Here is a 57,671-nt window from a genome sequence, read left to right on the forward strand (position 1 = left end):
CCTCAGTCGGCATGTGATCAACGAAGAACGGAACTACTGGCCGGATAAACAGAAAACCCCTGGCCGTTGGCCAGGGGTCCCTGATGAAGATTTGTAAAGCGTGTCGCAACTCATCTGTAAACTATGTCGCGACTCTTCACACTGTGGAGGTAAGGGGATTCGAACCCCTGACCTTCTGCATGCCATGCAGACGCGCTACCAACTGCGCCATACCCCCAGATGAAGGTTTGATTCCCGCGATCTTTTGGACCGGCGAACCGAGATATAACTCTACCGGAGCCTGCCGGTAAATTCCAAATCGACCCGCAGAGAGGCCAATCAAAACCGCTCTTCACAACTAAGTGACCCAGTGGAAGAATGGCTTTCGTGGGCTTATCGGTCCAACAAACTTCGGCGAAAGGCATTGATCCAATGACCGTTGCTATGACTCCTTATTTGGTATTTGGTGGTGTCGCCCGCGAGGCGATGGAACACTACCATTCGATCTTCGGCGGTGAATACTCCGCCATGACATTCCAGGAAGGCATGAATGATGGTAACCCTGCCACGGCCGACCTGATTATGCATTCGTCGTTATTCGTCGACCGCGGATTACATCTCATGGGTTCCGACGCCCCACTGGAAATGAACGTCACCGGCAACGGCACTGTCGCGCTCAGCAGTGATGCCACCGATCCGGCCGACGAGGCAAAACTCACCGGCTGGTGGGAGAAGCTTTCGGTCGATTCGCGCATTGACGAACCGCTTGCCAAGGCCCCCTGGGGCGACTCATTCGGGATGTTGACCGACAAATTTGGTGTTCGCTGGATGTTTAACATCAGTGCGGTACGCGGCGAAGAAAGCTAACCCGTTGCGATAAAGGGCCAGGGCGAGGATCGGTTGATCCTCGCCCTGGCCCTTATCCATTCAACGACTATTTTCTTTCTGGCCCGTCGATTTGTTCCAGCACAGCATCGGCGCCAATGACCAGCCCAATTTTCTGTGCTCGACGCTGGGTGATCCATGCGATGAGCAATCCAAGTGCCGCCAGAATTGCGCCCACTATGGACGGTGCACGATAGCTGAAGCCTGCGGTAATCACCATGGCGCCTAAGGCAGCGCCCAGGGCGTTGGCCACGTTCAGTGCGGAGTGGTTCAGCGACGCCGCCAACGACTGCGCGTGCGGTGCAGAGTCCATCAACAGCGTCTGCAAGCTCGGAATGAGCAATGATCCAACGGCCCCGAGAACAAACACCATAATCAAGGTCGGGATTACCCACGAGGCAACCGCGGCGAAGGTCAGCATACTGAAAACCATCAACACACTGGCAAGCTTGATCGCTCCGAAGATCGACCAATCGGCGAGTCTGCCACCAATAAGCGAACCGGCCACCATGCCTACACCGTAAAGTCCCAAGGCCAACGGCACGAGGGCGATGTCCAGCCCGGTTTCGTCGGTAAGTGTGGGCGAGATATATGAATAGACGGCGAAGAACCCGCCGAAGCCAACAATGCCTGTAGCCATGGCCAACCAAACCTGCACGTTCTTGAGAGCCGAAAGTTCCCGGCGCATGCTGGCACCTTGGGTGGCTTTACGCATTGGCACAAAGAGGCTGATCAAGACAAAGGTAAGTACACCCACCGCGGCGACCACGAGGAACATTGAGCGCCAACCGGTTGCCTGACCAAGCAGAGTCACTAAGGGAACGCCGGCAACGTTCGCCACGGACAGGCCAAGCATGACCCAGGCAATGGCTCGGCCTCGCATACTTGCGGGGACTATGTTGCCAGCCAGCACGCCGGCCAGACCGAAGTAAGCGCCGTGCGGTAATCCGGAGAGGAATCGAGTGAACAACATGGTCTGGTAATCCGCAGCAAAGAACGAGGAAAGGTTTGCGACGGCGAAGAGCAGGATCAGAATTTGCACCGCTCGTTTTTTGGAGATTTTTGCGGCGAGAGCCGTCAGTACCGGAGCGCCAACCACCACACCGATGGCGTAGGTACTAATCACCAGGCCCATCTGGGAGTTGCTCACGCCTAGATCGGTGGCACCTTCTTGCAGTAAGCCCATCATGGCAAATTCAGTCACACCAATGCCGAAACCACCCATGCCCAAGGCAATAATCGCGAAGAGCAAAGTTCTGCCTTCTAAATATCGTGGTGGCGCTACTTGGTTCATGGAGCCTCTAACTTTACTTCGATGGTGGGTGTGCTTTTAGTACGACAACGTTGGCGCCAGTATCAATCGTAGTGACAATACCTCTCGGGTACCCAACGCATAACTCGATATCAGTATTCCGCGGTCAATCCACGGCTCTGCCAGCAACGTGTGGCAATCTGGAATCCTCATGTCCAATGCAGCCCATCATCGTCTGACCGCCGGCCGGCTGGCCGGGAGGTTATTGATAGTTCTCTTATCCCTGGCACTCACGGTAGTGCTTGTAGCCCATCGAAGCTTTCCAGAGCGCGCTGGGCTTGGCCTGTTCCTCGACAATTTGGCCCCGTGGCTAGGTTTTGGGATACCTGTGCTGCTACTTTTAGCCATGCTGGTGCGCGGCCGAATCGCCTTCCTGATCCTCTTACTACCGGCCATCGCTTGGGCATGGATATTTGGTGCAGCTTTCATTCCTGCAAACCCGCCGGAACCCGTGGATAAATTCACGGTGGCCACACAAAACGTGCATCAAGATGGAGCGGTTACCTCGGCTCAAGGATTAGTGGCCGAGGGTGCGGATTTAATAAGTCTGCAAGAACTTGGTGAGGGACAAGCCGAACAGGTGGGACAGCTCTTAGCTGATTCTCACCCGCATCAGTTTTCGGTGGGAACCGTAGGCGTCTACAGCAAGTATCCCATCCTGGATCAGCAGCCTTTGGATCTCGGCTTGGGCTGGTCGCGAGCTGCGAAGTTGCGCATACAAACGGAAACTGAACAGGTGACCGTATATGCGGTTCATGCGGCTTCGGCACGCCCCTTGGACCATGAAGAGCGGGATATGATGCTTAGGAATTTGGGCCAAATCATGGCCCTTGACCGTAGCTCGAAAATCATTGCGCTCGGCGATTTTAATGCGACCAGCACCGACAGGCATTTCACTCCGATCTCTGACCAGCTCGAAGAAGTTCCACACGAGTCCTGGGGATTCGGCATGACCTGGCCAAGTCGCCCGGTGCCCGTTCTAAAAATTGATCATGTCATGGTTCGTGGCCTGGATACGGGATCGGCCAGTACGCTGCCGCTCGGCGATTCTGATCATCGAGCAGTGTTTGCCACTCTTGATTTGGCGTCGTCCTAACGACCTAGCTCATCCCAGTTTCACGCAGGGTGATGTTGATTCGTCCGCCACCCAGTTTCCAGTGTGCGGGCCCGGTGCCCGGATAAATCCTAGTCACCGCATGAAAAGCCCAGCGGGCGGGACCTTCAAAAACAAAAAGATCCCCTGAAGCCAACCTCACATCCTGATAGGGCTTGGTCCGCGTTTCACTGTTCCCCAGACGGAAATTTGCGCTGTCCCCAATAGACAGCGAAACGATAGGCGCATTGATCTTCTCCTCCGCATCCTGATGCATTCCCATGGTTGAACCGGGCGGATAATAATTAATGATCGCCACATCTGGGTTGTATACCCGGGCGTTAGCCGGACCTGCGGTGGCCTCGGCCACCGCGCGCCGGCCTAATTCAACAAGCCAGTCTGGCATTGGCGGGACTGGCGCCCCGTTGAGGTCCTCGGCGGTGCGGGTGTATTGATAGTTGCCCCAATGCCATCCAAGGCACACGGTTTTGACCTTCATAGGATGCCCGTTGACTAAGGTGGAATGCGGCGGCACTGGCCCTTCTCCCCAGCTGAGAAACTGCTCGGTGATCCAATCTTGCTGCTCGATTGTGAGCCATCCGGGTACATGGACTGCGCCGGGCCGGAGGGTCTGCGGCTCGCGGCCTAAAGCACCATCGTCAAAGAGGGACTGCATGGTTCTACTGTGCAGCGAGCGAGCCCCTGGAGGCAACTGCGCATGAGTTGCGCAGCCGCTCCACATTCGAGAAAACGTTGAATTCGCCCAGGCCTACGCCGAACCTGCCGGAGCGGTTAAGCGCCGGCAGTCCCGTAGAATCTGGTCCTGCTGAACGCCATGAGGTGCCCAGCCACACACCTTGGTTCGAGAGTCGATTGTGGCTATTTAGGCGAATATCCGTAGTATCGAGTCATGGCACAGATACAGGTGGTTGGCGAAGCTCTAGCCGATATCGTTGATGGCGTAGCACATCCAGGTGGTTCCCCGATGAATGTCGCGGTGGGACTAGGCCGTTTGGGCCATGAGGTCACCTTGACCACCGACCTTGGCGATGATGAGCACGGCGCATTAATTTCAGCGCATCTAGCCGATTCCTCGGTAAAACTTGCGGCCGGCACTTACTCGCAGGAGTCCACCAGTTATGCAACCGTCTCCGTGGACGGAGTGGGCGATGCGACCTATGAATTTAGTTTGTCCTGGGACCTGCCTCAGGGAGTGGCCGCCTCCGAGGCACAACTTTTACACACCGGATCCATCGCTGGATGGCTGGCACCGGGTTGCGAAAAAGTCCTTGAAGCTTTTGAAGCGTCACCGGCACATCAGTTGCGCAGTTACGACCCCAATGTGCGCCCTCAGCTCATCAGCAAGCGCTCCACCGCGGTGCGGCAAATCGAAAAAATGATGAGCCTGTCCCATATCGTCAAGCTCAGTGATGATGACGCCCTGTGGTTATATCCCGGGTGGGATTGCCAGCGGATCCTTGACCATATTCTGGAACGTGGAGCGAAACTCGCGGTCATGACTTTCGGTGCGCGCGGCGCCACGGCCCGCGCGAAGAACACCGAGGTGATGGTTCATTCACGTCCGGTAAAGATTGTCGACACCATCGGTGCCGGTGATGCCTTCATGTCTGGGTTGCTTCATGGGCTGCTTAATAGCTCCTTGGCGCAGTCACTGACTACCAAGGGTGCCGCTCTGGATCAGAACGAATTGGAATTCGCGTTGACTCAAGCGACTCGTTGCTCCGAGCTGACCGTGTTGACTTCAGGGGCTAATCCACCGCGGCTTGAGGCGCTCAACGAATCCCTGCAGGCACAGATTTTATAGTTCCCTCCATTAGTCGACGCAGAGTGTTGCTAGAGTTCCCTAGCAGGTATGCGTTTCAACTAAGGGGTAATTATGGGCAGCAAGGTACCGGCAGCTGAAAACACGCTGCGCGTCTTGCGTTTACTGGCAAGCCGGAAATCGCCGACCCCTGCGGCGATGATCGCTAAACTGCTGGAGTTACCGCGCTCGAGTGTGTACCAGCTACTCAACGTCATGCTCGAACAGGGTTTTATCGCCCACTACCCCGAGGAAAAGGCCTACGGGCTGGGAGTCTCCTCATTTGAACTTTCCAGCGCCTACACGCGTCAGGAACCCTTAGCGCGGTTCGGCGCTCCGTTGATTGCGCAGCTGGTGGACAAGGTGGGTGAAAGCGCCCATCTTGCGGTCCTGCACGGCGCGGACGTGCTCTACATCGTGGAGGAACGAGCCAAGGGACGGCCCTCCTTGGTCACCGAAGTCGGTGTGCGTTTACCTTCGCACTTGACCGCCTCGGGCCGGGCCATTCTTGGCGCACTCCCAAAATCCCAGGTTCGTGCGTTGTATCCGGGGACCTCAAGTTTCAGTAGCCGGGCTCAAGACAGCGGGATAAATTCCTATCAGCAGTTGCGCCGCGAATTAGACCAGACCTCCAAACGTGGTTTCGCGGTAGAGCGTGGAGACGTGACGGCCGATTTCCATTCGCTCGCGGTTGAGATTTTAGATGCCAACGGTTGGCCGGTTGCAGCGGTTGCCGTCACCTTCCTCGGCGACCGGGTTCCAGAAGATCACTGGGAACCGCTACTGGAACAAATTCGCCAAACCGCCGCGCAGCTGACCTCGCGGATTCAAGGCCGGCGCAATAGCCCCGTACCCGCAGTCTGAAATTCCGGACAGCACCGTGAAAACCCCCGTGTGCTGGAAGCGCCCTATGGCCAATGATGGAAGCAGTTAGTTACTTCACTTACCGCTAAAGGAGTCCATCGTGAGCCATGAACCACGAGTCGTCCGCGCCCCACGTGGCACAAAGCTCAACGCCAAATCTTGGGCTACCGAAGCACCGCTGCGGATGCTGATGAACAACCTCGACCCAGAGGTTGCCGAACGCCCGGAGGACCTGGTCGTTTACGGTGGCACCGGCAAGGCCACACGCTCATGGGAGGCCTTTGACGCCATCGTCGAGACGCTCAAGGATCTGGAAGAAAACGAAACCTTACTCATCCAGTCCGGTAAGCCAGTGGGCGTATTCCGCACCAACAAGTGGGCACCGCGTGTATTGATCGCTAACTCAAACTTGGTTGGCGACTGGGCCAACTGGGAGCATTTCCGCAAACTCGAGGCCGAAGGCCTGATGATGTACGGGCAGATGACTGCAGGCTCCTGGATTTACATTGGCACCCAGGGAATCTTGCAGGGCACCTATGAAACCTTTGCGGCCATCGGGCGCAAACGATACAACGGCACGTTGGCAAATACGCTGACGCTGACCGGTGGTTGTGGTGGCATGGGTGGGGCACAACCACTGGCGGTCACGCTGAATAATGGTGCTTGCCTGATCGTTGATGTCGATGAAACCCGGCTACGTCGGCGCGTGTCCAAGCGCTACCTCGATGAGGTGGAACTAGACCTAGACAAGGCGCTGGCCAAGGTCTCCGCAGCGAAGGCTGAGGGCCGCGGACATTCCGTTGGATACGTCGGCAACGCCGCCGAGGTTTTCCCCGAGCTGTTGCGACGCCACAAGGCCGGTGAAGTGTCATTCGATATCGTCACCGACCAGACCAGCGCACACGATCCGCTGAGCTACCTCCCAGTGGAATACACCTTGGAACAGTGGTCCGAAGCGGCGGCCGCCGATGCCGCCGATTTCACCCACAAGGCCCAGGCGTCGATGGCCAAGCAGGTTCAGGCGATGGTTGAATTCCAGGATCTCGGCGTAGAGGTATTTGACTACGGAAACTCGATCCGCGACGAAGCCCGAAAGGGCGGCTACGAACGGGCGTTTGAATTCCCAGGCTTCGTTCCCGCATATATCCGACCACTCTTCTGTGAGGGGCTTGGCCCGTTCCGCTGGGTAGCATTATCCGGCGATCCTGAAGATATCCGCGTTACCGATCAAGCATTGAAAGAACTATTCCCGGAGAACGAACATCTGCACCGTTGGTTGGATGCTGCCGCGGAACGCGTGGAGTTTGAGGGACTGCCAGCACGTATCTGCTGGTTGGGCTACGGCGAACGTGCCAAGGCAGGGTTGCTCTTTAATCAGTTAGTCGCCGAGGGCAAGGTTTCGGCACCAATCGTCATCGGCCGCGATCATCTGGATTCCGGTTCTGTGGCTTCTCCTTACCGGGAGACCGAGGCCATGGCTGACGGCTCCGATGCGGTAGCCGATTGGCCGCTATTGAATGCACTCACGGCAACGAGCTCGGGGGCTTCTTGGGTTTCCATCCACCATGGTGGCGGTGTGGGCATGGGCCGCTCCATCCACGCAGGCCAGGTCTCCTTGGCTGATGGCAGCGAAATGGCTGCCGCCAAACTTGAAGCACTGCTGACCAATGATCCAGGTATGGGCGTCATCCGCCACGTTGATGCCGGGTATGACCGCGCAATCGAGGTCGCAGCGGAACGCGGTGTGCGCATCCCGATGCAGGGTAAGTAGCAAGTACCCGTCAACAGACGCGGTCCACGAAAGTTCAGCAGTGGTACTGCAGGCTTTTGTGGCCCGCATTCGGTACGCGTGAGAAAGCACCGGCCAAGTCAGGATCTCGTATCCGGGTAACTGCTATCGCAGCGTACGCCAGACTCGTCATAGCAGTGACCCGCCGCATCGTTGATTGAAGCGACGGGTCACTGGGGTACAACTAGATGATCTTAACCTCGGCATGTGGACTGGCCCGATGGGATGTTTCAACTCCCTTTAAGAACCAGCATTGGTGCCACCATTAAAATGATCTAGTCGGCTGGGTCCTGCAATCATTCGGAATACACCCCAGCACATGAGCATTGTTCCCCAGGCAACGATGATCCATAAAGGATTCATGCCAGGGGCCACTCCCATAGGCACCCAAAATATGGCTACCGAGAACATGATCGCGAACAGGGCCCCACCTGCGGCTAATCCCAAGCCTAGGTGGGTATTCAGTTGAGACGCTCCGTGAATCGTAGGCATGGCGTCACTCCATTTCTGCCCGGGAATCCCGGGATAGAATCGGCTTTCTTCCATTGAGCTGACGGTATCGAATTTGTCCGCCAGAAAAGCGAAGTGGACAGTCGTCTATTCGCCTGTGCTTTTGCGTGATTCCATATTCTGGTCCCTTCCAGAAGACTTATCGCCCAGTAGCCGGCTATAGCAACAATGCTCTCGCCTACGGCCACTACTTCTCACCATACGCCGGAATTACACTCATGGCGCAGGTTCATACCAAACATTCAGGGGATGGGAAATAGCATCAGTGACCCGTTGTTCTCAGCTACTGGCGCTTGCTGATTTACCGCGCAGATTTCTGATGGCTCGCGGGCTGATAGGTAACGTGCCAACGGGAAATGATGTGGCCAGTGCAGGAGCCTGCAAGCAGACTCCTACACTGAAGACCTATAGTCGCTTTGCGGCTACACTGGCCAGCGCTTCGGAGGTAAAGACCTGATATCCGAAGTCACCGTGGTATCCGTGAATTTCGCGAGTATCCAGGACATCCATGTAGTCGAGAATTTCAGTTGAGACTACCTGACCCGGAACCAGCACGGGGAAGCCTGGCGGGTATGGTGTCACGAAGGCAGCAGAAACTACTTGTTCCCCACTGTGAATCCTTTGACGGATCTCGGGTGAGAACATGAAGTGCGTGGCAGGGTCTTGATACGTCAGGTAGTAGGCCGAACGCATGTCACCACTTCCACCACCGCCACTAAATTCATCAGCGAAATAGCTGAAATCAGGCATCGGCACTTCTGTTGCAGGAACCTTCTTGCCGTCACTCATGGCACGCCCATCAAGCCGGCGCTCGTGCTCCAGCTCCTCGGCGATCTTCACTAACACTTCAATCAAGTGCGCAACCGCCGAACGGTTAGTACCAATGTTTGTCATCAGCAACACCGAGGTGCGGCTGGTCTTATTCACCTGAATTGAGTGACCATCCATCAGGTAGGTGTGTTTGAAGGTGTCTCCATCTACGCCAGTACGGCTGATGTCTAGGGTCAGTCGTGACGGGTCGACAACAAACTCATCCTCGGCCCATGACCGGTCCCAAACTTCCAGCCCGTCGCGTACCGGATCAGCGGTAGCACTGCACCGGTATTCACCAGGGATTAGCTCTTGAGTATCAAGCACTCGGAAGTATTTGCGCAAGAGTTTATTGCGTGTCATGGCCCGGACGATTGACTGCGCTAAATCCACCTGTCGCTGCACCAGCGCATAACCCTCAAGTTCTGCCTGACGTCGCCCAATATCCAAAGATGCGAGGATCTGATAGTTCGGGGACGTAGAGGTGTGAGTCATGTAGGCTTCGCGGAAGGAATTTCGGTTACGCTCGGCAAAATCCTGATCATGAATATGAATCATGGAACCCTGGCGCAATGAGGTCAAGGTCTTATGCGTCGATTGCGTCGAATAGACTCGCAATCGAGTCTTTGCAGGATCCGCCAACAGGCGCGTTTTTATCCACGCATCGTCATTGGACGGATCATCCAGGGTTCCGGGCTCGGGCAATGCTGCCTGTTGAGCAGCAAAACGCTCGCGGTAGTCTTTGGTCTCGAACGTGGTTCGGATTCGCTCAGCCGCGGCCATACCTGTGCGCTGACGATAAATCGGGTGGAAACCAGCAAAAGCGAACCATGCTTCGTCCCAAAGAAAAACCAAGTCAGGCTTGATTGCCAAGCATTCTTCCATGACCCGACGCGGATCATAAACAATTCCGTCAAAGGTGCAGTTAGTCAGCGTCAACATTTTGACCTTGTGCAACAAACCTTCACGACGCAGCTGCAGCAGGCGACCCTTGATCTCTTCCAGAGATACTGCCCCATACATTGAGTGTTCGTTCAGCGGGTAAGCCTCTAAATAACTGACGTTTGCGCCTGCCAGCACCAGCGAGTAGTGGTGCGATTTATGGCAGTTTCGGTCAACGAGAACAATATCGCCTGGAGCCAGAATTGACTGGTGGACAATCTTGTTTGCGGTGGAGGTGCCGTTCGTAACGAAATAGGTCCTGTGGCTGTTGAACGCGCGAGCCGCTAGTTCATGAGCTTGCTTAATGGAGCTCTGCGGATCAAGCAGCGAATCGAGACCACCAGAGGTGGCCGAGGTTTCAGCCAGCAAAAGGTTTTTCCCGTAGAAATCTACGATGTCGCGTGCCCAGGGAGAATTTTGCACAGAACCCGCACGGGAAATCGGCATCGCGTGGAATACTCCGCCTGGGCGCTTGGCGTAGGTCTGCAAGGCGTGGAAGAAAGGAGTGTTATACCGTTCCAGAACTTCGGCTATCAATGACAAGTGCAGGTCCATGCCATCGTTGCGGGAGAAGATGCGCTTGAAGCGCCCGGTAATCTCATGCGCAATAGACTCCAGCGCAACCCCGGCAATCAGGTACACAGGGATCTCGGGACGGAGCAGATCGATAATTGCTTCCAGATCCAAAATCCGGTCGATTTGTCGCATCGTTTTGAAGCGTCCGACGGTATACCGGGAGACGTACTTGCCTAATGTGGCGCTCAAACGCCGGCGAGTTTCCAATTCAAAACGGGCGGTGAGCACGACCGCTTGAATTGTCGGATTGATGACGATCGCAGTCAGCGCATCTTCGACGCTAGGAACTACGACAAAACTGTAGACGAACGAATCAGTTCGTTGACGCTGTTCCAGCATCTCTGCCTTGAAACGTTCAATTTCGTCCGCCGGCCCATTATCGACGAGCAGTATTTCAACCTTAGGGGTGAATTTCCGCTGCGTAGGGCGAGTCTCATTACCGCGTAGATCGAGGCTCTGCGCGGCAGCTTCGCTTTCCTCAGCGTCAATATCGTGGCCTTCGCCATCAATATATTGCGTCTGGGTGCGGAAAGACTGATTAGCCTGGTAAACCTTAATCAAGGCATCACGAAAGTGGCCTTCGTTCATCAGGGTTTCAACTTCGTTAAAATAATCGATTCCCGGTGAGGCCCAGTATGGTTCGATGGCCGAAAGTAGGCTCAGTAGTTGTCTTGCATCGTGCTCGTGCTGCTCACCGGAGACTTTGTCATCGAGACCTCGAATGATCTCACCTAGGACATATCCGAGGTGCTCCCATGCATCTTTGCGCTTTCGCCAAGCACTTTCTGGTGTCGCTGCTACTTGTTTTTTCATTGTGGTCAACCTTGCGCTCACGGTTGCCGGTCCTTCGCTCGTTCTTCAATGTTTTGATAACCGATGTGTTGTCAAAACCGCGCCACGTCGTTGTGGCTTGGTCTCCAGAGCCTACGTCAGTCTCCACAGAATTCTGGTATTCGTGAAGACAATTTACGAATTTCACGTAACGATGAGAAGTAATCTCTTTGATACAAGAATGTATACGAAATGCGACATTTAATTAATGACATTTCGATGAATTTTTCCGAACTATACAAAACTAGCTAAGGGCTTCACGTCCTGTCCGAAATAACAGACAGATTAGTGCGGAGCAAGCGAAATACACGCTGATTCTGGCGAAGAATAGACGTTAGAGACAGCTTCACTTACGAACGGAACACCTTCATGAATACCTCGCCTGCTTCGGTAACGCTTCATCTGACCAATACGACGGAACAGGACGTCCTCCACGTTGCCCGTCATGATATTCAGGTCGATATCTCGGCCGAAGTGAGCGAGAAATTAGCCGAAGTCCGCACACATATTGATGCACTGGCGGCTTCTGAAACTCCGGTTTATGGCATCTCCACTGGTTTTGGTGCTTTAGCTACACGACATATCGCTCCGGCAGACCGCGCCAAGTTACAACGCTCACTGATCCGCTCACATGCCGCAGGCATGGGTGCCCCGGTAGAGCGTGAAGTAGTCCGCGCATTGATGTTCCTCCGCGCGAAGACGCTAGCCAGTGGACGCACCGGGGTGCGCCCGGTAGTGCTTGAAACCATGGTCGCCCTATTAAACGCCGGGATCACCCCTGTCGTACGCGAATACGGTTCACTTGGCTGCTCCGGAGACCTCGCACCACTTTCGCATTGCGCGTTAGTTCTTATGGGTGAAGGTGAAGCGACCGACAAACACGGAGTAAACCGCCCAGTGCCCGAGCTACTTGCAGAGGCTGGAATCACCCCCTTAGAGCTGGCTGAAAAGGAAGGTCTTGCGCTGGTCAACGGAACCGATGGCATGCTGGGCATGCTCGTGATGGCGTTGGCTGACCTTGATGATCTAGCCGATATCGCAGATGTCAGCGCAGCCATGAGTGTGGAAGCCCAGTTCGGCACGGATCAGGTGTTCCGTCCCGAACTTCACGAACCGCTGCGTCCACATCCAGGCCAGGCGCTTAGCGCGGCCAACATGTTTGGCGCACTTCAGGGTTCGCAGGTTGTGGCTTCACACCGCGAAGGTGATGGACGTGTCCAGGACGCGTATTCATTACGTTGCTCCCCACAGGTCACCGGGGCCGTGCGAGACACCATCACCCATGCGCGGATGGTTGCGACCCGCGAGTTAGCTGCGGCAATCGATAACCCCGTAGTGCTTCCCTCCGGAGAGGTCTCTTCCAACGGAAACTTTCACGGGGCACCGGTCGCCTACGTCCTGGATTTCTTGGCAATCGCCGTGGCAGACCTTGGTTCTATTGCCGAACGGCGAACCGACCGCATGCTTGATCCAGCTCGTTCTCGAGATCTTCCTGCGTTCCTTGCCGATGATCCCGGCGTGGACTCCGGAATGATGATCGCGCAGTACACACAGGCCGGACTAGTGGCAGAAAATAAGCGTCTGGCGGTACCTGCCAGCGTTGATTCCATTCCCTCCTCGGCAATGCAGGAAGACCATGTGTCCCTCGGATGGCATGCAGCACGCAAGCTACGCACCGCGGTGGATAACCTGCGCCGCGTATTGACTATCGAATTAGTCGTTGCTTCGCGAGCCTTAGACCTGCGAAAGCCACTCACTCCGGCACCCATCACAGGTGCCGTCCACGAGGTCATCCGCAGCAGAGTAGCAGGCCCCGGAGAGGACCGTTTCCTCTCCGCTGAGCTGGAGGCAGCCTACGAACTGCTGGCCGACGGGACCGTAATTTCAGCGTTACATCGCGCGCAGGGCAGGTAGTTCACAGACGGTTAGCCATGCTAGGTAGTAAACTGGCACCGCTAACCTTCTTGAAGATTGGGAACTCGTTCCATGCAACGCACCATGTTTAAGTCCAAAATCCACCGCGCAACCGTCACCCAGGCTGACCTGCACTACGTCGGCTCAATCACGATCGATTCTGATCTACTGGCAGCCTCGGACATCCTGCCTGGCGAGCTGGTCAGCATCGTGGACGTTACCAATGGTGCACGGTTGGAAACCTACACCATTGCCGGTGAACCTGGCAGTGGTGTCATTGGAATCAACGGTGCAGCCGCGCACCTGGTGCACCCCGGAGATCTGGTGATCATCATCAGTTACGCGCAGATGCAAGATGCTGAAGCCCGCACTTACGTACCAAGCGTGGTCCATGTTGATGACGAGAATAGAATGATCCATCTCGGTGATGATCCCGCCGAGGCTGTCGCTGCGGGAGTCCACACCCCGCCCTTTGCACAGCTTCGCAATAGCTAATTATTTTTGTTCTCCGGCCAGTCGACGCGCAAGAAATTCCGCGGTTCGGCTGGCCGGATTTTTTGCGACCTGCTGCGGGGTTCCGGTAGCGACAATTTGGCCACCGCCATCTCCGCCGGCTGGACCCAAATCGATGACCCAGTCGCTGGCTGCCACCACATCCATATGATGTTCCACGACTATTACCGTATTTCCTTGATCTACGAGTTGGTGCAGCTGAGCGATCAATAGCTGAACATCTGCTGGGTGCAGTCCGGTGGTCGGCTCGTCGAGCAGATACAACGTGTGGCCACGTCGTTGGCGTTGTAACTCGGTAGCGAGTTTGATGCGCTGTGCCTCACCACCGGACATCTCTGTAGCTGGCTGTCCAAGTTTCAGATATCCCAGCCCAACCTCGCGAAGGGTCGCTAGTGCCCGGGCCGCTGCAGGTATTTCAGCTAGGAATTCTTCTGCTTGAGTCACGCTCAATTCAAGAATTTCAGCGATGTTCTTTCCTTGATACTCAACTTCCAAGGTCTGTTCGTTGTAACGCGTACCGTGGCACTGCGGACAAGGGCCGTAGGTTCCGGGCAAGAAAAGCAGTTCAATTTCCAGGAACCCTTCACCCAAACAATTCTCGCAGCGTCCGCCGGTTACGTTGAAGGAGAAGCGTCCCGCACCGTAGCCTCGCTTCCGAGCTAAGGGTTGATCTGCAAAGGTCTTTCGAACCGCGTCGAAGAGCCCGGTATAGGTGGCAACATTTGAGCGCGGCGTACGTCCGATAGGTTTCTGATCCATCAGCACTACACGGTTAATCTGGTCGGCACCGTGGACCTGACTAATTACCGCGTGCTCCATCGAGTCTTCGGATTCCTCGGCCTCCCCCAGTGCGTTCCCGCCTGCGGCTTGGGCCAGTGCCACCGAGACAAGACTCGATTTTCCAGACCCAGATACTCCGGTCACCGAGCTAAAGATTCCCAAGGGGAATTTAGCGTCCACATTCCTCAAGTTATGTAGCTTGATTCCTTGCAGTTCCATCCAGGCGTTAGCGGTTCGTAATTTCCGCCTCGGGGCAGGTTTAGGGGTCAGGAACTGACGTGTCACCGAGCTTTCTACCTGCGCGAGGCCGGAGACTTCTCCACTATAAAGTACTTGCCCTCCCCCGCTGCCTGCGCCGGGACCCACATCCACAATCCATTCGGCACGGGTCACCACATCCATGTTGTGTTCCACAACAAAGACGGAGTTTCCCTCGGCCTTTAGTGCATCAAGCACCTCGATCAGCGGTTGCACGTCTGCCGGGTGCAACCCTGCAGAGGGTTCGTCGAGTACGTAAATTACACCGAACAGACCGGCGCGAAGTTGCGTGGCGATGCGAAGTCTTTGCATCTCCCCCGGCGATAGCGTTGGAGTGCTGCGGTCAAGACTCAGATAACCTAGCCCCAGTTCCAGAAGCACCTGGACTCTAGCCAACAGGTCGGTACTAATTGTGCTGACCACATCGGCTTGCGCTTGACCTTCGGAGTCGGTGGCGAAGGGGCGCAGCAACTGGGCTAAAGATTGCAAGGAACGTGAGTTGAACTCGGCAATGTTCAACCCCGCAAAAAGTACTTTTAATGAGTCACTGCGAAATCCTGTTCCGCTGCACTGAACACAGTCCTGAGAAATCATAAAGGCCAATGCCTTGGTCCGCAGGTTTTCGCTCTTGGACGTGGCCACGGTATGGCGCACGTAGCGTTCGGCGCTCCAAAAACGTCCTTTGTAGGGTTTGGCTACGCGGTCCCGCTCGGGTGTCACCTCAACTACAGGTTGTTCTTCGGTGAACAGCAACCAATCGCGGGTTTTCCTGCCGAGCTTCTCAAATGGCACGTCGATGTCGTAGCCAAGATGCGTAGTGATGTCACGTAGATTTTTGCCTTGCCAAGCTCCTGGCCATGCGGCAATCGCTCCATCGCGGATGCTCAAAGTCGGGTCAGGAACTAGCGAACTTTCGCTGACCGAATGCACAGTGCCAACACCGTGGCATTCCGGGCAAGCACCTACGGCCGTGTTCCTGGAAAACGAGTCTGATTCAAGTCTGCTGGCCCCGGCGGGATAAGTTCCGGCGCGAGAGAACAACATTCGCACCGAGTTCGATAGCGTGGTTACCGTACCCACGCTGGAGCGTGAACTAGCGGAACCTCGGCGTTGCTGTAAGGCCACGGCCGGCGGAAGCCCGGAAATGAACTCAACCTTTGGGCTGTGCCCCTGAGCGATTAAGCGCCTTGCATAGGGTGCGACAGATTCGAGAAAACGCCTCTGGGATTCGGCGAAAATGGTACCGAAAGCGAGCGAAGACTTGCCTGAACCGGAGACCCCGGTGAAAGCAACAATGGCATCGCGCGGGATGCGCACCTCAACATTGTCAAGATTATTTTCGTTCGCCCCACGTACGTGAATAAATCCGTCGTGCTTTGCCGTGTTCAAATTCTGTGCAATGCTCTCCATCTTCCCCACAGTATGCGCCGTGGGCGCTACAGCTCAATTTCAACAACTTCACTCAGGTATTCTCATGGTTTCGGCAACACATGACTGATGATAATAGTCGTCTCAGTCCTCACCCCAACAATCTTCGTCCGGGCAGCCTTGCCATGTTTTAGAAAAGTATCCAACGATGTCCAATCCGATACCCAGCGGGTAGCTGTCAGCTACTGACCCGTGGACGCGCTGTGCGGATTCGTTCAGCGCCAAATGGAAAAACCGGCACACCGATTCGTAGTTCCACACTTCCATGGTCAGTTCCACCAGTTGGTGATGCGAGATTGAGTCTTGTGTCTTGATCCCGAGTTCTTCGGCAAAGCCCTTCACGATGTCTATGGTCAGCGGATGGTTCTTGCCGCAATCACACCACGACAATCCTTTGTCCGGCATAGTCCAAACATCTGATTTGATATGTGGTTCCAGATTCATCTCCATAAATTTCACCTAGCTACTTCCTCTTGGGATGTCTCAAGATATACAGAGCCACCGACAGTTTGGATAGAGATTCGCGAAGCACTTGGCAGTCATCATGGACATTGGCATAGTTAGTGTTCCAGAACCGTTGGCTCCGGCAGCGGACATAGTCGAGGAGAACCATGAACAACAAGCGTTCCCACCCCGATACCAGTGACGGTGCACCACACCGGCAATGGAACGAGCTACTGCAAGAAATGCGTGTAATGCAGACCGGTGTGCAGATTCTCGCAGCGTTCCTGGTCGTACTGCCTTTTCAAGCGCGATTTGAAATGCTCAGCCACAACGACGAGATTGTCTACATCGTCTTGTTGGTGGCTGCAACCCTACTTATTTTGTTGCTGATTACTCCGGTTGCCGTGCACCGTTACTTCTTTGGGCAACGCCTCAAAGAGCAAACCGTGGCCTTGGGTCATATCGTGCTGAAGATTGTGGGTCTAGGTGTGGGACTGCTGGTCTCAGGCTGTGTTTGGTTCGTCCTGCAGGTGCTTTTTGGTTGGCAAACTGGTGCCTGGATTGGTGGTCCGTTAATCGCGGTGACACTATTCTTATTGCTGGCGTTGCCACGAATCCTGATTCCTCACCATGCGAAAGACCGGGAACCGCAGATTGCTGATGACTAACTCATCCGGTCGACATGGTGCAGCATCAATCTCATCGGTGCTTGTCTGAGGAGCTTGGGCAGAATGCGGGTAGCTACGCGAACAAACGAGACAGTTCGCCGGTTACGCTTGCGCACCTTTTCGGTAACTACGTATCCGAATTCTTCGCGCACCCTCAGTGGAAGCTGAGCAATGGTCACATCGCGCATCAGCGGCAGTCCTGCGCGGATCCACCATGGGGCGTTCCTTCCAGCAAAGAGTTCTTCGGCCAATGCACGAATCTGTTGACTCACAACAAGGTTTTCTAGCGTGCGGTCCAAGTAGTTATCAAAAGCGCGAAGGTCTTCCGGCCAGAAATGCTCTGGCATCTGTAACGCGTCACCTAGCCGGGCGTATTGCCGATAGAGATCTTCCTCGTCCTGCGACCCAGAGCTGGGAAGAACTTGCGCGGCAATCACCCGTGCTGAGTCATAGAGCGTCGCTGCAACCCATAACTGCAATTTAGGATCCAGCGCCGAATAAGCAGGGGTGCCTTGCTCCACGTCTCGGCTTCCTCGTACCGGTGCGTGGGCGGTGTCAACGTGGTCAACGATTCTTCGTTGCTGTTCTTCGGTGCCATTGCTCAAGGCATAAATGTAGCCGAGCGTATGAATCAGACGACTGAGCGGATTCGAGGCAAAGTCCGAATGGTTGGCAATAGCCAAGCCAATTTGCGGGTGCGCGAGCTGTAATAGGATGGCACGCCCAGCACCGAGCAGGAGCCCCGCCTCGGGCGCAATACGTGAGAACAGTTCCCTGTCCTGGGCTCCAAGCTCGTCTGGTTCCATATCCACCATTCTAGGAGCCAGCAGTGACACGCCAAGTCGATGATTCTGAAGCGGAAGGCTCCGTCGATGGACATATGGAGCCAGAATGTACTAACCATGAGACTTCATCAATGAAAGCAGGCATTTACTTTTCGATGTTCAGCGCATAACTTATCGTCAAGTCGCGAGTAAGCAGATGGCCGGGTGGTAACCACGAGTCTCAATTTATGGCTACCACCCAGTTATCCGTTTCTCCGTCTAGCAACACCACACACGGATTCGTAATTTGATGCTCGGCTCCTACCCGGGAACGGGTCTATGCTCGCGAAGCCGATGATGCTGTGCGAATCATACGCATTACGTCACTACGCAAATCTGCGTAGGCAGGCGTGGCTCGTGTTTCGACTTGGTCGCGTTGTTTGCCTAATGGGACATCCACGACCTCGAGTACTGTTGCTGGCTGTCCACCAAGCACGACAACACGATCGGAGAGGTAAACAGCCTCATCAATGTCGTGGGTTACCAGCAGTATCGTCATCCCAAGGTCGTCACGGATGCTACGGGTCAAGTCTTCAAGTTCAAACCGTGTTTGTGCATCCACCGAAGCAAAAGGTTCATCCATGATTAAGATCTGTGGCTTGTAAGCCAACGCGCGGGCGATGGCCACGCGTTGCTGCATACCTCCGGAAAGTTGCCACGGGTATTTAGCACCGGCACGCTCTAAACCGACTTCTTTCAGTGCTGCTTTGATACGGTGAGAGACTTCCTGGCGGCCCAGCTTTAAGTGACGCAAGGGAAATTTGAGATTTCCTTCAACGGTCAGCCATGGCATCAACGAACGGTTATAGTCTTGGAAAACAAGTGCCATTTCCTCTGGCGGTCCTGACATGACCCGTCCATTGACTTCAATTGTTCCGGTCGTAATGTCGTGTAGCCCAGCCAAGGACTTTAGCAATGTCGTCTTGCCAACGCCAGACGGACCAACCAGACAAACAATCTCTCCATGCATAACTTCCATGTTGAGATCGGTAAGAATCTCTGGACCGGAGCCATAGCGCTTGCTGACATTTTTCAAACTCAACATTGCTTGCACTGGATTATCCTCGATTGTGGTTTGGACATTGACTTTTTCAGTTCCTACGTACATTTTCATCCCCCTTAGGCAGCTAACTGCAGGGCTTTAGACTTGTCGTACCAGCTCAGTACCCGTGCTCTTAGCCGGCCCAGCAAATAATTCGACAAGAAGCCAATTACGCCTAGAAGTACAATTCCGGCCCACATATCTACACTTGCAAAGCTCTGTTGCGCGAGGATGGTCATTGCACCGATGCCCACCGATGAACCAAGCATTTCAGTAGCAATCATGACGACAAATGAAAACTGTAGGCTTGCTTGTAATCCGGTGAAAATTTGGGGTAACGCCGATGGCAAGAACATCCCAAAGACGCGTTCTGCATTTGTAATGCGAAATACCTTCGCCACCTCATGGAGCTGAGGCTCAACAGCTTTGATTCCATCCATTGTCGCAATCCATGTTGGCGGGAACGCCGCCAGAATTATCACTAAAAGCCGGACTTCATTACCGAAACCCATCAGGCTGATGAAGACTGGAATGATAGCGATCGAAGGAACTGCCCGATAAAAGTGAATAAGTGGAGACAATAATTCTTCGAGCACTGGAACGAGCGCGAATACGAGTCCTAGGATCACCCCCAGCAATACTGCGATAGCAAAACCAATGACGAGATTACTCAAGCTCGGCACAATGTCACTGAGGAACTTATCGAAGAGCCAAAGCTCCCGGAATCTGACCAGAATCTCTGATAATGGCGGGAAAAATGGATTGCTGCTGGAATTTGACCATGCCCACCATATGGCAAGAATAAATACCGGAACACCGATTTGTAGGGTCATCCCTATCCGTTGATGACGCCTGACTGATTTGTCTGAAGACCTAGCCACGATTAATGCACCAACTTTCGATAGGACGGGTGCCAGCTGAGTACTTTCGATTCAATCCCGCCACTGAGCAACTGCAAGAGCAATCCGACTGCACCAAGGATCAGAACGAGCCCATAAAGATCGGCAGTTTCATTAGCGCTTAATGCTCGCTGAATTTCCGAACCTAGCCCAGGGCCTCCCCCGAGAAGCCCCGCTACTACGGAAACGATCAGTGAGATCGGTATCGCTGTTCTGATTGCAGTAGCGATAAATGCCGAGGCGGAAGGTAAAACTACTCGTCCAAGAATTTCGCCTGTTCCGACACCATAAGAACGACTTGTTTGAATAGCAACGGGGTCCGTTTCTCTTACTCCAGCAGCAGTCTGATAGAGAATCGGGAGCAGACAACCGTAAAATACGAGGAATTCCCCCATACGTTGGGTGGGACCAAGCACTAAGATTGCCAAAGGCATGATCACAATTGGCGGAATTGGTTTAAGGAATTCCACGACAAAACTCAGTGCTTTACCTACCAGCCCAAACCACCCGATGGCCATGCCCAGAAGCACTCCCACGAGCAATGCCCACGCAAACCCTTTGGCTGCCATCAACATGGTAATACCTAACGATTCCCAAAAAGCTAGGTCTCGCACCATTGCGATCATTGCGGAAAATACCTGCGTGGGTGCCGGTAACGGTGATTCTCTCATCGGTCCGAGAGCAATTAGGTACCAGGCAAGTACTGCCATGAAGAGGCCTGCAGCACCGAGGGCTACCTTTCGAGAACTTACGTTGCTCACGATTCCAGCTCCTTATATGAAGAAAAACGACCAGTTAAGGAAGTGGGATAGCAGTCGTGTCAGTGACTTCCAAAGGCGAATCAAGGAAGCCAATTTTTACCAGCTTTTCACTAATACGGCTGATATCGCTGGTATCCATCACTGTCGGGAAGTATGTGAACTTTCCGCTATCTGTAATCACCTTGGCATCGATTCCAGTTAGTTCAGCCGCAGCTGCCACCGCGTCTGCACGATGCTCATTCGCATAATCGTTGGACTTCACGACTGCACGCTGGAACTTAGCAATTGTGTCGCTGTCCTTTGACATTTCCGGTCCAACCATCCAAGTGCTTGTCATCCCGCTCTCATAAAAAGCAACACCCGGGCTCCAAAGTTTTTTGGCACCATTGGACTCAGCTTCAAGAGTAAAAGGCATAGGGAGCGTAATTGCATCAACGCGTCCGGATTTGAGCGATTCAATCTGCGATCCAAAATCTAGAGCGATCCAGTCGACGTTCTCAGGGTTTCCGCCATCCTTGGCAACCTCATCTGTGACAAAGGCTTCGAAAATGGCCTTGCGTGCGTTGACGCCGACTTTCTTGCCTTCAAGATCCTTTGGAGAACTTATGCCGCTATCTGGATTCACATAGACACCATAGGTATCGAACTCGGAATCCGCCTTAACACCTTCCGGATACCCGACAACAGGAGCGACCGAAGTTACCTGAATGCCCTTCTTCTGTGCGTTGATGCCCGGAATCAAAGGGATTGACCCAAAATCTATCTGGTTACTCTGTAGCGCTGCAGATGCTGCAGGAGGATTTCCATTGGTGCTGATCTCAAGCTCAAGTCCTTCATCTTTGAAGAAACCTTGTGCGATGCCCAGTTCTATGGCTGCTCCAGAAGTGGTCCCATCAACGCTGACCTTCAGGGTGTCTTTCGAACCATCAGAAGCCGTGGATTCACCGGATGAACAAGATGTCATACCCAACGCAAAAATTGCAGCGGTCGCTAGCAGAACACTTATTTTCGTGGATTTCATAATTAATTTCTCCTCCAGGAGCAGTTCATTCAAACCAAGACTTCTTGTGACGGTCGCCACGTCGTTGAATTCATAATTGCACGCTGTCGTATGCCTCGGATAACACTAAGTATCGATGCAGTGCATAAGTAAATTATGTTTGCTTCAATGTTCTAAATAAGTTGAGATTTTGGTACGGGTAAATTTATAGAAACGAGTCTCAAATTGTCTAAGCAAGTAGTTGAAGAAGGTATGCACGCTATCGCCTTAGGTACCGCTGGTGGGCCTGTTTGGTGGGGGCGAGACGACATAGATGCCGGAATCAGCACGGCTATCGTCGTCGACGGCAAGGTTTATCTCGTAGATTTCGGATATGGTGCCGGCCGCCAGCTACGGCGAGCAGGTCACCGGTTCGGAGATGTCGAAGCACTGTTTATTACACATATGCATTCTGATCACACCGTTGATTTGGCTAGTCTTTTTCTCTTCGCACGAAACGAAATCGGAGACCGGCAAGTCAAAATTCTAGGACCCGGCAACCGGGGAAAATTACCTCCGCTGACACCTCTTGCGAAGGAAGTTCCGACACCTGTTAATCCGGAATCGCCTGTCCCCGGAATAACTGAAACCCTTGACAGACTTGTGCGTACTTACTCGGCAGATATCAACGACCGGATCTTTGATTACGGATCGCCTTCTCCAGCTACCAAATTCGATATCAAAGATATTGCGCTTCCTGCGGGCCTTCCCTTTGATCCCAACGAAAACGTTGCTCCAGAAATGGAACCGTTCGTGATTTTTCGAGATGAGAGGGTAAGCGTAAGCGCAATTTTGGTTGATCATCACCCAACGGCACCCGCATATGCCTTCCGTTTCGACTCACGTTACGGCTCAATCGTTGTTTCGGGAGATACGGGCTACTGCCAAAATTTGATTACGATTTCGCAAGATTGCGACGTGCTCTTTCATGAGGCCATCAACCTTGAAGTGGTAGGTCAACAAGCCCTAAACACATACCCGGACCCGGAAGTCCGCGAATCAGTGATGTCTCACCATCGCCGCTCGCACACAACCGCCCTAGATGCAGGGCGTATTGCAAGCATGGCGAATGTTGGAACCTTAGTCTTACATCACCTGGTACCTGCCAACGCGCCTCTAGAAAGTTGGCAAGAAGCCGCCAAGGAATACGACGGTCGGCTAATTATCGCTCATGATTTAGATACCATCAGCCTCAAGACCAGCGACGAATCAATCCCTACTTCGTAGGCGTCTTCCCAGACGCCTACGAAGTAATGCAATCGACTTGCCGCTCAATTATGGACCTAGAATTGCTTCATGATCCGAATGACGATTAGACAGCTTGAATATTTTCAGGCCGTTCTCGAAACGGGAAGTGCAACTGCTGCGGCTAAGGTTTGTCACGTCAGTCAGGCCGGACTTTCTGCGGGAATATTGCAGTTAGAAACCGCACTCAACATACAACTATTCGTCCGTCAGAAGTCACGAAATCTATCACTCACTCCAGCTGGCCGAGCATTTAGCCTTACGGTTCAATCAGTACTGCAACAGTTACAAGAACTTGAAGACGGGGCTGCCTCTTTCGGCCATGCGGTGAGCGGCGTACTTCGATTAGGTTGTTTCGAAAGCTTGTCCCCTACCTTGTTGCCACGGCTTGCTGGGCATTTCACGGATAATTTTCCAGATGTCATCTTAAGATTTTTCGAGGGCTCGCCGCGCGCTATTGAGGATGATCTGCGCTCTGGACGATGCGAAGGGATATTGGCCTATAAACAGCACGTATCCGGCGGGCTGGTCTACCATTCGTTGGGGAGCCATCCACTGTATATAGCGCTTCCTCCAGAACATGCTCTCGCTGAAAAAGACTCCATCAATTTAGATGAGCTCGCGTCATATCCGCACGTGCTCTTAGATCAAGAGCCAATTTCCACACTGGTTACTAATCTTCTACGGGAGCACGGTGCACATTCCGAACCGTTGCTCACCAGCCGTTCCATCGAAACAATCCGTTCTGCGGTAGCGCGGGGCCTAGGTTTTACCGTTACAGGTGTTCGTCCACCTAATGACTTGAGTTTCGATGGGCTCCCCATCGTGTACAAGCCGTTATCAGACGGAGGACAGGTCAGAGAAATTGTATTGTGCACAATGCCTGGTGTCCCCTTGTCGCGCCGGCTCACCGAAGCCGTTGAATATTGCAAAATGCTCGTAAGCCACACTTCGCTTTGATCGGAACAAAGCACATTTTTTTGCACAAAAAGCCGGCATCGACCAACTGTCGATACCGGCTTCGGCTTGGTCTTAGAAAGCTACCCCGCAGTGCAGGATCACGTTGGCAAAGGGAGTTGATTCCCCGGTGCGCACGATAACCTTGGCGTTGGGCAATTCGGCTTTGAGCTGCTCATGAGTGATGAATTGCGGCTCCAGTCCGTAGGACGCACACAGCTCCTGAACTGCTCCGTCTTTGGCTTCGCTGGCCAGTGTGCTGGACTCGATCACCATATTACGGCTGAGTACATCTAGTACCTGCTCAAAGCTGAGCAGTCCTTGAACCAGCGCTAAATCGATGACTGTTGGACCAGCAGGAAGTGGTAAACCGCAATCGGCGATAACCACCGTGTCGGTGTGCCCCAACTTGGCCAATGCGCCAAGTAGCGGGGCGTTGAGAATTTCGGATTTCAGCACGAATGCTTCCTTAGGTCTTGCTCGAAAAGTTCTGTCTTAGAGTGCGTCTAGGGAACGCGGGTAGGAAGCCTGAGCACCATGTGCCTGCACGGTCAGCGCCGCGAACTTTCCAGCGAAATCTGCTGCTTGTGCCAGAGTGTCACCGTGAGCCAGACGGGCTGCCACCGCACCGGTGAATGCGTCACCAGCACCGGTGGTGTCCATTGCCTTGACCTTAACCGCAGGCAGCTGCTGAATTTCAGCGCCGCGTTCAGCCACCAAACAGCCATTGACACCCAACGTGATGACCAGCGAGGCTAGACCATGGGCCATGAGCTTCTCGGCAAGGACCGGTTCGGATTCGGCAGACACAGTTTCACTGCCATCGAGCTGTTGCAAGATGAGCGCCGCTTCATGCTCGTTGACCACCAGCGGGTTGGCTTTGAGCAGGTAATCGCGGTCCAGTTCGATCACCGGTGCCAGGTTGAGCACCACCTTATCGGCCGCCAGATCCATAGCGGCTTTGATGCCTGAGGCGGGGATTTCCCCTTGCAGCACCACAATGCCGTGCAGTGCACCGGCAGCGTTGACTACCTCAGCGGTGACCGAGGAGTTAGCTCCGGACACCACGGCGATGGAGTTTTCCGCGCCGGCATCCACCTGAATGATTGCCACGCCGGTAGGTAGGCTGGAAGTTGAGACGCGATCAAGCTTCACCCCTGCTTCTTCAAGCTGGCCTAGCGCGATCTTCGCGTGCGAGTCTTCGCCTACTGCACCGATAAATTCGGTGCTGGCGCCTGCGAGCTGCGCGGCCAGAGCCTGATTTGCCCCTTTGCCGCCGGGCGAAAGCTGGTAGGAATCAGCCAACACGGTTTCACCCGGGCCAGGCAGGCGGTTCATCAACGCGGTGATGTCCACATTGCTCGAACCAACGATAGTGACTTGGATGTTGTCCGTCATGATTATTCCTTAGCTTGGTATAGCTCAGTTGAGCTCTCGCCCGGCGAAATGAGGTACTGCGGGTACTTACTTCGTGACGTAGTCGGCGACGTTGTCGGTGTTGACGGTGTCAACGGCAACCTGAACTACTTCTTCAACTGCTTCATCCTTCATGGCCTTAGCCAAGATCTGGACCGACTGCTTGCCTAGCTCGGCTGGGTTCTGCGCGATGGTGGCGACCAAGGTGCCAGCCTCGACTGCCTTGAAGCCATCTTCGGTACCGTCGAAGCCTACAACCTTGACGTCCTTGCCTGCCTTGGCCCCCAGTGCCTGGATAGCGCCCAGAGCCATTTCGTCATTCATCGCCAGTACGCCAGTGGCGTCTGGGTTGGACTGCATCAGGTTGGTCACTACGTCCAGTGCCTCGGCACGGTCGAAGTTAGCGGTCTGGCTGGAGACCACCTTGATGTCGCCGAATTCTTTCAGACCCTTGGTGAAGCCTTCGCCACGCTCGTTGGTTGCCGAAGCGCCTGGTACACCTTCAAGGATGATGATCTTGCCCTTGCCACCCAGCGATTCTGCGAGTGCCTTGGCTGCCTGCTCGCCACCAGCAACATTGTCTGAAGCGACAAATGAAGCGACCTTGGTGGCGCCTACGGAGCGGTCAACTGCGACGATTGGCAGTTCTGCCGAAACGATCGGGGCCAGGCCGGCTTCGGCGGTTTCGGTATCTACTGCGTTGATGATGATACCTTCGGTGCCATCGGTAGCGGCGGTTGCCAGCTGGTTAGCCTGGCTGGCCGAATCGTTCTGCGCGTCAACTACGGACAGGTCGATGCCCAGTTCGGTGGCTTCTGCCTGTGCGCCGTCACGCAGGTCAACGAAGAATGGGTTGTTCAGCGTGGACACTGCCAAGGTGGCCTTGCCGCCCTCGGCGGCTGCCTCGCCACGGCCACAGGCACTGGCACCCAAGACCAGTGCTAGACCGAGGGTCAGTGCGGTGCTCTTACGTACGATGTTTTTCATTGGGTTCTCCCTTGAACTAAATGGTGTCAGAAACAGTGATACAAAAACTATTAGTGGCGCACGTTCTTGCGGCGAAGTACGTCGAAGCCCACGGCAATCGCGATAACCAAGCCGATCACTACCTGCTGCCAGAAGGCGCTGACCGAAAGCAGGTTCAGGCCGTTGCGGATGACCGCGAGGACCAGCGCACCGATGAGCGTTCCGGAAATACGACCCACACCGCCGGACAGTGAAGCGCCGCCGATAACAACCGCCGCGATGGCGTCCAGCTCATAACCGCTGGCCAAGGTCGGCTGTGCCGAGTCCAGACGGCCTGCAAGAATCATGCCCGACAGTGCGGCGAAGATACCGGAAATGACAAACACGGTCACTAGTACGCGCTTGACCGGAATACCCGACAGACGAGCGGCTTCGGTGTTGCCACCCACGGCGAAGGCGTTCTTACCGATGATGGTGCGGTTCAGCACGAACGCTGCGATCAGACCGGAGACAATCAGGATCAGGATGGGTACCGGCATGAAGCCCAGATCCCCGCCCAGCCAGGACACCGAATCGCCGGTGGCGATGGGGCGCCCGTCGGAGATGACCAGGGTCAGCCCGCGGACAATGGTGAGCATCGCCAGCGAGGCGATGAAGGTCGGTAGTTTGCCGTAGGCGCTCATGGCACCGGTAACCCAGCCGCACAACCCGCCGATGGCCAAACCAACAACAATCGATAGCCCATCGGGCAAACCCGCGGTGGTTACCCAGTAGGAGGAGGTCATCGCGGAGATCGCTGCGATGGAACCGACCGAAAGGTCGATACCGGCGGCGACGATCACGAAGGTCATGCCGAAGGCCATCACCGCAATGGTGGAGACCTGGATGCCGATATTCATCAGGTTCGGCCCGGTCAGAAAGCGCGGGGTCGCGATGAACATGGCTAGGCAAAGAACAACCAGGCCGACTAGGGCACCGTTGTTTGCAAGGAATGCCTTGAAGTCAAAGCCCTTCTTGGGTGTGGTGGCTACGCTGCTCATTACTTCTTTCCCATTTCATCTTCGCGGTGCACATTGCTCACGGCGAGGGCCATGATGCTGTCTTGAGTGGCTTCATTGGTGGCTAGCTCTCCGGCGATCCGGCCCTGGCTCATCACCAGGACGCGGTCGGACATGCCCAGCACTTCGGGCAGTTCGCTGGAGGCCATCAGTACGCAGCCTCCGGAGGCGGTGATCTCATTGATCAGTTCGTAAATTTCTACCTTGGCTCCGACGTCTACGCCGCGGGTTGGTTCATCCAGCAAGAGCACCTTGGCTCCGGCGGAGAACCAGCGGCCAAAGACCGCCTTTTGCTGGTTGCCTCCGGAGAGTGAACGAATCGGCTGGTCAATATTTCCCATGCGGATCCGCAGACGGGCGGCAACCTTCTCGGCGCGTTCACGCTGCCCCTTGCGGTCTACCAGTCCCGCTGTAGCGGTGGATGCCATGGTGGCGTAACCGATGTTCTCGGCGACCGAAGCGTCCAGTACCAGGCCCTGAGTTTTGCGGTCTTCAGGCACATGGCCTAACCCTGCACGGGTGGCCGCAGCCACGTCATTGCGCGGTAGCTTTTTGCCGGCAACTTTCACGGTGCCTGACGTGTATTTATCCGCTCCGGCAATCGCGCGGATCAGTTCGGTGCGCCCAGCGCCCATCAATCCGGCGAGGGCCACGACCTCACCGGGTCGAACTGAGAGCGAAATATTTTGCAGTGGGCCTACGCTGAGGTTTTCCACGCTCAGCAGGTTCTGCTCGCCAGGAGTGGCAGCTTGGCGCGGGAATTGCGCGTCGATGTCGCGGCCCACCATCAGGCGCACCAATTCGTTCTCCGGGGTATCTGCAGGGACGGTGGCAATGAACTTTCCATCACGCAATACATTGACGAAGTCGCCAATGGCCGCAATCTCATCGAGGTGGTGGCTGATGAAGACCATCCCCACACCCTTGGTTTTGAGCTGGCTGACGACCTCAAAGAGGCCTGCAATTTCGGCGTTGGTCAAGGCCGCAGTTGGTTCATCAAGGATGAGTACGCGGGCGTCCAGGGAAAGGGCCTTGGCGATCTCCACTAGCTGCTGCTGGGCTAAGCCCAGGTCGCCTACCGGGGTGTTGACATCAAGATTCAATCCCAGCTGGTCCAGCGCTTCGCGGGCAATGCGGCGCATCTCGCGGCGGTTGATAATCCCGAAGCGACGCGGCACACGGCCTAAGGTGATGTTTTCAGCGATAGTCATCGAGGGAACCAGGTTGAGTTCCTGGTGGATGGTGGCGATGCCCAGAGCTTCGGAAGCCTTAGTATCCGGGATCTGCACTTCCTTGCCGTTCATCAAGATGCGTCCGGAATCGGCGTTGTGCACTCCGGCGATCATCTTGATCAAGGTGGACTTGCCTGCACCATTTTCGCCGAGCAGCACCGACACCTTGCCGGCGTGGACCTCGACGGTCACCTCATCGATTACCTGGACGGGGCCGAACGACTTGCAGACTCGGTCAAGGACCAGTAGAGCGTCGTTACTCATGGGCGCACCTTTCCTTCCATCACTTGTGTTGCTTTGGCTACCGCCACCGAGGTGCGCAGCGTAAATTTGCTAATCAGTTCTTCGGGTTCCGGTTTCTGGCCGGCCATCACTTCGCGCAGGGCTTGAACCGCCATTTTCCCCATCTGGCTCAGGTCATGACCGATAGTGGCAATTGGTGGGTCGTGAATGAGCATCGCATCGACTTCATCGAAGGTAATCACCGACAGGTCAGCGCCAACCCTCACCCCCAATTCGCGCCAGACGCGAAGCGCTCCTATGGCCATCGGTGCATCCGCAATGATCACGGCGCTGGGTTTTGCGGGATTGTCCAGGAGCCATTGAGCCGCTAGCGCGCCGGAGGCCGGCTGGAAGTCACCGACAAAGTGCAATGCTTCATCGGCATGCAGTCCGTTGTTCGCCAGTGCGGTTTCGAACGCGCTGTACCGTTCAAGGGCGGTGGAGGCGTGCTTTGGTCCGCCAATAAAGGCAATCTTCTGATGATTCAGGGAATGCAGGGTTGCCACCGCTTCATCCAGCGCTTGGGCGCTGTTGGCGGTGATTGCTGGAACCTGAACGCCAGGCAGCGCGCGGTCCACGAAGATGGTGGGAATGCCGCTGGAAAGGACCCGATTCATCATTTCGCTAGGCTGGTTTGATTCTTCATTCAGCCCTTGGGGCACAATGACAAGTCCGTCCACACGGCGTGAAAGCATGGTGGCCAGAAAATCATCTTGTTGTGCGGCATCTTCGTTGGCATTACCAATAAAGGTCATCAGTCCGGCGGCGCGTGCATGCTGTTCCACCGCATGGGCCAGGTCTGAGAAGTAGGGGTTACGCACGTCAGAGATCAACAGTGCGATGGAATCTGTTTTAGTGGAGCGCAGTGAGCGGGCCTGCGCGTTGGGCATGAAACCCAATTCTTTCGCGGCGCTTTCAACCTTAGCGCGGGAATCTGGCGAGGTCGCCGGGTGACCTGACAGGACGCGCGATGCGGTGGCAACAGATACTCCTGCTGCGTTGGCAACGTCCTTGATGGTGACGGCGTTCATGGCCAATAAGCTCCTTTGCTTATTCATGTAATCGATTCCATGGAATCGATTACACAGTCTTCCCTAACAAGTTTTTCAAGTCAAGACGGCGCCAGCAACTCAACATAGGGGCTTCGTGGGAATTGTTAAAAACAAGTCCATGACTTGTGAATTTTTAGCCAAGCCAGACTAGGTCACCAAATAACTCAGATTTATCCGCGATGCGCAATTCACGTCTTCGGCGCGCACAGCACAGTTGTCTATGATTGATGATGTGTCGGTAACTCAACTTTCGGATAGCGCGCAGAACTACCTCAAGATCATTTTTAGTCTCAACGAATGGTCTGATGAGGCGGTGTCCCCTACCGTGATCGCAGAAAAGGCCGGGGTCAAACTTTCCACCGTCTCCGGGGCCATGTCTAAACTGCGCCAACAGGGTTTACTGGATCATGCGCCATATGGTGCGGTTTCATTGACCGACTTAGGCCGTGAGTATGCGGTCACGATGGTACGCAGGCACCGGCTGATCGAAACTTTTCTGGTCCAAATGCTAGGGTATCGCTGGGATCAGGTCCATGACGAGGCCGAACAGCTAGAGCATGCGGTGTCTGACTTCATGGTTCAACGAATCGATGAGTTACTCGGCTTTCCAACCCGTGACCCGCATGGAGATCCTATCCCCACCGCGGAAGGCAGGATTTCGTTTCCCGCTGCGATCTTGCTTGCCCAGGCAAAGCCGGGGCAAAAAGTCAGCGTGGAACGAATCTCCGATGCGGATTCGGAACTGCTTCAGTACTTTTCGGAAAGCGGCATTATCGTCGGCGCGCAATTAAACATCGCGACAGGTGAACCATTTTCCGACACCTTAGAGGTCACCGCAAATGGCGAGCCGACGGTGATCCGCCTCGGCGCGCGAGCCACCGAAGCCGTCTGGGTTTCGCCCCTGGACTCCGCCGGCTGATCCGAGGAGAACAAGCGCACTTCGGCAGGGAGTGAACAACGCCTGGGGTACGAACCTACGATTCGATCAATCAAGGCGAATTCATCAACACCATACGCCGGGAAGCTTTCCCCGTGCGTTCGTCAGCAGTCTCAAAATTCTGCCGTCGCTCAGCGAGGATTGTCTCTCTAGCTCGCAAGAGTATTCGGAAAGTAAGTTTCCCTCGGCACTCTCATACGCTGCGTGAGTAGCACGGCTTATCCTGCGTGCTGCAAGTTCTTGCGCCGCCTGCGCACCGCGAACCGGTGCGCAATTAGCCCTTGGCGTGGGCTAAACAGGTAGATCAGGACAAAGATCGCGCCTTGCGAAAGCACTACCATCCCTCCGGTAGATGCATCCAGGTAGTAGCTGACGTACACCCCGATAATCCCAGCCAGTGCCGCCAAGGCCGGGGCAATCACCAGCATTTTGCCGAAGCTATTTGTCAGCAGATAAGCGCTCGCACCCGGAATGATCAGCATCGCTACCACCAAGATGACGCCCACCGCCTGCAATGCCACCACCGAGGTCATGGCAAGCAACCCTAAAAGGACCGCCCCGATCATTCGCGGATTCATGCCCAGCGCGTGCGCGTGGGTTGAGTCAAAAGCGTAGAGCGTGAAATCTTTGCGTTTGAGGATCAAAATCAGGAAGGTCACCGCACCCAGGATGATGACCTGCCATAGGTCTGCAGCGGAGACCCCGAGCAGATTTCCAAAGATAATGTGGTTCAAATCAAGGTGGCTTGGGGTCACTGAGATCAGCACCAGCCCAAAGGAAAATAAAGTGGTAAACACGATTCCAATGGCTGCATCTTCTTTTAGCCTAGAGGTATCGCGTACTCCCCCAATCAGTGCAACCGCCAAAAAACCAAAGACTAAGGCGCCCAAGGCAAATGGTGCGCCGACAATATATGCGAGCACCACCCCGGGCAATACCGCGTGGGATACCGCGTCACCCATCAGCGACCAGCCGATGAGCACGAGCCAGCAGGAGAGCACCGCACAGAGAATCGCAGCGATCACGGTGACGGCGAGCGCGCGCACCATAAAGGTGTACCCCAGCGGTTCGGCTAATAACTCGATGAGGTTCATGCGTCTTCGCCTCGATTCATAGGATCCAGCCCGAAGGCCATGGCGAGGTTCTCTGGTTGCAGAACCAACTGCGGGTCTCCTTGCATCAGTACCTTTCGCATCAAAAGTATTGCTTGATCTGCTAAGTTTGGCAGCGCGTGCAGGTCATGGGTCGAGATCAATACGCTTCCGCCTTGGTCCGCTACTTCCCGCAGGAGTTTGATAATTGTTGCTTCGCTTCTCTTGTCCACTCCGGCGAATGGCTCGTCGAGCAGCATGATGTTCGCTTCTTGGGCGATACAGCGGGCTACAAAGGCGCGTTTCTTTTGCCCTCCGGAGAGCTGGCCTATTTGCCGCGAAGCCTGCTCGGTAAGTTCAACTCGGGCTAGCGCTTGCTCTACCGCCTCATGGTCTGACTTCCTCGGGCGCCTGGTGAATCCCATATGCCCATAGCGTCCGGTCATCACTACTTCACGTACCGAAATAGGGAAGTCCCAGTCGACAGCTTCGTTTTGCGGGACGTAACCGATGGCTCCTGATTTACGCGCCTGCAGTGGATTGGTGCCGTTGACCAATACGCTGCCGGTGTCGGGTCTAACCAACCCCATAATGGTTTTGAAGAGTGTAGATTTTCCGGATCCGTTCATTCCCACCAGTCCGCAAACAGATCCGCGCTCCAGTTGAATTGACGCTTTATCCAGGGCGAGCAGCGATCCATAGTGAACTGTCGCATTGGTGACATCGATGGCGAGTGTCATGGCATTTCTCCTCGTAAGGCGCGGGCAATGACTTGGGCATCATGGGTGATGAGGTCCAAATAGCTGGGAACTGGGCCATCGGGTTCGGAGAGCGAATCGACGTAGAGCGTCCCGCCGTACCGGGCATCGGTGGATTCAACCACGCGTTGCATTGCAGCGTCCGATACCGTCGATTCACAGAAGACCGCGGGGATTTGATGTTCGCGAACATAGTCGATGGCTGCGGCGACCTTGCGTGGGGTAGCCATTGACTCTGCATTCACCGCCCAGAGGTACTTCTCACGTAGGCCAGTGTCCCGCGTGAGGTAGCTGAACGCCCCCTCGCAGGAGACCAGCACCCTCTGGCCTTCGGGTACTTTTGCCAGGTCGGCAACGAGTGAGTCGTGCACGGCTTGGAGTTTGATTTTGTAAGCGTTGCCGTTGGCGGCGAAGTCATCGGCATGTGCCGGATCCAGTTCGCTAAACGCGATAATCATTGAATCAACATAGGTTTGGACATTCAGTGGGCTCATCCACGCGTGCGGGTTGGGCTTCCCCTCTCCGGCGCCCTGGGTAATGTTTATCGGCGTAACTCGATCGCTGACCGTAACGTGCGGGGCCGGATTGTCATGGACAAATTGTTCAAACCACGCTTCCAGATTCATTCCGTGGTCCAAGATAAGATCCGCATGCGAAGCGCGTCGCAGATCATCCGGAGTGGGCTCATAACCGTGGATTTCGGAGCCTAGTTTGGTCACCGATTCAACACGCAGATGATCTCCTGCCACGTTCTGAGCGATGTCCGCAAGCACCGTAAAGGTTGTTAGCACCACCGGTCGCTGGTCCTCCGGCGCAATCCCCTCCGCTGATGTCGAAGCACTGCATCCAGTTAGTACCAGCGCAAAGGAGCAAACCAGTGCCAGCGCGCGGCGAACCGACCTAGTGGTCCCTTGGCCATTTCTTGCTCGCACCGTTGCTCACATCATTTCGCTTGTGTCTTCAGCGCAAAATCCGCTTTCACACAGCATAATGTTTGAGGGGTCAAACATTCAAAGTTGTTGTCACAATCAGCACAAACTAGATGCGCTTTCTAGACTCCAATCAGGGTTTTGATGAGCCGGGCAGCGGTCCGTGCGGTCCGTGCGTCAATATCAAGGCTTGGATTCAGCTCCACCACATCAACGAGTGCGAGCTTTCCACTTCGTGTCACGTGGCGGCAGACCGCGTGAATAACTTCCAGCGGCACTCCATAGGCAGCCGGGGCGCTTACCCCAGGAGCAACTGCAGCAGGTAATACGTCAAGGTCAATGGTCAGATACAACTGGTCAATGGAATCCAAGAACTCGTCAACAAATTTGGTGACCTCGTTCAGGCTCAAAAAGCCGCAATCCTCATCAACTAAATACCGGACCCCCAGTGCCTGAGCCTCATCAAAAAGTACCTGGGTGTTATTTGGTTCGCTGATCCCCAGAACCGCGTAGTTAAATTCCCGGCCGGCCTCTTGCAGGTCGTTGGCGATATCTTTGAAGGGCGTTCCACTGCTCCGCCGCGCAGCGGTGCGCAGGTCAAAGTGTGCATCTAAGTTTAGAATTCCAATGCGCGTCGTTGCCTGTTGCCGCAGATGCTCAAAGAGGCCACTGAAAGATCCGTAGGCCGTCTCATGCCCACCTCCCAGTACCACCGGCATCATGCCAGCATCCAACAGTGTTGACACTGCCGTAGCCAGCCGCGCCTGCCCCGCTTCAAGTTCGTCGCCGAGCACCACGATGTCGCCCGTATCGTGCACCGTGCGTGGCTGATGAATTGCTAATGAGCTCAGCGCTGATCGCAAGGCCTGCGGACCACTAGCTGCGCCGGTTCGTCCTTGGTTTCTCAATATTCCCGCGTCTGAGGCAAACCCGAGCAGTGCGACCGGTCGCGATGTGGAGTGCTCCTCGGAAGGTGCGAACCGATCGGAATTTACATGCTGGTGCCAGCGAAGATGCCCGGTTCCCTCCCCGTCGATGCGGCCACCCCATGCTGCGGCCGGCCGATCTACCTGAATTCCCCCATGCGACGCATTATTCTCCATGTCACCAGCAGACCAGATCCACGGCTAGCTAACCAGTGCATTGAGCCAACTTAGTCCGGGATTTCGGACTGTTGGTCTGTAGCCGCGAAAATACCGTTGGTTACTATCGAGCGTCGGGAGCAAAATCGTGGAGGGCAAGGATTAAGTACGGTTGCTCCCCACGCTTGGGTCCGGCACTCAACCATGGCAATTACGCCGGTACAGGACTGGGCGCTTCGGCTACCCTGCGCGCAAAGAGTTCGTTTTACCGACGCGCATCATCCGAGGTGGTGAGGCAAGCTCTGTTCACGCAGCTCCTTGCCCAGTTCGGGCCAGCGCCCCAATTGGTTCTAATTTAGCTTGCCATCAGAACCAGAATCACCGTAGACCTCAACATGGATATGATCCATGTGTTTGGTGGTGTCATTCCAATTGTTAGTGAATTGGGTACCGTATTTACCCGAGGTGGAATAGTCGTTCCAGCCAGAGCCGGGCAACCATATTTGGTCCTGCCAGATAAGGTAATACACCCCAAGCTGTTCCCGGTTATCGAGCAAAAACTGGGCTATCTTGTCGCCCTGAGCAATACGAGTTTTGTTCTTGTAGTCTCGGATCATCAAGTCAACGGCCTTGCCTGCGCTATGCCCCACCGAACCGCTTCTGATGGTGTGGATATTGCTCACGGTGTCACCGAACCGATGCTCGATTGCCTTGAGAACACGTTGCGCATCGGGTTGCAGACCCACTGGTGCTTTAGTCGCAAGATATTTGGCACTGACCCATCCGGTGCCTTGAGAAGATCTGATCTGAGACCAGCCGTTGCTCATCTTGAGAAAGATGACCTTCTCGCCCACTGGCACTACACCTAGGCTTCGGTGCTCAACGCCACCGCCGGCACGTAGATTCACGTTCGCCGTAGTCCACCGGAATACCTGCTGCTTGTCGGGAACCGGTGCTTGAGGTTGCTTGGACGTCACGTAGGTAGAGCTGACCCATCCGACACCTTGCGTGGTGGTGACGCGAGTCCAACCGTTAGCCGTTCCGTGTGCGGTTACCTGCTGGTTCTTAGGAACAACACCGAGGGACTTGAACGACGTCGAACTGCCTTCGCGCAAGTTCACGTTTGTAGTTGCCCAGCGTTTCACATTATTCAGCGGCAAATAGGTCTTGTCGATCAGCGCAGAGCTCGGCACCCAGCCGATAACCCGTCCAACTTTAACCTTTGACCACGAGCCGCTGCTGCGGTAGAACCCTACTTTGCTACCGGGACGAATCGTCCCTAAAGATTTCGCTTTCGACGAGGCGGAGGCCCTGACCGCTACCGAGCTTATGGCCCAGCGGTTGCCTTTCAACACGTCGCTCACGGGCTTGCTCGCCGAGAGATCCTTCGAAGAGATCCAACCGAGGCCCTTCGAAGTTTTGACGCGGGACCACCCATTTGAGGTGCCGTGCAAAGTCACTTTTTCGCGTGCAGCCACCGTCGCTTTTTTGCTGGTGCTGCCCGAAGCTCCGGTACGCAGGGCTGTATTCTTCACGACCCACCGTGGGGTGGCTGGGATAGCTTTGAACGCACTGCTTGTCAGATTTGCTGTGGGGACCCACCCAGTACCGCGAGTTGTCCGCACCTTGCTCCACGAACCCTTGGTGAGAAACAGACCCAGTTTTTCTCCGGATCGAACGGTGCCCAAAGATTTAGTCTTGTTCCAGTTGCCCTCGCGAAGCACCGTGTCCGCGATGATCCAGCGCGATCCGATGATCTTGGCATTGACCGGCTTCGTGTTACTGAGCTGTGCGGCCGAGATCCATCCTCTGGTCCCGGATACCGAGACATGTGCCCAGCTACCAGAAGTGCGGAACCATTCAACCCTTGCGCCAGAGGCGACCGTTGCCAGTTTCTTCGATTTGCTCGAGTTCTTCTGGAACAGCGACTGCTTGGATTTCGAGTACTTGTAGACAGCTGCCGGCATCGCCGGGGATAGCTGATTCGTGGGAACAAACCCGACGCTTCGTCCAACCTTGACGCGCGTCCATGATCCGGAGGAGCCAAGACGCTGAACCTTAGTTTTGCGGATGATCCCGGTCAGCGAGCTAGAGGTTGCCGAAGGTTTCTGCCGTAACGACTGGAATGATTTCAGGTAGCGATGGACAACGGTCTTGGGCATTGACTTCGTCTGGGCCTTCAGTGGTGTCAGTTGGTTAGCCGGCACCCATCCGATTTTGCTCCGGTAACTAACCTGGTCCCAGCCGGAGCTGCTTCGCGAAACGGCGAGAGTGGTGTTCTTGGGAATGACGAGCACCGATGCTGCCCTGCTTGACGCGGTATTACGCATTGTCAGGCTGGTCTTGGTCTTTTTGATCACCTTCGCCGTAGCAACCGTACTTGTCATCATGGTGGATGGCTGCAGCGGTGGAGCTGCTAGAGCTGGAGCACCAAGCCCGAGAGCCAAAATAGCGGTGAGTCCCAGACTCAGTACACGGTTAACGCGCATATTAGTGTTCACTCTCGCGAAAAGATTTTGATGCCATTTCTTGATGGCTCAACAAAGTGTACTGGCATCAATGCGAAAGGTGTGGACTAGGAAACAGTAAAAGTAGTTATCAACGTCAAATTCTCCGGCACTGCGACCAACTGCTACCTTCCGGGCGTCATAATTAATGCGCACGATGATCTGTTTGCTGCCCGCTTGCCGGACAGACAGCACCCGGTAGGATGACGGTGGCATCCACAGCGAACGACCGATTAATGGTCGAGTAGGAAGGATTTGTTCATGAACAACACCACCCGTGCGAGTGTCGCAGTCACCGGCGTGACAGGCGTCCTCGGCGGATATATCGCCAACGAACTTGCTGCCCACGGTGTCGCGCAGCGGCTGCTGGCCCGCAGGACCGCAAAAGCGCCGCAGTTGCCGAAGAGCACAGTCCACCCGTTCAGCTACAGCGACCAAACAGCCACCATCGAGGCCCTCACAGGCGTGCGGACGCTCCTCATGGTGTCTGCTTCCGAATCTGCAGATCGTCTGGACCAGCACCGTTCCTTCATCGATGCCGCGGCCAAAGCCGGCGTGCGCCATATCGTCTATACCTCGTTTGCCGGTGCCGCACCCGACGCAATTTTTACCCTCGCGCGTGACCACTTCGAAACCGAAGAATACATCAAGGCTTCCGGGATGGCCTGGACAATGCTGCGCGATAGCTTCTACATCGACTTCATGGAAGCCATGGTCGGTGAAGACGATGTGATCCGTGGTCCAGGCGGTGAGGGTCGAGTCGCCATCATTTCACGAGCAGACATTGCCCGGACCGCCTCGGCCGTGCTGCGCGACCCCGCTGCACACGCCGGGCAGATCTATGACCTCACCGGTCCTGAGGCATTGAGCTTCGCGGAGATTGCCGCGGCAATCGGCGAAGTCCGTGGGCGCGAGGTCACCTATTACAACGAAAGCGTCCACGAAGCCTATGTCTCGCGAGCCAGCTACGGAGCCCCTGCTTGGCAGGTCGACGCCTGGGTGAGTACCTATACAACGGTAGCCAGCAACGCCATGGCAACTATTAGCGATGCCGTCGAGACCATCACCGGAACCGCTCCGCAGTCGTTGGAAACTTATCTCACTTCGACTCCGCGATAATCCGCCAACTCGTTCATGCCATTTGCTTCACCACGATGACTTCAGCAACGGATTCGGAGCGCAGAAATTAATCAGGCTCACATCTGTGCACCGGGTAGATGCTGAGTTCTAGAATTACTTACTGCTGTGCAAAGAGTACAAAAGCAGTGGTGGATCCCGGCTCAATTTCGGTACGTCCAGCGTCCTGGATCACCGGTCCGGATGCTTGCGCACAAAGCTTGTCGAAATCGGTGCGTGGCAGTTGCTTGACCCCTACAGGGGCATGGGATTTGAGCCAGTTTTCAATGAGTTCTGGCTGCGCTTCGGTCAACCAAGCAAAGAGAGCGTGGGCAGCCTGTGCCGCCGCTTTGCCAGTAGACATCTCCAAGGATTTATTGAGCACAATGTTCACCGGTGCCATCAGCACATCATCACTCTTTGGCAGCTCGGTTCCGGAGACCTGCAGCTTGGCAATCAGCTTTGGCAGCGCGGCCGCGGGAAGTGGCGGCAACCCGACTGCTTGAGCCTTGCCCACCTCGCTGATCATCTGTTCGGGAAAGAGTTCAAGTACTTTTGCGAACATTTTCGGGTTGGCACGGCGGACTGATTTCGCGAATGCTTGGCTCGCCCAGATCTGCCACTGCTCGTTTTGCGGGTCCTGCAGGTAGGCAATCACCGCAGCTCGGGCGACCGCAGAAATCCCCTCATCTTCGGTGGATGGGTCTTCCTTATCAATCCGCAAGATGATGGGCTGCACTAACTCGTCTGGCTGTCTTTCAGTATGCTCACTCACCAATTCATTCTAGGCAGGTGTTGCCTGGCGTGTAGTCACACACGGCATTCTGCGATTTCCAACTACTGGGAAACTGACTTCTCCTACCTATCCAGCAGGCATATTGTGATAGCAATCTCATCCAATGTTTGGTAAGTCTCACACGTCCCGAAATACGAAGCAGTGTGTGGACTAGCACCACTTCCAACGGAAGCAAAAAAGGGAAATATGCCGAAATCAATTATCGACCAACTTGTTGATCATGCGCTCGACACAAGCATTGATAACTTCGATGCCGAGGACATTATGGCCGCAAAGATGCGTCTTATCGATGCCTGGGGCTGCATGGTTTCCGGTGCTGGCGGCGATGGAATCGAAGCAGTATTAAACGTTGTGCGCCCATTAGGTTCCGCACCACAGGCCTCACTGGCTGCCTCCCATGAGAAACTTGCACTGCCTTACGCGGCAATGATCAATTCCCTGCAGACCCGTAACTTCGATTTTGAAGTCTGCGGTCCGGAGCCAGAAGGCTCCAATGCCGGAAAAATGGTGGGGCACGTGGGTTCGAGCACTGAGCCGGTGGCCTTCAACGTCGGCGAATTCATGCACTCCAGTGGCAAAGAATTGCTCGAAGCTGTAGTGATCGGTGGAGACATCGCTGCACGTTTTTCGGTAGGTAACACCTTTAACTTCAACGCTGACTTTGAAGTTTGCGGAACATCCAACGCTTTTGGATCCACCGTGGTGGCAGCACGCCTCCTAGGTTTGGACAAGGATCAATTACGCAACGCGTTTGGAATCCTGCTAAATCTGATGGCAGGTTCTTACCAAAGCCTCTGGGATGGTGTGCCCACCTTCAAGCTTCCTGGCGCAATGGCCGCCTACAACGGCATCTTCGCCGCCCAGCTGTCCAAATCCGGGTTAGTTGGCGTGCGCGATGCAATTGAAAGCCGTTTAGGGTTCTTGCATTTGTATGCACCCGCCCCACAGCCGGATTCGATCGTGGCAGATTTGGGCGAAACCTTCTACGTTCGTGGGCAGCACAAGATGCATCCTTCTTGCTACGGCAACCACAACGCGATTGACTGCGCGATCCAACTGCGCAATGAGCACAACTTCAGCTACGAAGACATCGACGAGGTCTACGTAGATGTGCTGCCAACTCGAATTGATCACTTCCTAAACCAGCATCCCACCGCAGATGATGAACAGCCAAAATTCTTGTTCTCAATTCCTTATAGCGTGGCAACTACCTTGCTGCGCGGACGCCCTGAGCTAGCTCACTACGCGACCCCAGAAATCTATGAGGAGAAGGTTCTGGATCTCACCCACCGGGTAACCCTTCGCCCCGCGCTCCCAGCGGGCAAGACCCACGCTTGTAATGTGGTGGTTCGTTTGAAGGACGGGACCGAAATTTCGGTTTTCCGCGATTCTCCCGTGGGCTGGCTGGATGACCCGGTGACTTATGCAGATGTAGTCGATAAGTTCTGGCGAAACATTAGCTACAACGGCTCGATCCCGCGTGAGCAAGCCGAAAACCTGCTTGCCGCCATTGAAGATTTGGAAAATGTTGCGGATGTCGCCGAGCTGACTAAGCAACTGACATTGAACCCGCAAACGAGCAACGCCACCTCGGCTGCAGCTCTCTAAACTCAACATTTATGAAAGGAACAGTCATGACTGAAACTGCAGTTAAGACCGAATTCAATCCACGCTTGGCTCACCTTGGCATCTTCTGCAAGGACCTCGACGCGATGGTCGAGTTCTACTGCCGCGAATTCGGAATGATCATCTCCGACTCCGGGCTCGGCAAGTCCGGTAAGGCGGCAACCCGCCGTCGTGGCGCCTTCTTGACCGGTGATCCATCCGAGCACCACCAGCTGGCACTGATCGAGGGCCGCGAGCAGAATACCCCTCCAACCACCGCCCAAATCTCCTTCCTGGTTCCTAACCTGAACGAACTGCGAGCCTTCTGGCGCCACGTGGTGACCACCGGCATTCCAGTGCAGGTAGTGAAGAACCACGGCAACGCCTGGAGCATCTACATCGATGATCCCGATGGCAACATGATCGAGGTTTATACCCACTCGGAGTGGTACACACAGCAGCCACTGGGCGAACCGCTGAACCTTGAGGACAGCGAAGAGGAAATCCTGGCACAGACCAACGCTTTGGTGGCGTTGGACCCAGAAGCACGGCCACGCACCGAGTGGATGGCTGAGCAGGCGGCGAAGATCAAGGCAGCTCGCGTTGCCTTGGCCTCGTGACCATCGATCCAACAGGTTTCCGAAGTGTTTGGACGTTCCTAAACAAAACTTCGCACACCCTGGGCTTTGTTGAAGCTCAGGGTGTGCGTACCCGTTTCATCGAGGCTGGTTCCCGTGGAAATCCCACGGTTCTGCTCTTGCACGGAACGGCCGGAAGCCTGGAAAACTTTTGTGCGAACTACGAAAAGCTCGCCGAAAATTATCATGTGATTGGGTTGGATCTGCTGGGCTGCGGCTACACGGACAAGCCTGACTTCCCATATCAGATCTCGGACTACGCGGCACACCTGATTGATTTCATGGATGTCTTGGCGATCTCCCGGGCATCGCTGATCGGCGTTTCCTTAGGCTCTTGGATTGGCGCGTGGACCGCGCTGCACCACCCGGATCGGGTCAGCTCTTTAAGCATGCTGGCCCCGGCGGGCATCGTGGTGAACGCCGAGGAAGAAAAGGCCTTCGGCGCTGACGTACGCAAGCGACGCAGTACCGCTGCCGCGGACCCAACGTGGGAAACCGTGAGCACGGCGATGGGCAGACTCATGCTTGATCAGAAGGATCTGATCGATGATCTCGTGGCCGTCCGTCTGGGCATCTACCAGGAGCCTGAGATGAAGAAGGCCATGCCGCATCTGCTCGCCTTTACCAGCGGTGAGCAGATGCTCACCGCTGAGCAGTGGTCTTCGGTGAACCTTCCGTTGCTTGTTATCGCTTCGGTGGACGCTCCAAACATGTTCTTGGACAACGCCTATAAGATCGCCCAGCTTGCTCCGCAGGCACAGCTGGTTGAGCTCGAGGGCTGTGACCATTGGCCACAGTTTGAGCAGCCTGAGGCATTCCATCAGGTTGCTTTAGACTTCTTAGCGCGTCACAGCATCGCGGTGAATTCTTAGCAAGCTACAAGCGACACAGAAAAGCGCGATGGTTCTCCCGGTGGGGAGAACCATCGCGCTTTTCTGATCACCGGCAAGTGCCGCCACCAACAGATGCGCGTCGGAAACCTCAGGGGTATTCGCGCGCAGAAGAGGCGGAGTAGACATCTGCACTGTCTACGCCGCCTCTTGGATCTTGCGTTGCTGCCCTCAGGTTTAGCGATAGTAAGCTAGCGTGCCGAAGTCAGAGAACGGTGCCGGCGGGATATCGAACATAGCCTTGATGTACTGGCCAGCCGCGAGCTCGCGCCCCGCCGAACCATGATTGCGTGCTGCCATGAGATCACGGAACGTCTGCTGCAGCGGGTTGCTGCTTGCAGAGGCAGCGGCTCCGGCAATCGGCCAGATTTCGGTAAATGCATCATACGAAGTATGGATGCAGTGAGAAGCCTCGTAGCGCACGCGCATACGCTCCACCGGGCTGGCTTCCTTGCCTTCACAAGCCAGATCGAACAGTGCACGCCAGTTCGCGACGTGGCGGTCACGGGCTGCACCGATGCGAGTCAGCCCATCGGCGACCTTCAGGTGCAAGAACGGGTTCGCCGCGATCGGAGCACCGGTGCCCTGACGGGTCAAACGGGTAGCGGACTGCTCCAGGAAGGTTTTGATGCCACCCAGCGCGGTGCCGATGACCGTATTAGTTGGGGTCGAGTTGAACACGCCGAGGAACGACATCCAGTACAGTGGTACGTCGTTGACTTCCCAGCCTTTATTCTCACCCTTGTAAGTGTCGATGAAGCGGTGCACGCGGTGCTCCGGAACAAACTTGTCCACCACGGTCACAGACTTTGAGCCGGTACCTTTGAGACCTTGCACGTCCCAGCTGGAATGGTCGATGGTGACATCTTCGATAGGCACAACCATAGCTTTGTCACCACCACCGAGAATCACCCAGCTGGCATGATCCACACCGCTGGAAAAGGTCCAGGTACCGTTGATCTGCAGCCCACCGTCGACCTCTTGAACCTTACCGATTGGCGCGTAGGAGCTCGACGCACGGGTATCCGGGCCAGTAGCCCAGAACTCATCCTGCATCTTCTCGCTCATCAAAGCGATCTCAAAAGCATGGACGTTCAGCTGGCCGGCGATCCAAGCCGCCGAGCTGTCAGCTTCGCCGATCTTCATGACGCCCTCGAAGAAGGACGCCGGATCCATTTCCAATCCGCCGTAGCGCAATGGGGTGAACGAACGGAACAGCCCGGTGCTGATCATGTCCTGTACGGTGGCGTCCGAGACACGTCCATCTCGTTCTGACTGGTCACTTCGCGAGGCGATCGAATCAAGCACTGAATCGATCTTTTCCAGGTACTTTTGTCCTTCGGACAGTGCACGTTCGCGGTATGCGGACCAGTCCCGCGCGCGGGCTGGTGATTCGACGGTGGTGATGGTGTTCAGGGTTTCAGCCAAGGCTGTTCAGCTCCTCAAGGGAACACGCGTGTGGCGTGCATGATGTGTTGTTAGTGTGGTGCGGCGCTGCGGCCGAGATTAGTTGACGAGGATCTGGTTCAGTACGCGGCGGGCAGCTTCGAGGTCCGCTTCGCTGACCCCTTCAAGGCGCTTAGCGTTAAACTCAATGGCCGATTCAAGCAGGCGTGCACGAATCTTGATGCCTTCTGCAGAGAGCGCATAGACACCTTCAGAAGCCTCGGCAATCCAGCCGCGCTGCAGGAAGTCTCGTAAGGTATCTTCCACGGTGTTCTCATGCATCAGGCCTTCGTCCGAAATGCCATCGATGGTGCCGATACCTGCATCAAGTAGGTTGATCACCCGGGCACCGGTGCCGTCCAGGCCCAGACGCTCACGGTAGCTGTTGAACATATTCGACATGCGCTGCTCTGCGTTGCGTAGTAGAGAGACAAATAATGGCGAGTTCGAGCTGTCTCCGCTGACAGCGGTAGACAGTGGAGCCGCGGTGGTTAACTGCAACCTTGGGTGCTCACGCGATACCCGATACTGCCCCTGCGCGAAGACCAACGGCATGCCGGCTAGCCGCGCGTAGCGTTTGACCTTACCGATCAGGATCAGGTGATCACCGGCTTCAACGGTCGAATCGATTTCGCACTCTAAATGCGCGATCGCGTTGTCAAGCAACGGATCACCCAAGATGCCTTCATGCCATGGCACCTGCTCAAATTGACCCTCCTGGGGGCGGCCAAAGAGTGCGGAAGTTTCGACCTGATCACTGGCAAGAATGTTCACAGCGAAGTGGCCGCCGTTGGCGAAGTTGTCCCGGTTACGCGATTCGTTCCGAATAGACCAAGAGATCAACGCAGGTTCAAGGGAGACGGCAGCGAAGGAGTTCACCGCCATGCCGATGTTTACGCCCTCGTGATTCATCGTGATCACGCTTACGCCGGTGGCAAATTGCCCCAGTGCGCGGCGGAATGCGCGGCTGTCTTCCAGCGGATCGCCATGCTCTTCGATCTGTAGCGATGGGGGTGTCTCGTTAGTTGTGCTCATGTCTTGTTCCTTCGATTCTGTCGGTTCGTACCGCCAAAAGCGTGCTGTACTCTCACCAGTTTGCTCGGGCCGTGGGTTGGGACGACAAGTCTTGTTGCCTCCCAGTATGCTTCGCGACCCGAAAGGTGTGGGAGGGGGCGTTCCAGATGCTGGAAACTTATGTTGGTGTCCGCGAAATTTTTCATTTCGCGGAAGACATACTGTGCGGATGTGCCGGCAAGCTCTACCGTGTTTTTAATGGCTCAACGCCAATATCATTTCTCGAAAGGACTACTCATGGCTCGGATCCCTTATGCCACACCGGAAACGATGAGCACAGAAACACGTGCAGTATTGGCCGGCCGCAGGCAAATCAATATCTTCAGGATGCTCGCCAACTCAGAAAATGTGGGACCGGGAGTTCTAGCACTAGGTCGCAAGATGAGCATCGAGAGCTCTCTACCGCCGGCCGAACGCGAGGTGGTCATCTTGCGCGTGGCCCAGCTGAGCAATTGCTCGTTCATGAAGCATGAGCATACCGCGGTATCCCGGCGTCATAAGCTCAATGATTCATGGATCGATGCGGTGGCGCAATATCCTGCCGAATCCACTGTGACGGTACTTAGCGACTTTGAGCAGTTGCTGGTGCGTTTCGTTGATGACGTAGTAATAAATTCCAACGCCAGCGATGAACTCTTTGCGGCGATGTCCGAGCACTACGATAATTCGGTGTTGGTGGAGTTGGTGCTGCTTATCGGTTTTTACATGATGATAGGCCGGGCCATGAACACCTTTGATATTGAACTCCACGACGGTCCGGTAGATGTTTTCCCTGAGTCATGGGCCCACTGATACTACGGCGCGCTGACGCCTACCGAGGTAATTCTTCTCGGTAGGCGTGGCCGGCTACCTTTTCCAACATCACGCTGAGGACCTGAGTCAAACCTTCGACATCGTAGACATAATCGAAGGACACTCCCAGTAGTAGACCTTCCCAGAGTGTATGCAGCAGCCAACGAAGCGCATCGACGGTGAGTTCTTCGTGTTCCCCGTCATTGGCAAGATGCTCCTGAAGCTCGGTGCCCATTCGCTCAAGTCTCAGTTCCAGGCCATGCATAATGGTGGAGCTGGCGAGTACCAGAGGTACACGTCTTTGCAGTTTGAGTAATAGTCCGGCAACTGTAGCGCTCCGGTCTTCCATAGCCAGCTTGATACTCGTTGCCCCGCAGAATGCGAAGCTTGAAAGTCCAGGCGTTACCCCGGATTCCTTGGGCAAATTCATGTCGGCCAGTCGCAAGAAGGGTTCGGACACGGCTGCGGAGATGAGATGGTCTTTGTCCTTGTAACGCCAGTAGACCGAGCTTCGTTGCATGCCAGAGCGTTCACATATTCGAGCTAACGTCGCACCGTTGTAACCTTTTTCGGCCACCAGCGTCCGGACGACGTTCAATAAGTCAGGGGTTTCTTCACCGGCCACGGGCTGTGAATGCAACTCCCGCTTTGGAGCGCTTGAGTCTACGATACTCAGGCGCCCCTCATTCGAGGCCAGCATTCTGAATGCAGCACCCAGCGCAACCGCCACATATTCACCGCGCTGGTGTTGTGCCAGCACACCAGGTGGAGCCTCGACATCGCTCATGTAGTGACCGTCAAGCAGGGCGATAGTCAGCGCTGTCATGTTTTCCCCAAAAACTTCAGGGTCTAGTACATTGCCTTGATGCTGTACCGCGCGTTGCCACCAGTCACTGATTCCGCTACGTATCTTCTGTCGACGGGTAGCAAAAGGGACGCGGGCGGCAGAACCGTCTGAACTGCCTTCCAACGCCACCATCAAACCTAAGCGGACCGGATCTTCGGTGGCGCGCGCAATGAATGATGGACTCAGAATCGGAGTGAGCTGATCTTCGACACTTAGCGCCGGGTCAAATTCTGGCCACAACCGCAAACCAGTTAGATCGGCCTGATAAGTACTTTCCAGGGCCGCGGCGACAAGCTCATCTTTGGTTGAAAAGAGCCAATAAATGGAGCTGGCGGGTTTTCCTGTGGCCTTGGTTATTTGGTTTATGGTCGTACCGTCAAATCCATTTTTACCTACCAGTTTTACCGTTTCCTGCAGAATCGATCGCAGCGTTTCCTCACCTCGAGCATTTCTACGGCTACCGTTCATGGTCCTGGTCTCCAAAGATTCGTTGAAAGATTCTATTGATCTTGTAAATGCGTAAGCCTACAAACATTTTTCATAACTGCGCATTTGTTAAGCAGGTCACATTCATCTCTTGCTCAACCCTAGACCAATCACTACACTTTCTATACCGGACACTACAAAACTTACGACTCGAACCCACTCTGCGCGAGATTTTCGCCATTCAAAGATGACAGGAGTGCAGCTAATGTCAACTGCAGTGATACATGAGGATTCCAAGGAATCCGGTACAGCTTCAGCGGTCCGAGCCCTCCAGCTACTCAATGTTTTCAGTGGCGAAGAGCCTTCGTTGGGCGTCAGCGAGATTTCGCGTCGCGCCGGCATTCCGACGTCAACCGCCCACAGGCTGCTCTCCCACTTAGTCAAAGGCGAACTGCTCACGAAGGACGGTTCGAATTATCGATTATCACTGAACTTGTACCAGCTAGGTAACCAGGCTATGCACGGGCAGGTTCAAGGGTTACGTGAAGCCGCTGCACCGTACCTTGGGGAACTTTTCGGTCGCACAGGCTTAACGGCAAACCTCGCATTCTTGCAGGGGCCAGAGATCGTAATGATCGACAAGGTCGTTGGCCTCCGCGGCTACCGTTCACCGTCAATTGTTGGTGGCCGCTACCCGACAGCGTGTACCGCATTAGGCAAAGCCATGCTTGCATTTGAGCCGCAAGAGTCGATTCAGAATGTCTTAACCTTCGGCATTCCACGCCGCACACGCCACTCCATCAGTTCGATACCTGAGATGCTCGGTCAGCTTGCGCAGACACGAACCACGCGCCTTGCATATGACCGAGAAGAAGCATCTTTGGGGCAATTCTGTGTCGCGTCACCCATCGTCGTAAATGAGCGGGCAGTCGCCGCGATCAGCCTCTCGGGCAGGGTCAATTCCTACGATGTAGCTGCCACTGGCGCCCTCTTGGTTCAGTCCGCCAACCAGCTGGCTGCCAAACTTAACGCTCGCCGCAATCCGCGACGAGTTAGTCTGTAACCGCCAAGCAGCTTGAACCTCTACCGGCGCACTTGCTGGAACAGCTGATTGCGTCGATATTACGTGCCGTCTAAGGCGCAACAATCCACGTGGTCGCTCTCGGAAACCAAAGCAGGAAAACTACCGAACTATCGTAGACAGCAGTATGCGCCGGTACGAATCATTTGATTCGTACCGGCGCATACTGCTGATTTATGCAAAGCCAGCTGGATCTGCCGGGCAGTTGCCGATCACGTCGCTCTATTAGGAAACTTTGATCGTGTTCGAACGAATTTGCTGATATACCTGCGTGCGAATTTCCGCGAACCGCTGCGTGGACTTGGTTGTGATTTGATCTCGTTCTTCCCCGAGATTGGTTTCCACCAAATCAACTACACCCGTAGGACTCCCGCCCAAGACCAACACTCTATCTGAGAGGTAGACTGCCTCATCGATATCGTGGGTCACCAGCAGTACGGTAATTCCCAGGTGGCGTTTCACCTTGAGCGTTAGGTCTTCCAACTCTGCACGGGTCTGCGCGTCTACCGATGCAAAAGGTTCATCCATCAGCACGATAGCCGGTTCGTAGGCCAGCGCACGGGCAATGGCTACTCGTTGCTGCATTCCTCCGGACAGCTGCCAAGGATACTTTCCAACATGGTTTTTCAGACCGACTTCTTCCAGCGCAGACATCGCCTTCGCTTTACGCTCAGATTTCGATTTGATCTTGTTACGCAAAGGCAGCATGACGTTGTCCAAGACGCTCATCCACGGCATCAGTGAACGCGAATAGTCCTGAAAAACAATCGCCATTTCCTCCGGCGGTTCGTTGATCACCTTGTCCCGTAAGCGCACTTCACCAGCGCTCGGAGCAGAGAGTCCGGAGAGACACTGTAGCAGTGTAGTTTTACCTGCGCCCGAGGGACCGACAATGCACATGAATTCGCCGGCGCGTACGCTGACATTCAGATTTCGCAGTACCTCGTTGGTGCCGTAGGACTTGCCCAGCCCATCAATCGTGAGAAGATCTTCGCCAACAACTTGGAGGATCGGTTCGTTCAGTTGTTCCATGGTCTTACCGCTTTCTTGATTTTCCATCAGACGTTAGCCGTTTCGCTTGTGATGCCAGCTAAGAGCAGCACCTTCAACTCCGCGGAAGGCGAAGTTCAACAGATATCCAAGAATCCCCAAGACGATGATGCCGGACCACATATTCAATATGTTGAAAGTTCGTTGAGAATCAAGAATGTAGTAGCCCAGCCCATTAGCAGAACCAATCATTTCGGTTACCACCATGACCACCGCAGCAATGGCGATTGAGATGCGAGCTCCTGCAAATATCTGAGGAGCTGCATTTGGCAGGTAGATAAACCGAATCCTGTCCTTGAGATTGAAACGATACGTCTCAGCTACACGTAGCAAGATCGGTTCGACTGAGCGGACTCCGTCAATAGCATTGAGCAGGATTGGCCACATCGAGGCCAAAGCGATCATGAAGATTTTCATGTTGTCTCCCAAACCAAGGAAGATAATCGCGATGGGTAGCAACGCAACACCAGGTGTCGCGCGTAGAAATTCCAGAATTGGTCTGATCGATTCTTCAAACTTGGGCAGCATCCCCAAAATCACGCCACCGCCAACACCAACCACGACCGCGAAGAACAGCCCGGCAAGGATCCTCCATAGGCTCGGCAACAGGTTTTCTACGATTCCGTCAAAGAACCAGACATCCCAGGTTCTCTGCAGGATCTCTGCCAGTGGAGGGAAATAGATCGAGACGCTATTCGTGGAAAGAATTAGCCATAGTGCAACCAGAATAATCGGAAGCCAAATTTCCCATAAAACGAGTTTTGCGCGCTTCATGCTTTTTTCTCTCCTCGGATAATTGGATGCCACCACAGCGCTTTACGCTGGAAAAGCACCACAAGCGAGTTGATCGACAATCCTAAAACGCCGGCCGTAATGGTGTAAGCGAAAACTTCAGGTCTACGGAAAGCCTGTTCCATCGCCGAGAGTTCAGCTCCCAAACCTGGGGCGCCACCGATATATTCGGCAGCTACCGTCATCAGCAGCGCCATAGTTGCGGAGAGCCGAAGGCCCGTGGAGATAAACAGTGAAATGCTGGGTATCCAAAGGAATCTAATACGGTCTTTAGTTGATAGCCGAAACACCCGAACTACCCACTTGTGCAATGGTTCAATCTGTTTGACCGCGTACATCGCCTGGATGAGCAGTGGCCACACCGCTGAGAGGACTATCATCGTGATTTCCATCCGAATAGTCGTCCCGTAGAGAAGCAGAACCAATGGAAGTAGCGCAATTGTCGGGATAGTACGGAAGAAATCAATGATCCAACTGGTGCTTCGGGTCGCAGATAATGACGCTCCAATTAGCAGTCCCAGCGGAATGCCGATGGCCGCACAGACGGCCAAGCCCAATGCCCAAACAGAGATTGTTTTCCCAAGAGCAGACCAATAAGCGGCAGTTTGCCACAGATCAGATAGAGCGCTCAAGACCCGCAGTGGAGTAGGGAGCGTTTCCGGCTGCACCAGCGGACTGATTGCAACCAGATGCCAAACGAGTAATGCGGCGGCGATAGCGCCGACCTTGTAGTACCAAGCGGCTCCGCCTTTTTCGGCGGAGCGCTCCTTGGCAACTCTCGCTTTCTCTCTGGCATTTGGAGCATCATCTTTGCTCCGGCTTCGAGAATCGATTGTCATAATGTTCATTTCCCTCAAATTAGCCGAGGTCGGCAATTAGCTCTGATGGCTCTGGAACTTCAGTCAAAACTTCATATCGCAGCGCCAGATCAGAAACCTTCTTCAGGTTCTCCGTGGTCACAGGCTTATCGCCGAGTGTCTGCACGAATGCGTTATCCAGCTGGTCCTTGGTGAAGTTCAGTTCCGAGACAGCCATCTCGACTGCGTAGTCACGATCGGCATTAATTTTTGTAGCAACGCCTTGTACGGTCTCAGCGAATGTGCGGATAGTATCCGGATTGGAAGCGATGAATTCGTCGGTTGCCATGAAGACTGAGGTTGGTGCCCCCTCATTGCCTGGGGCATCGGTATTCATGACGTGCTTAACTTTTCCTCCGGAAATAGCAATGGATGCCAGAGGTTCATTGGGCGTTGAAGCATCTACTTCACCTTGGATTACCAGGTCGGCTGCTTGAGCTGGAGGAACTTCCACGAAGTCCACCTTGGAGGAATCAGCACCAGCGTCATCTATAGCAGCGCGAATGTTCATCCAGGTTTGTGTCTTCAGCGCGGGGACACCTACCTTCTTGCCTTCCAGATCTGCGGCTCCGTTGATCTCCTTGTCGCCAGCCTTTGCAATCACGCTAGCGGCCGACATTTTTCCGGCCTCACCGTTGGTGGACTGCACACCTGCTGGTGCAACAATCTTCACTGGTAGGCCTTGCGTGCGAGCCTGCATAGCTGTAATCACATCAACCATGGCGATTTGAGTGCCCCCATTGAGCAATTGTGGAATCGCTTCATTGGCAGATTTGTTTGGCACCGCAGTGACTTTTAGTCCCGCGGTTTCAAACGAACCGTCAGCTACACCACCGTAAACGGCCATGCCGGACAAACTTGGCGCGGCACCTACGGTTAGTTCGGTAACCTGTTCGCCCTCGTTGGAAGAAGGATCGGCACCACCACAAGCGGTGGCCATAAGCCCCACGGCTGCGAGGCAGGCGACGGCACGGAACTTGTTGTTGATTGGGGAAAGGAGTCGCATCTGGCTTTGCCTTTCTAAGCAAGTGTCGAGCCGCAGGTTGGTTTACCGAAAATGGTCCGGGGTTACTGACCCGGTTTTGTAGCGGCTATTCCAGTGAGTGTAGCGAGTCACATATGACGCCTACCACGCCCCTTTCCGGATGATGAAAAGATTAGAGGGCTGGTTAGTCTCCATCCCTGCTGACCTGACGTTATGACGATGGCCAAGCATTGACGCCACGAAGTACATTCACGAATCGGCAGGAGTTATCGATGATTCTCCACCGTTATGACGCCGTCCGGCAGCTCTGAAATGTTTGCATTGCTTACCTGCTAACCGGCCAACTTGTTTGACATTGCCCGCGCCAGGAGAAAATTCCTCGCCATAGGCAGCTACCCCCGGGCTGAAATACTCTTGGCTTCCTTAAGGCATCGCAACAACTTGCGCTTCGTACCGCCACTGTTCGCAGAAGCCGATGAAGATCTTTGGCGCCTGAATAACTGCCGAGACCCTAAGTATTGGCGAATTGGTGTGTATTTTCCGGATGTCGAGAAGCACTAATCCCGAACACGCCTACTCTCGCTATTGTTCAAAATGCGACGGATCGTCCAAGACCTTCCATTGTGCCCTTAGGAGCGAAGTCTTCGTTTTCCTCCGCCACTAGAGAACATAGAAGGACCATCACATGAATGTCATTGCCCACCGTTCAGCAACTTTCAAAGAAGTGATTTCGCAGCATAACCGTCCATGTGTGGGGATATTTTTATGTTCCGGAGATGAAACTGTGGCCGAAATTTGTGCCGGTGCCGGCCTGGATTTCTTGCTAATCGACGCCGAGCACGGTGCCATGGGGCTCGAAACCGTGCAGCGTCAGCTGCGCACGATCGCCGCGTATCCGACGGTTCCAATCGTCCGGGTGGCACAAAACGACGCGACAGTTATTAAGCAATATCTGGATGCCGGCGCACAGTCACTCATCGTTCCGATGGTCAATGATCGCGCCCAGGCAGAGGCTGCGGTGTCTGCGGTGCGCTATCCCCCTTTGGGGATCCGTGGCATCGGCGCCTCCCTGAGTAGGTCTGCGCGTTGGAACAGGGTGGGTGAATACCTGCAGAATGCTGATTCCCTCATCACTCTCGTAGTGCAGATAGAGACCGAGACAGCCGTGGGAAACGCTGCCGAGATTGCCGGTACCGACGGGGTGGCCGGTGTCTTTATTGGACCGGCTGACCTCTCTGCGTCAATGGGGCTGCTCGGCCAGCAGGATCATCCACGAGTGGTTGAAGCGGTGCTGTCTGCCATCAAGGCGTGCAAAGAAGCAGGGAAGTTTGTCGGCGTGAACGCATTCGCGGAACAGATGGCTCAGAAGTACCTGGCAGCCGGCGCGGATTTTGTAAATGTCGCGGCCGACGTTTCCATCCTTGCTCGTCATACCGAGGCGCTAGCTGCAAAGTACATTAGCGCCACTGCCACGGCACCAGCTGCGTCCTACTAAGATCCGAACTAGTTTCCTGCTTCCTCCTACCTAAGGTCAAGGAAAAGCCAGCGCACCTGCTGGGTTAGAACTAGGTACCGTTCAATAGTGTTGCAACTAAGAGTCGATCATTTGAGACCAATGCAAAGTTTGGAGTCCATGGCACTTCAGATCCCCCGTGCTCTCAACATCACACACTGCATCTGGAGAAAGGAACAAACAGCACAAGTTCGGAGTCCATGCCACAAAGCTCATGCTACGAAGTAGTCTTCGTATTTTGACTTCACTGTGTCAGGGGGCGACGATTAGGGTGCCCACTTCAACAGCGCTCGTCCGCGTTTGGAACTTGCCCGCCATCTTTAGGAGAGACAAAATGACTTCTCAGGATTCGGGGGCGAAGGACACTCGCACTGCTGTTGACAAGGCCATGTCCCTGCTCCGTGCTTTTGGCGAAGAAGCGGCAACCGGTGTTGGGGTCAGCGAGCTGGCTCGCCGTGCCGAACTATCCAAATCAACTGCTTTCCGGCTCCTGGCATCTTTACAGTCCAACGGTGCAGTAGACCGCGCTGGGAACGCCTACCGGCTGGGAAAACTTATCCAGGATCTGGGTACAACCCAAGAATCCGACCTGCATGCTCGGCTACGCGACGCGTTGACTCCGTTCATGGTGAACCTCTATGAAACCACCCGGCAGACGGTGCATCTGGGTGTCCTGCAGGGTACAGATGTCGTTTACCTCAATAAGCTCTACGGGCAGTTGGCTGTACGCAGCCCGTCGCGAATAGGCGGGAGGCTTCCGTCCTATTGCACAGCGGTTGGCAAAGTTCTTCTGGCTTACAACCCGGATGTCGCCGCTGCGGTAATGGCCAAGGAAATGTACTCCTGGACGGAAAATACCATCACGTCCGCTGACCGGCTTTCCGCCGAACTGAGCACAATACACAAAGAACACGTGGGTTATGACCGCGATGAAATCCTCATTGGGTTGAATTGCGTAGCGGCACCGGTCTTTAACGGGACTGGCCAGGCAGTCGCGGCTTTGTCCATCTCCGGTCCCACCGGACGCTTCGACCCACAGAGCCAAACAGCAGTTTTGCGCAAGGTCACCTTCGAAGCTTCAAGAGCCGCCGCCGCGGTCACCGCCGCAATCCAACGCGCGCAGTAACTCACCCTGGCTGGCACTTAGGCACCTGACTTTGCGGAATCGCCGTTCCGTGGAGCCGCATAAAATAAATCGGCCGTCCCGAATCTTGAATCACATTACTTTGAAACATCGTTCCGCACTCCGGAACGATGTTTCGTCATATCGTTCCATGCACCTGCAGACTGTAATCCGCGCCACAGCATCATTTCAGACGGCGCATTCAGATTTCTTCACCCTTTGCATGGAGCTCACATGGCCAACTCATCATTACAGACACCGGGGCCTTCTGCCCCGAAGAGCGCCAAGCGCGCACTAGTCTCAAGTTTTCTCGGCTCCACCGTTGAATACTACGATTTCCTACTTTATGGTTCGGCAGCCGGTCTGGTCTTCCCGCACCTGTTTTTCTCGGATCAAATGGATCCGACCTTGGGAATGGCCCTGTCATTCGTGATCTTGCTAGCCGGTTACGTGACCCGTCCTATCGGTGGAATTTTGTTCGGACATTTCGGTGATCGTTATGGACGAAAGAACATGCTGTTCATAACGCTGATGATGATGGGAATAGTTTCCGTTTGCATCGGTCTGATGCCTACGTACGGATCGATTGGTATCGCAGCTCCCCTGCTATTGGTGCTCTTGCGCGTAGTCCAAGGTCTTGCCGTCGGTGGAGAATGGGCTGGCGCCACCCTCATGGCAGCCGAACATGTTCCCGAAAAGAACCGCGGACTGGCCGCATCCATCGCGGTGTCGGGCGGACCGACTGGCTCGGTTCTGGCCACCTTGATCTTGGGGCTCTTCGCAGGTCTCCCACAGGAGCAGTTCCTCAGCTGGGGATGGCGCATACCTTTCCTGCTTTCGGCGGTATTGGTAGTCATTGGCCTTTACATGCGCTATCGAGTCGCCGAGTCGCCCGACTTCGTGGCGGCTAAGGCCAATAATGAGATCAGCACCGGCGTTCCAATCCTGCGCGTACTGAAGAAATATCCGCTGTCCTCGCTCTATGGAATCCTCGCCGGTGCGGGCCCCCTGTTCATGCAAGCCCTCATTGCAATCTTCATGGTTCCCTATGTCGTCAAGACTGGCGTGGTCACGCAACAAGAAGCGCTGATCATGCTGACTGTTTCCTCTTTTGTGCACATCTTCGCCATTCCATTCTTCGCAAACCTCTCAGATCGTTTTGGCCGCCGGCCCGTCATGCTCGCTGGCGCCTTCTTGTCGATCGCTTTGGTCTTCCCGATGTTCGCCATGTTCAACTCGGGGAGCTTCTGGCTGATCGCCGCCGCCTTCCTGCTCGGCAACCCGATCATCCAAGCTTCGATGTACGGACCGATCGGTGCGTTCTTGGCCGAGAAGTTCGATACCCAGGACCGTTACACCGGTGTTTCCTTGACCTACCAGCTTGGCTCGCTGCTAGGCGCCGGTACTGCGCCACTAATGGCGACGTGGTTGCTCAACCTCGACAATGGTGGCGGAACCAGCAACATCGCCTGGTACTTCATCTTGCTGATAGTACTCGCCGGCATCTCGGTGGTTCTGTCTAAAGAGACCCGGAGCAGGGCCACACGCGCCGAATCCCGCAGCCTAGAAACCATAGATACTCAGGCAGCCAACCACTGATTCCTCCGGGATTCGATAGCACTAAAAAGAGTAGATCTCTGCATCATTTATTGACGACACTCGGGTGTTCGCATTGGATTATGCTCCTCATCGTTCCATCAGATGGAACGATGAGGAGCATAATCGGTGCGTTGTTTCTATCGTGGAACCTAGGACTCACGCAGTGACGCAGTTTCGGCGATATACGGCATTCGTGACCAAAATGAAGGAGTACCCCATGACACAAACAGCAATCCCGGACTACACCACCGACAAGTTCTTTGGTCTCGAAGACAAATGGTTGCAGACCGCCGACGGCGAGCTGACTCACTACCATGAGCTGGGTGAAGGCACCCCGATTCTTTTCCTGCACGGTTCCGGAACAGGTGTGACAGCTGCAGCGAACTGGTGGCTCAATCTTCCTCAGTTATCCGAATCCGGTCGTTGCATCGCCATCGATTCTGTCGGTTACGGCCAGACCATCGCAGCTGAAGATATCCAGTACGGCATCAAGGAATGGGTCCGTCACGCGGTTCGCACACTCGACGCGCTCGGTATTGAAAAGACCTGGATCGTGGGCAACTCGCTCGGCGGCTGGCTCGCATTTCAATTCGCCATTGACTACCCAGAGCGCCTACTCGGTGTAATTTCCATGGGTACCGGTGGAGCAAAGCTCACCGGTGCACTGAAGGGCCACTCAAATCCCACGCTAACCGAAGAAGGTATTCGGAAGACCTTGGAAATGTTCGTGGTCGACAAGTCCTTGGTGACCGACGAACTCGTCTCCCTGCGTTACCAGTCCGCGTTGAATGACACCGCCAGCGACCGTCTGGCCGAGGTTGTCGCTGCCCGTGACCGTGACCGCACCGAGCTTCCGTTGGACTTTGACGTGCTGGCCAAGCTGGACATCCCGGTCTTGCTGATTCACGGCGTGCAGGACGTGGTGATCCCGGTGTCGCGTACCTGGGAACTGCTGAATCTGATCCCTAACGCGGATGCCCACATCTTCAGCCAGTGTGGCCACTGGTCACAGGTAGAGCGTGCCGAAGAATTTAATCAGGTAGTTTCTTCCTACCTGAAGCGTCACGCCTAAACACGAACGACAACACGGCGGCGGTTGAGAAAGCTCAGTGCTTTTCCAACCACCGCCGTTGTTATCTGCCCAGATAGATCCTCACGTTCCTCAATTCACCGCGAAAGAATTGCGTATTGTTCCGACTGATGGAACGCAAACTAGCACCGCAGTTACTAAGCGAGTGAAATGGATAACAAGCAATAAGTGATTCGTTCCAGTCTGCGTCTAATCCAAGGAGAACATCATGCCCCAGGCATTGTTATGTATGTCCCACAGTCCGCTGTTGGAACACACCAATCCGCCAGCAGAGGTCCAAGCAGCAGTTGAAGCAGCCTTCGAAAAGGCTCGCGCCTTTGTCAAGGATTTCGATCCAGACCTGATCATCAATTTTGGCCCGGATCACTATAACGGTTTCTTCTACGACCTGATGCCACCATTCTGCATTGGCTATGAAGCCTTGGGCACCGGCGACTACGATTCGTGGGAAGGGCC

The 57,671-nt window shown here is 54.9% G+C and carries 52 protein-coding genes and 1 tRNA gene (1 of these 53 running past the window's edge); 22 read left to right on the forward strand and 31 right to left on the reverse strand.

All coding sequences use genetic code 11. The annotated features are described in order from the left end of the window. Positions 1–144 precede the first annotated feature (144 nt). A tRNA-Ala gene (locus VJ369_RS10945) sits at positions 145–217 on the reverse strand. Positions 218–411: 194 nt separating this feature from the next. On the opposite strand from VJ369_RS10945, the gene VJ369_RS10950 reads away from it, so the two are divergent. Then, positions 412–846, forward strand: a complete 435-nt coding sequence (locus VJ369_RS10950; protein WP_324092107.1) for a VOC family protein — start codon at positions 412–414, stop codon at positions 844–846. Between the two features lie 67 nt (positions 847–913). Here VJ369_RS10950 and VJ369_RS10955 read toward each other — a convergent pair whose 3' ends face one another. Further along, positions 914–2,158 carry an MFS transporter gene (locus tag VJ369_RS10955; RefSeq protein ID WP_324092108.1) on the reverse strand — a complete coding sequence of 415 codons (1,245 nt, stop codon included), beginning with the start codon at positions 2,156–2,158 and terminating at the stop codon, positions 914–916. Between the two features lie 169 nt (positions 2,159–2,327). Between VJ369_RS10955 and VJ369_RS10960 the strand changes: the two genes are divergently transcribed. Beyond that, positions 2,328–3,272, forward strand: a complete 945-nt coding sequence (locus tag VJ369_RS10960; protein WP_324092109.1) for an endonuclease/exonuclease/phosphatase family protein — start codon at positions 2,328–2,330, stop codon at positions 3,270–3,272. A 4-nt stretch (positions 3,273–3,276) separates the two neighbouring features. On the opposite strand, the gene VJ369_RS10965 is transcribed toward VJ369_RS10960, so the two are convergent. Further along, positions 3,277–3,945: an alpha-ketoglutarate-dependent dioxygenase AlkB gene (locus VJ369_RS10965; protein WP_324092110.1), complete on the reverse strand. Its 669-nt coding sequence runs from the start codon at positions 3,943–3,945 to the stop codon at positions 3,277–3,279. Positions 3,946–4,179: 234 nt separating this feature from the next. On the opposite strand from VJ369_RS10965, the gene VJ369_RS10970 reads away from it, so the two are divergent. The 3 genes from VJ369_RS10970 to hutU all read left to right on the forward strand — a co-directional run bounded on the left by VJ369_RS10970 (position 4,180) and on the right by hutU (position 7,726). After that, positions 4,180–5,094 (forward strand): carbohydrate kinase, encoded by a 915-nt coding sequence (locus VJ369_RS10970; protein WP_324092111.1) that lies wholly within the window; start codon positions 4,180–4,182, stop codon positions 5,092–5,094. Between the two features lie 72 nt (positions 5,095–5,166). Next, positions 5,167–5,955, forward strand: a complete 789-nt coding sequence (locus VJ369_RS10975; RefSeq protein WP_324092112.1) for an IclR family transcriptional regulator — start codon at positions 5,167–5,169, stop codon at positions 5,953–5,955. Positions 5,956–6,055: 100 nt separating this feature from the next. Further along, the gene (gene hutU, locus VJ369_RS10980) at positions 6,056–7,726 is read left to right on the forward strand and encodes a urocanate hydratase (RefSeq protein WP_324092113.1); all 1,671 of its coding nucleotides are present in this window, start codon (positions 6,056–6,058) and stop codon (positions 7,724–7,726) included. Between the two features lie 258 nt (positions 7,727–7,984). Here hutU and VJ369_RS10985 read toward each other — a convergent pair whose 3' ends face one another. Together VJ369_RS10985 and VJ369_RS10990 are read right to left on the reverse strand one after the other, a co-directional pair. Next, positions 7,985–8,236, reverse strand: coding sequence for a hypothetical protein (locus VJ369_RS10985; protein ID WP_324092114.1), 252 nt, complete (start codon positions 8,234–8,236; stop codon positions 7,985–7,987). Positions 8,237–8,659: 423 nt separating this feature from the next. Next, a complete protein-coding gene (locus tag VJ369_RS10990; protein WP_324092115.1) occupies positions 8,660–11,395 on the reverse strand; it encodes an ornithine decarboxylase in 2,736 nt (911 codons plus the stop codon). 387 nt (positions 11,396–11,782) lie between these two features. Here VJ369_RS10990 and hutH point away from each other — a divergent pair, with 387 nt between their 5' ends. Then, positions 11,783–13,327, forward strand: a complete 1,545-nt coding sequence (hutH, locus tag VJ369_RS10995) for a histidine ammonia-lyase (protein ID WP_324092116.1) — start codon at positions 11,783–11,785, stop codon at positions 13,325–13,327. Positions 13,328–13,399: 72 nt separating this feature from the next. Continuing rightward, the gene (gene panD, locus VJ369_RS11000; protein ID WP_324092117.1) at positions 13,400–13,822 is read left to right on the forward strand and encodes an aspartate 1-decarboxylase; all 423 of its coding nucleotides are present in this window, start codon (positions 13,400–13,402) and stop codon (positions 13,820–13,822) included. Here the strand turns inward: panD and uvrA are convergent, their stop codons facing one another. Both uvrA and VJ369_RS11010 read right to left on the reverse strand, forming a co-directional pair. Further along, complete coding sequence (uvrA, locus tag VJ369_RS11005) at positions 13,823–16,288, reverse strand: excinuclease ABC subunit UvrA (protein ID WP_324092118.1); 2,466 nt, start codon at positions 16,286–16,288, stop codon at positions 13,823–13,825. A gap of 102 nt (positions 16,289–16,390) precedes the next feature. Next, entirely contained in the window at positions 16,391–16,756 is a 366-nt protein-coding gene (locus VJ369_RS11010; RefSeq protein WP_324092119.1) for a hypothetical protein, read from the reverse strand. Between the two features lie 161 nt (positions 16,757–16,917). Here VJ369_RS11010 and VJ369_RS11015 point away from each other — a divergent pair, with 161 nt between their 5' ends. Continuing rightward, complete coding sequence (locus VJ369_RS11015) at positions 16,918–17,418, forward strand: DUF6328 family protein (RefSeq protein WP_324092120.1); 501 nt, start codon at positions 16,918–16,920, stop codon at positions 17,416–17,418. Here the strand turns inward: VJ369_RS11015 and VJ369_RS11020 are convergent. The 5 genes from VJ369_RS11020 to VJ369_RS11040 all read right to left on the reverse strand — a co-directional run bounded on the left by VJ369_RS11020 (position 17,415) and on the right by VJ369_RS11040 (position 21,998). Beyond that, positions 17,415–18,224: an oxygenase MpaB family protein gene (locus VJ369_RS11020; RefSeq protein ID WP_324092121.1), complete on the reverse strand. Its 810-nt coding sequence runs from the start codon at positions 18,222–18,224 to the stop codon at positions 17,415–17,417. The genes VJ369_RS11015 and VJ369_RS11020 overlap by 4 nt on opposite strands. Positions 18,225–18,519: 295 nt before the next feature. Continuing rightward, positions 18,520–19,287 (reverse strand): ABC transporter ATP-binding protein, encoded by a 768-nt coding sequence (locus VJ369_RS11025; protein ID WP_414652653.1) that lies wholly within the window; start codon positions 19,285–19,287, stop codon positions 18,520–18,522. 74 nt (positions 19,288–19,361) lie between these two features. After that, positions 19,362–20,117, reverse strand: a complete 756-nt coding sequence (locus tag VJ369_RS11030; RefSeq protein ID WP_324092123.1) for an ABC transporter permease — start codon at positions 20,115–20,117, stop codon at positions 19,362–19,364. Positions 20,118–20,167: 50 nt separating this feature from the next. Next, positions 20,168–20,944 carry an ABC transporter permease gene (locus tag VJ369_RS11035; RefSeq protein ID WP_324092124.1) on the reverse strand — a complete coding sequence of 259 codons (777 nt, stop codon included), beginning with the start codon at positions 20,942–20,944 and terminating at the stop codon, positions 20,168–20,170. 34 nt (positions 20,945–20,978) lie between these two features. Beyond that, positions 20,979–21,998: an ABC transporter substrate-binding protein gene (locus VJ369_RS11040; RefSeq protein ID WP_324092125.1), complete on the reverse strand. Its 1,020-nt coding sequence runs from the start codon at positions 21,996–21,998 to the stop codon at positions 20,979–20,981. Positions 21,999–22,169: 171 nt separating this feature from the next. Here VJ369_RS11040 and VJ369_RS11045 point away from each other — a divergent pair, with 171 nt between their 5' ends. Together VJ369_RS11045 and VJ369_RS11050 are read left to right on the forward strand one after the other, a co-directional pair. Beyond that, entirely contained in the window at positions 22,170–23,210 is a 1,041-nt protein-coding gene (locus tag VJ369_RS11045) for an MBL fold metallo-hydrolase (protein ID WP_324092126.1), read from the forward strand. 69 nt (positions 23,211–23,279) lie between these two features. Further along, entirely contained in the window at positions 23,280–24,188 is a 909-nt protein-coding gene (locus tag VJ369_RS11050) for a LysR family transcriptional regulator (protein ID WP_324092127.1), read from the forward strand. Positions 24,189–24,260: 72 nt separating this feature from the next. Here the strand turns inward: VJ369_RS11050 and rbsD are convergent, their stop codons facing one another. The 6 genes from rbsD to VJ369_RS11080 all read right to left on the reverse strand — a co-directional run bounded on the left by rbsD (position 24,261) and on the right by VJ369_RS11080 (position 30,170). Next, a complete protein-coding gene (rbsD, locus tag VJ369_RS11055) occupies positions 24,261–24,644 on the reverse strand; it encodes a D-ribose pyranase (RefSeq protein WP_324092128.1) in 384 nt (127 codons plus the stop codon). Between the two features lie 36 nt (positions 24,645–24,680). Next, positions 24,681–25,583, reverse strand: a complete 903-nt coding sequence (locus tag VJ369_RS11060) for a ribokinase (RefSeq protein ID WP_324092129.1) — start codon at positions 25,581–25,583, stop codon at positions 24,681–24,683. A 66-nt stretch (positions 25,584–25,649) separates the two neighbouring features. Then, positions 25,650–26,588, reverse strand: a complete 939-nt coding sequence (locus VJ369_RS11065) for a substrate-binding domain-containing protein (protein WP_324092130.1) — start codon at positions 26,586–26,588, stop codon at positions 25,650–25,652. Positions 26,589–26,638: 50 nt separating this feature from the next. Further along, positions 26,639–27,607 (reverse strand): ABC transporter permease, encoded by a 969-nt coding sequence (locus VJ369_RS11070; RefSeq protein ID WP_096283093.1) that lies wholly within the window; start codon positions 27,605–27,607, stop codon positions 26,639–26,641. After that, positions 27,607–29,121 (reverse strand): sugar ABC transporter ATP-binding protein, encoded by a 1,515-nt coding sequence (locus VJ369_RS11075; protein ID WP_324092131.1) that lies wholly within the window; start codon positions 29,119–29,121, stop codon positions 27,607–27,609. Before VJ369_RS11075 ends, VJ369_RS11070 begins: the two co-directional genes overlap by 1 nt. Continuing rightward, positions 29,118–30,170, reverse strand: coding sequence for a LacI family DNA-binding transcriptional regulator (locus VJ369_RS11080; protein WP_324092132.1), 1,053 nt, complete (start codon positions 30,168–30,170; stop codon positions 29,118–29,120). Before VJ369_RS11080 ends, VJ369_RS11075 begins: the two co-directional genes overlap by 4 nt. Before the next feature lie 253 nt (positions 30,171–30,423). On the opposite strand from VJ369_RS11080, the gene VJ369_RS11085 reads away from it, so the two are divergent. Further along, positions 30,424–31,110, forward strand: a complete 687-nt coding sequence (locus tag VJ369_RS11085; RefSeq protein ID WP_324092133.1) for a metal-dependent transcriptional regulator — start codon at positions 30,424–30,426, stop codon at positions 31,108–31,110. Between the two features lie 236 nt (positions 31,111–31,346). On the opposite strand, the gene VJ369_RS11090 is transcribed toward VJ369_RS11085, so the two are convergent. From VJ369_RS11090 to VJ369_RS11110, 5 genes are all read right to left on the reverse strand, one after another. Next, a complete protein-coding gene (locus VJ369_RS11090) occupies positions 31,347–32,222 on the reverse strand; it encodes a metal ABC transporter permease (RefSeq protein WP_324092134.1) in 876 nt (291 codons plus the stop codon). Continuing rightward, the gene (locus tag VJ369_RS11095; protein WP_324092135.1) at positions 32,219–32,959 is read right to left on the reverse strand and encodes a metal ABC transporter ATP-binding protein; all 741 of its coding nucleotides are present in this window, start codon (positions 32,957–32,959) and stop codon (positions 32,219–32,221) included. The genes VJ369_RS11090 and VJ369_RS11095 overlap by 4 nt, the downstream gene beginning before the upstream one ends. After that, positions 32,956–33,909: a metal ABC transporter substrate-binding protein gene (locus VJ369_RS11100; protein WP_414652650.1), complete on the reverse strand. Its 954-nt coding sequence runs from the start codon at positions 33,907–33,909 to the stop codon at positions 32,956–32,958. The genes VJ369_RS11095 and VJ369_RS11100 overlap by 4 nt, the downstream gene beginning before the upstream one ends. Positions 33,910–34,028: 119 nt before the next feature. After that, a complete protein-coding gene (gene hutG / locus VJ369_RS11105; RefSeq protein ID WP_324092136.1) occupies positions 34,029–35,009 on the reverse strand; it encodes a formimidoylglutamase in 981 nt (326 codons plus the stop codon). A gap of 329 nt (positions 35,010–35,338) precedes the next feature. Then, positions 35,339–37,477: an SH3 domain-containing protein gene (locus VJ369_RS11110; RefSeq protein ID WP_324092137.1), complete on the reverse strand. Its 2,139-nt coding sequence runs from the start codon at positions 37,475–37,477 to the stop codon at positions 35,339–35,341. 279 nt (positions 37,478–37,756) lie between these two features. Between VJ369_RS11110 and VJ369_RS11115 the strand changes: the two genes are divergently transcribed. Next, entirely contained in the window at positions 37,757–38,614 is an 858-nt protein-coding gene (locus tag VJ369_RS11115) for an SDR family oxidoreductase (RefSeq protein WP_324092138.1), read from the forward strand. A 118-nt stretch (positions 38,615–38,732) separates the two neighbouring features. Here the strand turns inward: VJ369_RS11115 and VJ369_RS11120 are convergent, their stop codons facing one another. Continuing rightward, a complete protein-coding gene (locus VJ369_RS11120; protein ID WP_324092139.1) occupies positions 38,733–39,386 on the reverse strand; it encodes a peptidyl-tRNA hydrolase in 654 nt (217 codons plus the stop codon). A 207-nt stretch (positions 39,387–39,593) separates the two neighbouring features. On the opposite strand from VJ369_RS11120, the gene VJ369_RS11125 reads away from it, so the two are divergent. The 3 genes from VJ369_RS11125 (at position 39,594) to VJ369_RS11135 (ending at position 42,522) form a co-directional block, all read left to right on the forward strand. Further along, on the forward strand, positions 39,594–41,015 hold the full coding sequence (locus VJ369_RS11125; protein ID WP_324092140.1) for an MmgE/PrpD family protein: 1,422 nt from the start codon (positions 39,594–39,596) through the stop codon (positions 41,013–41,015). 26 nt (positions 41,016–41,041) lie between these two features. Further along, entirely contained in the window at positions 41,042–41,632 is a 591-nt protein-coding gene (locus tag VJ369_RS11130) for a VOC family protein (RefSeq protein ID WP_324092141.1), read from the forward strand. A gap of 83 nt (positions 41,633–41,715) precedes the next feature. Then, positions 41,716–42,522: an alpha/beta hydrolase gene (locus VJ369_RS11135; RefSeq protein ID WP_324092142.1), complete on the forward strand. Its 807-nt coding sequence runs from the start codon at positions 41,716–41,718 to the stop codon at positions 42,520–42,522. Between the two features lie 195 nt (positions 42,523–42,717). Here VJ369_RS11135 and VJ369_RS11140 read toward each other — a convergent pair whose 3' ends face one another. Both VJ369_RS11140 and VJ369_RS11145 read right to left on the reverse strand, forming a co-directional pair. Then, entirely contained in the window at positions 42,718–43,968 is a 1,251-nt protein-coding gene (locus VJ369_RS11140; protein ID WP_324092143.1) for a hypothetical protein, read from the reverse strand. A 78-nt stretch (positions 43,969–44,046) separates the two neighbouring features. After that, complete coding sequence (locus VJ369_RS11145) at positions 44,047–45,021, reverse strand: flavin reductase family protein (RefSeq protein WP_324092144.1); 975 nt, start codon at positions 45,019–45,021, stop codon at positions 44,047–44,049. Positions 45,022–45,297: 276 nt separating this feature from the next. Here VJ369_RS11145 and VJ369_RS11150 point away from each other — a divergent pair, with 276 nt between their 5' ends. Further along, complete coding sequence (locus tag VJ369_RS11150; protein WP_324092145.1) at positions 45,298–45,852, forward strand: carboxymuconolactone decarboxylase family protein; 555 nt, start codon at positions 45,298–45,300, stop codon at positions 45,850–45,852. 19 nt (positions 45,853–45,871) lie between these two features. On the opposite strand, the gene VJ369_RS11155 is transcribed toward VJ369_RS11150, so the two are convergent. Next, positions 45,872–47,167 (reverse strand): TetR/AcrR family transcriptional regulator, encoded by a 1,296-nt coding sequence (locus VJ369_RS11155; protein ID WP_324092146.1) that lies wholly within the window; start codon positions 47,165–47,167, stop codon positions 45,872–45,874. 223 nt (positions 47,168–47,390) lie between these two features. Between VJ369_RS11155 and VJ369_RS11160 the strand changes: the two genes are divergently transcribed. Next, positions 47,391–48,188 carry an IclR family transcriptional regulator gene (locus VJ369_RS11160; RefSeq protein WP_324092147.1) on the forward strand — a complete coding sequence of 266 codons (798 nt, stop codon included), beginning with the start codon at positions 47,391–47,393 and terminating at the stop codon, positions 48,186–48,188. A gap of 243 nt (positions 48,189–48,431) precedes the next feature. Here VJ369_RS11160 and VJ369_RS11165 read toward each other — a convergent pair whose 3' ends face one another. Genes VJ369_RS11165 through VJ369_RS11180 form a run of 4 tightly spaced genes read right to left on the reverse strand, consistent with a single transcriptional unit; the run spans position 48,432 to position 51,911 of the window. After that, on the reverse strand, positions 48,432–49,265 hold the full coding sequence (locus VJ369_RS11165; RefSeq protein WP_324092148.1) for an ABC transporter ATP-binding protein: 834 nt from the start codon (positions 49,263–49,265) through the stop codon (positions 48,432–48,434). Between the two features lie 6 nt (positions 49,266–49,271). Continuing rightward, the gene (locus tag VJ369_RS11170; protein WP_324092149.1) at positions 49,272–50,030 is read right to left on the reverse strand and encodes an ABC transporter permease; all 759 of its coding nucleotides are present in this window, start codon (positions 50,028–50,030) and stop codon (positions 49,272–49,274) included. Continuing rightward, positions 50,027–50,887: an ABC transporter permease gene (locus VJ369_RS11175; RefSeq protein WP_324092150.1), complete on the reverse strand. Its 861-nt coding sequence runs from the start codon at positions 50,885–50,887 to the stop codon at positions 50,027–50,029. The genes VJ369_RS11170 and VJ369_RS11175 overlap by 4 nt, the downstream gene beginning before the upstream one ends. 19 nt (positions 50,888–50,906) lie before the next feature. Continuing rightward, on the reverse strand, positions 50,907–51,911 hold the full coding sequence (locus tag VJ369_RS11180) for an ABC transporter substrate-binding protein (RefSeq protein WP_324092151.1): 1,005 nt from the start codon (positions 51,909–51,911) through the stop codon (positions 50,907–50,909). A gap of 664 nt (positions 51,912–52,575) precedes the next feature. Between VJ369_RS11180 and VJ369_RS11185 the strand changes: the two genes are divergently transcribed. The 5 genes from VJ369_RS11185 to VJ369_RS11205 form a co-directional block, all read left to right on the forward strand. Continuing rightward, complete coding sequence (locus VJ369_RS11185) at positions 52,576–53,385, forward strand: HpcH/HpaI aldolase family protein (protein WP_324092152.1); 810 nt, start codon at positions 52,576–52,578, stop codon at positions 53,383–53,385. A gap of 352 nt (positions 53,386–53,737) precedes the next feature. Continuing rightward, positions 53,738–54,529, forward strand: a complete 792-nt coding sequence (locus tag VJ369_RS11190; protein ID WP_324092153.1) for an IclR family transcriptional regulator — start codon at positions 53,738–53,740, stop codon at positions 54,527–54,529. A 231-nt stretch (positions 54,530–54,760) separates the two neighbouring features. Beyond that, the gene (locus VJ369_RS11195) at positions 54,761–56,125 is read left to right on the forward strand and encodes an MFS transporter (RefSeq protein ID WP_324092154.1); all 1,365 of its coding nucleotides are present in this window, start codon (positions 54,761–54,763) and stop codon (positions 56,123–56,125) included. A gap of 217 nt (positions 56,126–56,342) precedes the next feature. Beyond that, entirely contained in the window at positions 56,343–57,197 is an 855-nt protein-coding gene (locus tag VJ369_RS11200; RefSeq protein WP_324092155.1) for an alpha/beta fold hydrolase, read from the forward strand. A gap of 226 nt (positions 57,198–57,423) precedes the next feature. After that, positions 57,424–57,671, forward strand: partial view of a 3-carboxyethylcatechol 2,3-dioxygenase gene (locus VJ369_RS11205; RefSeq protein ID WP_324092156.1) — the 5' portion only. Its footprint extends 691 nt past the window's final position; the window shows 248 of its 939 coding nt (coding positions 1–248); its start codon is at positions 57,424–57,426; its stop codon lies off the right edge, out of view.

This window comes from Glutamicibacter sp., assembly GCF_035257265.1.
In the GTDB taxonomy this organism is placed as follows: Bacteria; Actinomycetota; Actinomycetes; order Actinomycetales; family Micrococcaceae; genus Glutamicibacter.

Bases quoted from the DNA above. Each gene is read 5' to 3' on its own strand.
- VJ369_RS10950 (WP_324092107.1), top strand. From the start codon at position 412: ATGACCGTTGCTATGACTCCTTATTTGGTATTTGGTGGTGTCGCCCGC.
- VJ369_RS10955 (WP_324092108.1), bottom strand. From the start codon at position 2,158: ATGAACCAAGTAGCGCCACCACGATATTTAGAAGGCAGAACTTTGCTC.
- VJ369_RS10960 (WP_324092109.1), top strand. From the start codon at position 2,328: ATGTCCAATGCAGCCCATCATCGTCTGACCGCCGGCCGGCTGGCCGGG.
- VJ369_RS10965 (WP_324092110.1), bottom strand. From the start codon at position 3,945: ATGCAGTCCCTCTTTGACGATGGTGCTTTAGGCCGCGAGCCGCAGACC.
- VJ369_RS10970 (WP_324092111.1), top strand. From the start codon at position 4,180: ATGGCACAGATACAGGTGGTTGGCGAAGCTCTAGCCGATATCGTTGAT.
- VJ369_RS10975 (WP_324092112.1), top strand. From the start codon at position 5,167: ATGGGCAGCAAGGTACCGGCAGCTGAAAACACGCTGCGCGTCTTGCGT.
- VJ369_RS10985 (WP_324092114.1), bottom strand. From the start codon at position 8,236: ATGCCTACGATTCACGGAGCGTCTCAACTGAATACCCACCTAGGCTTG.
- VJ369_RS10990 (WP_324092115.1), bottom strand. From the start codon at position 11,395: ATGAAAAAACAAGTAGCAGCGACACCAGAAAGTGCTTGGCGAAAGCGC.
- hutH (WP_324092116.1), top strand. From the start codon at position 11,783: ATGAATACCTCGCCTGCTTCGGTAACGCTTCATCTGACCAATACGACG.
- panD (WP_324092117.1), top strand. From the start codon at position 13,400: ATGCAACGCACCATGTTTAAGTCCAAAATCCACCGCGCAACCGTCACC.
- uvrA (WP_324092118.1), bottom strand. From the start codon at position 16,288: ATGGAGAGCATTGCACAGAATTTGAACACGGCAAAGCACGACGGATTT.
- VJ369_RS11010 (WP_324092119.1), bottom strand. From the start codon at position 16,756: ATGGAGATGAATCTGGAACCACATATCAAATCAGATGTTTGGACTATG.
- VJ369_RS11015 (WP_324092120.1), top strand. From the start codon at position 16,918: ATGAACAACAAGCGTTCCCACCCCGATACCAGTGACGGTGCACCACAC.
- VJ369_RS11020 (WP_324092121.1), bottom strand. From the start codon at position 18,224: ATGGAACCAGACGAGCTTGGAGCCCAGGACAGGGAACTGTTCTCACGT.
- VJ369_RS11025 (WP_414652653.1), bottom strand. From the start codon at position 19,287: ATGTTGAGTTTGAAAAATGTCAGCAAGCGCTATGGCTCCGGTCCAGAG.
- VJ369_RS11030 (WP_324092123.1), bottom strand. From the start codon at position 20,117: ATGACCCTACAAATCGGTGTTCCGGTATTTATTCTTGCCATATGGTGG.
- VJ369_RS11050 (WP_324092127.1), top strand. From the start codon at position 23,280: ATGATCCGAATGACGATTAGACAGCTTGAATATTTTCAGGCCGTTCTC.
- VJ369_RS11060 (WP_324092129.1), bottom strand. From the start codon at position 25,583: ATGACGGACAACATCCAAGTCACTATCGTTGGTTCGAGCAATGTGGAC.
- VJ369_RS11065 (WP_324092130.1), bottom strand. From the start codon at position 26,588: ATGAAAAACATCGTACGTAAGAGCACCGCACTGACCCTCGGTCTAGCA.
- VJ369_RS11070 (WP_096283093.1), bottom strand. From the start codon at position 27,607: ATGAGCAGCGTAGCCACCACACCCAAGAAGGGCTTTGACTTCAAGGCA.
- VJ369_RS11075 (WP_324092131.1), bottom strand. From the start codon at position 29,121: ATGAGTAACGACGCTCTACTGGTCCTTGACCGAGTCTGCAAGTCGTTC.
- VJ369_RS11080 (WP_324092132.1), bottom strand. From the start codon at position 30,170: ATGAACGCCGTCACCATCAAGGACGTTGCCAACGCAGCAGGAGTATCT.
- VJ369_RS11090 (WP_324092134.1), bottom strand. From the start codon at position 32,222: ATGAACCTCATCGAGTTATTAGCCGAACCGCTGGGGTACACCTTTATG.
- VJ369_RS11095 (WP_324092135.1), bottom strand. From the start codon at position 32,959: ATGACACTCGCCATCGATGTCACCAATGCGACAGTTCACTATGGATCG.
- hutG (WP_324092136.1), bottom strand. From the start codon at position 35,009: ATGGAGAATAATGCGTCGCATGGGGGAATTCAGGTAGATCGGCCGGCC.
- VJ369_RS11110 (WP_324092137.1), bottom strand. From the start codon at position 37,477: ATGCGCGTTAACCGTGTACTGAGTCTGGGACTCACCGCTATTTTGGCT.
- VJ369_RS11115 (WP_324092138.1), top strand. From the start codon at position 37,757: ATGAACAACACCACCCGTGCGAGTGTCGCAGTCACCGGCGTGACAGGC.
- VJ369_RS11125 (WP_324092140.1), top strand. From the start codon at position 39,594: ATGCCGAAATCAATTATCGACCAACTTGTTGATCATGCGCTCGACACA.
- VJ369_RS11130 (WP_324092141.1), top strand. From the start codon at position 41,042: ATGACTGAAACTGCAGTTAAGACCGAATTCAATCCACGCTTGGCTCAC.
- VJ369_RS11145 (WP_324092144.1), bottom strand. From the start codon at position 45,021: ATGAGCACAACTAACGAGACACCCCCATCGCTACAGATCGAAGAGCAT.
- VJ369_RS11150 (WP_324092145.1), top strand. From the start codon at position 45,298: ATGGCTCGGATCCCTTATGCCACACCGGAAACGATGAGCACAGAAACA.
- VJ369_RS11155 (WP_324092146.1), bottom strand. From the start codon at position 47,167: ATGAACGGTAGCCGTAGAAATGCTCGAGGTGAGGAAACGCTGCGATCG.
- VJ369_RS11160 (WP_324092147.1), top strand. From the start codon at position 47,391: ATGTCAACTGCAGTGATACATGAGGATTCCAAGGAATCCGGTACAGCT.
- VJ369_RS11165 (WP_324092148.1), bottom strand. From the start codon at position 49,265: ATGGAAAATCAAGAAAGCGGTAAGACCATGGAACAACTGAACGAACCG.
- VJ369_RS11170 (WP_324092149.1), bottom strand. From the start codon at position 50,030: ATGAAGCGCGCAAAACTCGTTTTATGGGAAATTTGGCTTCCGATTATT.
- VJ369_RS11175 (WP_324092150.1), bottom strand. From the start codon at position 50,887: ATGACAATCGATTCTCGAAGCCGGAGCAAAGATGATGCTCCAAATGCC.
- VJ369_RS11180 (WP_324092151.1), bottom strand. From the start codon at position 51,911: ATGCGACTCCTTTCCCCAATCAACAACAAGTTCCGTGCCGTCGCCTGC.
- VJ369_RS11185 (WP_324092152.1), top strand. From the start codon at position 52,576: ATGAATGTCATTGCCCACCGTTCAGCAACTTTCAAAGAAGTGATTTCG.
- VJ369_RS11190 (WP_324092153.1), top strand. From the start codon at position 53,738: ATGACTTCTCAGGATTCGGGGGCGAAGGACACTCGCACTGCTGTTGAC.
- VJ369_RS11195 (WP_324092154.1), top strand. From the start codon at position 54,761: ATGGCCAACTCATCATTACAGACACCGGGGCCTTCTGCCCCGAAGAGC.
- VJ369_RS11200 (WP_324092155.1), top strand. From the start codon at position 56,343: ATGACACAAACAGCAATCCCGGACTACACCACCGACAAGTTCTTTGGT.